At 63.8% G+C, this 56,394-nt stretch carries 54 protein-coding genes and 1 other RNA gene (2 of these 55 cut by a window edge); 43 read left to right on the top strand and 12 right to left on the bottom strand.

Annotated elements, in window-relative coordinates:
• The 24 genes from ACUXH0_RS16435 to ACUXH0_RS16320 form a co-directional block, all read left to right on the top strand.
• Positions 1–1,988 carry the 3' portion of a DUF3683 domain-containing protein gene (locus ACUXH0_RS16435; RefSeq protein WP_004633273.1) on the top strand. Its footprint begins 2,050 nt before the window's first position, so 1,988 of the gene's 4,038 nt are visible here — the last part of the coding sequence; its start codon lies off the left edge, out of view; it ends in the stop codon at positions 1,986–1,988.
• Between the two features lie 2 nt (positions 1,989–1,990).
• Entirely contained in the window at positions 1,991–2,428 is a 438-nt protein-coding gene (locus ACUXH0_RS16430; protein ID WP_024973655.1) for an HIT family protein, read from the top strand.
• Between the two features lie 114 nt (positions 2,429–2,542).
• Positions 2,543–4,387 carry an ABC transporter ATP-binding protein/permease gene (locus ACUXH0_RS16425; RefSeq protein ID WP_182594217.1) on the top strand — a complete coding sequence of 615 codons (1,845 nt, stop codon included), beginning with the start codon at positions 2,543–2,545 and terminating at the stop codon, positions 4,385–4,387.
• Positions 4,388–4,418: 31 nt separating this feature from the next.
• Positions 4,419–4,835 carry a gamma-butyrobetaine hydroxylase family protein gene (locus ACUXH0_RS16420; RefSeq protein ID WP_004633267.1) on the top strand — a complete coding sequence of 139 codons (417 nt, stop codon included), beginning with the start codon at positions 4,419–4,421 and terminating at the stop codon, positions 4,833–4,835.
• A 52-nt stretch (positions 4,836–4,887) separates the two neighbouring features.
• Positions 4,888–5,619, top strand: coding sequence for a bifunctional demethylmenaquinone methyltransferase/2-methoxy-6-polyprenyl-1,4-benzoquinol methylase UbiE (gene ubiE, locus ACUXH0_RS16415; protein ID WP_004633265.1), 732 nt, complete (start codon positions 4,888–4,890; stop codon positions 5,617–5,619).
• A 127-nt stretch (positions 5,620–5,746) separates the two neighbouring features.
• Positions 5,747–6,793, top strand: a complete 1,047-nt coding sequence (locus ACUXH0_RS16410; RefSeq protein WP_027693098.1) for a Tim44 domain-containing protein — start codon at positions 5,747–5,749, stop codon at positions 6,791–6,793.
• A gap of 145 nt (positions 6,794–6,938) precedes the next feature.
• Positions 6,939–7,601, top strand: coding sequence for a ubiquinone biosynthesis accessory factor UbiJ (locus tag ACUXH0_RS16405; RefSeq protein ID WP_182594216.1), 663 nt, complete (start codon positions 6,939–6,941; stop codon positions 7,599–7,601).
• Positions 7,598–9,175, top strand: a complete 1,578-nt coding sequence (gene ubiB, locus ACUXH0_RS16400; protein ID WP_004633260.1) for a ubiquinone biosynthesis regulatory protein kinase UbiB — start codon at positions 7,598–7,600, stop codon at positions 9,173–9,175. The genes ACUXH0_RS16405 and ubiB overlap by 4 nt, the downstream gene beginning before the upstream one ends.
• 23 nt (positions 9,176–9,198) lie before the next feature.
• Positions 9,199–9,828 carry a class I SAM-dependent methyltransferase gene (locus ACUXH0_RS16395; RefSeq protein ID WP_024973650.1) on the top strand — a complete coding sequence of 210 codons (630 nt, stop codon included), beginning with the start codon at positions 9,199–9,201 and terminating at the stop codon, positions 9,826–9,828.
• Between the two features lie 230 nt (positions 9,829–10,058).
• Entirely contained in the window at positions 10,059–11,498 is a 1,440-nt protein-coding gene (locus ACUXH0_RS16390; protein ID WP_004633256.1) for a high affinity choline transporter 1, read from the top strand.
• Positions 11,499–11,743: 245 nt separating this feature from the next.
• A complete protein-coding gene (locus ACUXH0_RS16385) occupies positions 11,744–12,094 on the top strand; it encodes an FmdB family zinc ribbon protein (RefSeq protein ID WP_182594215.1) in 351 nt (116 codons plus the stop codon).
• 30 nt (positions 12,095–12,124) lie between these two features.
• Positions 12,125–12,862, top strand: coding sequence for a DUF502 domain-containing protein (locus ACUXH0_RS16380; protein WP_004633251.1), 738 nt, complete (start codon positions 12,125–12,127; stop codon positions 12,860–12,862).
• Positions 12,863–12,913: 51 nt separating this feature from the next.
• On the top strand, positions 12,914–14,785 hold the full coding sequence (gene aspS / locus ACUXH0_RS16375; protein ID WP_009239134.1) for an aspartate--tRNA ligase: 1,872 nt from the start codon (positions 12,914–12,916) through the stop codon (positions 14,783–14,785).
• A gap of 165 nt (positions 14,786–14,950) precedes the next feature.
• Entirely contained in the window at positions 14,951–15,808 is an 858-nt protein-coding gene (locus ACUXH0_RS16370; protein ID WP_182594214.1) for a hypothetical protein, read from the top strand.
• Between the two features lie 116 nt (positions 15,809–15,924).
• Complete coding sequence (nudB, locus tag ACUXH0_RS16365; protein WP_004633244.1) at positions 15,925–16,410, top strand: dihydroneopterin triphosphate diphosphatase; 486 nt, start codon at positions 15,925–15,927, stop codon at positions 16,408–16,410.
• A 1-nt stretch (position 16,411) separates the two neighbouring features.
• The gene (locus ACUXH0_RS16360) at positions 16,412–17,158 is read left to right on the top strand and encodes an endonuclease/exonuclease/phosphatase family protein (protein WP_009239132.1); all 747 of its coding nucleotides are present in this window, start codon (positions 16,412–16,414) and stop codon (positions 17,156–17,158) included.
• Positions 17,155–18,423 (top strand): cardiolipin synthase ClsB, encoded by a 1,269-nt coding sequence (gene clsB, locus ACUXH0_RS16355; RefSeq protein ID WP_009239131.1) that lies wholly within the window; start codon positions 17,155–17,157, stop codon positions 18,421–18,423. Before ACUXH0_RS16360 ends, clsB begins: the two co-directional genes overlap by 4 nt.
• A 39-nt stretch (positions 18,424–18,462) precedes the next feature.
• Positions 18,463–20,127 (top strand): acyl CoA:acetate/3-ketoacid CoA transferase, encoded by a 1,665-nt coding sequence (locus tag ACUXH0_RS16350; protein WP_137910782.1) that lies wholly within the window; start codon positions 18,463–18,465, stop codon positions 20,125–20,127.
• Positions 20,128–20,531: 404 nt separating this feature from the next.
• The gene (locus ACUXH0_RS16345; RefSeq protein ID WP_021196492.1) at positions 20,532–21,122 is read left to right on the top strand and encodes a TetR/AcrR family transcriptional regulator; all 591 of its coding nucleotides are present in this window, start codon (positions 20,532–20,534) and stop codon (positions 21,120–21,122) included.
• A gap of 52 nt (positions 21,123–21,174) precedes the next feature.
• Positions 21,175–22,962: an acyl-CoA dehydrogenase C-terminal domain-containing protein gene (locus ACUXH0_RS16340; RefSeq protein WP_024973645.1), complete on the top strand. Its 1,788-nt coding sequence runs from the start codon at positions 21,175–21,177 to the stop codon at positions 22,960–22,962.
• Between the two features lie 75 nt (positions 22,963–23,037).
• Positions 23,038–25,518: a 3-hydroxyacyl-CoA dehydrogenase/enoyl-CoA hydratase family protein gene (locus ACUXH0_RS16335; protein WP_137910783.1), complete on the top strand. Its 2,481-nt coding sequence runs from the start codon at positions 23,038–23,040 to the stop codon at positions 25,516–25,518.
• A gap of 33 nt (positions 25,519–25,551) precedes the next feature.
• Complete coding sequence (locus ACUXH0_RS16330) at positions 25,552–26,751, top strand: acetyl-CoA C-acyltransferase (RefSeq protein WP_024973643.1); 1,200 nt, start codon at positions 25,552–25,554, stop codon at positions 26,749–26,751.
• 218 nt (positions 26,752–26,969) lie between these two features.
• Entirely contained in the window at positions 26,970–27,935 is a 966-nt protein-coding gene (locus ACUXH0_RS16325; protein WP_004633224.1) for a DegV family protein, read from the top strand.
• Between the two features lie 26 nt (positions 27,936–27,961).
• Positions 27,962–28,726, top strand: coding sequence for an enoyl-CoA hydratase (locus ACUXH0_RS16320; protein WP_009239125.1), 765 nt, complete (start codon positions 27,962–27,964; stop codon positions 28,724–28,726).
• A gap of 65 nt (positions 28,727–28,791) precedes the next feature.
• Here ACUXH0_RS16320 and ACUXH0_RS16315 read toward each other — a convergent pair whose 3' ends face one another.
• Positions 28,792–29,229: an acyl-CoA thioesterase gene (locus ACUXH0_RS16315; RefSeq protein ID WP_004633219.1), complete on the bottom strand. Its 438-nt coding sequence runs from the start codon at positions 29,227–29,229 to the stop codon at positions 28,792–28,794.
• Positions 29,230–29,320: 91 nt separating this feature from the next.
• Between ACUXH0_RS16315 and ACUXH0_RS16310 the strand changes: the two genes are divergently transcribed.
• The 7 genes from ACUXH0_RS16310 (at position 29,321) to ACUXH0_RS16280 (ending at position 37,262) form a co-directional block, all read left to right on the top strand.
• The gene (locus tag ACUXH0_RS16310) at positions 29,321–31,159 is read left to right on the top strand and encodes an ABCB family ABC transporter ATP-binding protein/permease (RefSeq protein WP_137910784.1); all 1,839 of its coding nucleotides are present in this window, start codon (positions 29,321–29,323) and stop codon (positions 31,157–31,159) included.
• 15 nt (positions 31,160–31,174) lie between these two features.
• A complete protein-coding gene (locus ACUXH0_RS16305; protein WP_004633215.1) occupies positions 31,175–32,119 on the top strand; it encodes a LysR substrate-binding domain-containing protein in 945 nt (314 codons plus the stop codon).
• A gap of 151 nt (positions 32,120–32,270) precedes the next feature.
• Complete coding sequence (locus tag ACUXH0_RS16300; RefSeq protein WP_004633212.1) at positions 32,271–33,572, top strand: Glu/Leu/Phe/Val family dehydrogenase; 1,302 nt, start codon at positions 32,271–32,273, stop codon at positions 33,570–33,572.
• 521 nt (positions 33,573–34,093) lie between these two features.
• A complete protein-coding gene (locus ACUXH0_RS16295; RefSeq protein ID WP_004633211.1) occupies positions 34,094–35,002 on the top strand; it encodes a glutamate/aspartate ABC transporter substrate-binding protein in 909 nt (302 codons plus the stop codon).
• A 99-nt stretch (positions 35,003–35,101) separates the two neighbouring features.
• Positions 35,102–35,830 (top strand): amino acid ABC transporter permease, encoded by a 729-nt coding sequence (locus ACUXH0_RS16290; RefSeq protein WP_004633209.1) that lies wholly within the window; start codon positions 35,102–35,104, stop codon positions 35,828–35,830.
• A gap of 17 nt (positions 35,831–35,847) precedes the next feature.
• Positions 35,848–36,531, top strand: coding sequence for a glutamate/aspartate ABC transporter permease GltK (gene gltK, locus ACUXH0_RS16285; RefSeq protein WP_004633208.1), 684 nt, complete (start codon positions 35,848–35,850; stop codon positions 36,529–36,531).
• Positions 36,528–37,262 carry an amino acid ABC transporter ATP-binding protein gene (locus ACUXH0_RS16280; protein WP_004633206.1) on the top strand — a complete coding sequence of 245 codons (735 nt, stop codon included), beginning with the start codon at positions 36,528–36,530 and terminating at the stop codon, positions 37,260–37,262. The genes gltK and ACUXH0_RS16280 overlap by 4 nt, the downstream gene beginning before the upstream one ends.
• Positions 37,263–37,451: 189 nt before the next feature.
• Here the strand turns inward: ACUXH0_RS16280 and ACUXH0_RS16275 are convergent, their stop codons facing one another.
• Positions 37,452–38,282 (bottom strand): class II glutamine amidotransferase, encoded by an 831-nt coding sequence (locus tag ACUXH0_RS16275; protein ID WP_004633204.1) that lies wholly within the window; start codon positions 38,280–38,282, stop codon positions 37,452–37,454.
• A 158-nt stretch (positions 38,283–38,440) separates the two neighbouring features.
• On the opposite strand from ACUXH0_RS16275, the gene ACUXH0_RS16270 reads away from it, so the two are divergent.
• From ACUXH0_RS16270 to rnpB, 4 genes are all read left to right on the top strand, one after another.
• A complete protein-coding gene (locus ACUXH0_RS16270) occupies positions 38,441–39,739 on the top strand; it encodes a glycerate kinase type-2 family protein (protein ID WP_182594213.1) in 1,299 nt (432 codons plus the stop codon).
• 33 nt (positions 39,740–39,772) lie between these two features.
• A complete protein-coding gene (gene pyrC, locus ACUXH0_RS16265) occupies positions 39,773–40,807 on the top strand; it encodes a dihydroorotase (protein ID WP_004633200.1) in 1,035 nt (344 codons plus the stop codon).
• 4 nt (positions 40,808–40,811) lie between these two features.
• Positions 40,812–41,612 (top strand): DUF3025 domain-containing protein, encoded by an 801-nt coding sequence (locus ACUXH0_RS16260; RefSeq protein WP_009239123.1) that lies wholly within the window; start codon positions 40,812–40,814, stop codon positions 41,610–41,612.
• Positions 41,613–41,625: 13 nt separating this feature from the next.
• An RNA gene (rnpB, locus tag ACUXH0_RS16255) (RNase P RNA component class A) lies at positions 41,626–41,967 on the top strand.
• A 1-nt stretch (position 41,968) separates the two neighbouring features.
• On the opposite strand, the gene ACUXH0_RS16250 is transcribed toward rnpB, so the two are convergent.
• Positions 41,969–42,415, bottom strand: coding sequence for an OsmC family protein (locus tag ACUXH0_RS16250; protein ID WP_004633197.1), 447 nt, complete (start codon positions 42,413–42,415; stop codon positions 41,969–41,971).
• Between the two features lie 699 nt (positions 42,416–43,114).
• Here ACUXH0_RS16250 and rplM point away from each other — a divergent pair.
• The 5 genes from rplM to erpA all read left to right on the top strand — a co-directional run bounded on the left by rplM (position 43,115) and on the right by erpA (position 45,884).
• Positions 43,115–43,543, top strand: a complete 429-nt coding sequence (gene rplM, locus ACUXH0_RS16245) for a 50S ribosomal protein L13 (protein ID WP_009239122.1) — start codon at positions 43,115–43,117, stop codon at positions 43,541–43,543.
• A gap of 12 nt (positions 43,544–43,555) precedes the next feature.
• Positions 43,556–43,948, top strand: a complete 393-nt coding sequence (gene rpsI / locus ACUXH0_RS16240; RefSeq protein ID WP_004633190.1) for a 30S ribosomal protein S9 — start codon at positions 43,556–43,558, stop codon at positions 43,946–43,948.
• A 231-nt stretch (positions 43,949–44,179) separates the two neighbouring features.
• Positions 44,180–44,935: a DUF6776 family protein gene (locus tag ACUXH0_RS16235; RefSeq protein WP_024973639.1), complete on the top strand. Its 756-nt coding sequence runs from the start codon at positions 44,180–44,182 to the stop codon at positions 44,933–44,935.
• A 43-nt stretch (positions 44,936–44,978) separates the two neighbouring features.
• Complete coding sequence (locus ACUXH0_RS16230) at positions 44,979–45,383, top strand: bactofilin family protein (protein ID WP_004633186.1); 405 nt, start codon at positions 44,979–44,981, stop codon at positions 45,381–45,383.
• Between the two features lie 126 nt (positions 45,384–45,509).
• The gene (gene erpA / locus ACUXH0_RS16225) at positions 45,510–45,884 is read left to right on the top strand and encodes an iron-sulfur cluster insertion protein ErpA (protein WP_004633183.1); all 375 of its coding nucleotides are present in this window, start codon (positions 45,510–45,512) and stop codon (positions 45,882–45,884) included.
• A 66-nt stretch (positions 45,885–45,950) separates the two neighbouring features.
• Here the strand turns inward: erpA and ACUXH0_RS16220 are convergent, their stop codons facing one another.
• Complete coding sequence (locus tag ACUXH0_RS16220; RefSeq protein WP_137910787.1) at positions 45,951–47,105, bottom strand: anhydro-N-acetylmuramic acid kinase; 1,155 nt, start codon at positions 47,103–47,105, stop codon at positions 45,951–45,953.
• A gap of 175 nt (positions 47,106–47,280) precedes the next feature.
• On the opposite strand from ACUXH0_RS16220, the gene tyrS reads away from it, so the two are divergent.
• From tyrS to ACUXH0_RS16205, 3 genes are read left to right on the top strand one after another with little or no spacing between them, the layout of a single operon-like run.
• Positions 47,281–48,546: a tyrosine--tRNA ligase gene (gene tyrS / locus ACUXH0_RS16215; protein WP_004635586.1), complete on the top strand. Its 1,266-nt coding sequence runs from the start codon at positions 47,281–47,283 to the stop codon at positions 48,544–48,546.
• Positions 48,543–49,055: a D-aminoacyl-tRNA deacylase gene (gene dtd, locus ACUXH0_RS16210; RefSeq protein ID WP_004635584.1), complete on the top strand. Its 513-nt coding sequence runs from the start codon at positions 48,543–48,545 to the stop codon at positions 49,053–49,055. Before tyrS ends, dtd begins: the two co-directional genes overlap by 4 nt.
• Positions 49,056–49,074: 19 nt before the next feature.
• Positions 49,075–49,755: a histidine phosphatase family protein gene (locus tag ACUXH0_RS16205; protein ID WP_009239120.1), complete on the top strand. Its 681-nt coding sequence runs from the start codon at positions 49,075–49,077 to the stop codon at positions 49,753–49,755.
• On the opposite strand, the gene ACUXH0_RS16200 is transcribed toward ACUXH0_RS16205, so the two are convergent.
• The 8 genes from ACUXH0_RS16200 to dusB all read right to left on the bottom strand — a co-directional run.
• On the bottom strand, positions 49,752–50,468 hold the full coding sequence (locus ACUXH0_RS16200; protein WP_012761184.1) for a queuosine precursor transporter: 717 nt from the start codon (positions 50,466–50,468) through the stop codon (positions 49,752–49,754). The two genes, ACUXH0_RS16205 and ACUXH0_RS16200, sit on opposite strands and share 4 nt — an antisense overlap.
• A 17-nt stretch (positions 50,469–50,485) precedes the next feature.
• Entirely contained in the window at positions 50,486–51,559 is a 1,074-nt protein-coding gene (gene ruvB / locus ACUXH0_RS16195) for a Holliday junction branch migration DNA helicase RuvB (protein WP_004635579.1), read from the bottom strand.
• 63 nt (positions 51,560–51,622) lie between these two features.
• Positions 51,623–52,204 (bottom strand): Holliday junction branch migration protein RuvA, encoded by a 582-nt coding sequence (ruvA, locus tag ACUXH0_RS16190; RefSeq protein ID WP_004635578.1) that lies wholly within the window; start codon positions 52,202–52,204, stop codon positions 51,623–51,625.
• Between the two features lie 100 nt (positions 52,205–52,304).
• Positions 52,305–53,444 (bottom strand): glycerophosphodiester phosphodiesterase, encoded by a 1,140-nt coding sequence (locus ACUXH0_RS16185; protein ID WP_137910788.1) that lies wholly within the window; start codon positions 53,442–53,444, stop codon positions 52,305–52,307.
• A gap of 78 nt (positions 53,445–53,522) precedes the next feature.
• Positions 53,523–54,068: a crossover junction endodeoxyribonuclease RuvC gene (gene ruvC / locus ACUXH0_RS16180; protein ID WP_024973636.1), complete on the bottom strand. Its 546-nt coding sequence runs from the start codon at positions 54,066–54,068 to the stop codon at positions 53,523–53,525.
• An 82-nt stretch (positions 54,069–54,150) separates the two neighbouring features.
• Positions 54,151–55,725: a bifunctional phosphoribosylaminoimidazolecarboxamide formyltransferase/IMP cyclohydrolase gene (gene purH, locus ACUXH0_RS16175; RefSeq protein ID WP_024973635.1), complete on the bottom strand. Its 1,575-nt coding sequence runs from the start codon at positions 55,723–55,725 to the stop codon at positions 54,151–54,153.
• A gap of 96 nt (positions 55,726–55,821) precedes the next feature.
• Entirely contained in the window at positions 55,822–56,055 is a 234-nt protein-coding gene (locus ACUXH0_RS16170) for a Fis family transcriptional regulator (RefSeq protein WP_004635563.1), read from the bottom strand.
• On the bottom strand, positions 56,052–56,394 hold the end of the coding sequence (dusB, locus tag ACUXH0_RS16165; RefSeq protein WP_182594212.1) for a tRNA dihydrouridine synthase DusB. It continues 725 nt past the right edge of the window; the window shows 343 of its 1,068 coding nt (coding positions 726–1,068); its start codon lies off the right edge, out of view; its stop codon occupies positions 56,052–56,054. Before dusB ends, ACUXH0_RS16170 begins: the two co-directional genes overlap by 4 nt.

The following is a 56,394-nucleotide window of genomic DNA, read 5'->3' as shown; positions in this document are numbered from 1 at the left end:
ATCGGACGATCCGCGTGTCGTGGAAGGCGGAGATCCGTGCCGAGCTGCGCAAAATCTTCAACGGCGGCGAGTTCAAGCCGATCCTCGACGAGGCGCAGGCGATCCACAAGAAAGTGCTGCGCGGCCGCGTGTTCGTCGCGCTGCACATGCACGCCGGCGACGGCAACGTGCACACCAATATCCCCGTCAACTCGGATGATTACGACATGCTGCAGGACGCCCACAAAGCGGTGGCCCGCATCATGACGCTGGCGCGTTCACTGGACGGCGTGATTTCAGGCGAGCACGGCATCGGCATCACCAAGCTGGAATTCCTCACCGACGAAGAGATCGCCGACTTTGCTGCCTACAAGCGCCGCGTCGACCCGAACGGCCGCTTCAACAAGGGCAAGCTGCTGCGAGACATCAATGACCCGCAAGGCCTGGCCGCCGACCTTCGCAACGCCTATACGCCGTCGTTCGGCCTGATGGGGCACGAGTCGATCATCATGCAGCAGAGCGACATCGGCGCCATCTCGGAGTCGATCAAGGACTGCCTGCGCTGCGGCAAGTGCAAGCCGGTGTGCGCCACGCACGTGCCGCGCGCCAACCTGCTGTACAGCCCGCGCAACAAGATTCTTGCGACCTCGCTGCTCATTGAGGCCTTCCTGTACGAAGAGCAGACGCGCCGCGGCGTGTCGGTCAAGCACTGGGAAGAGTTTGCCGACGTGGGCGACCACTGCACGGTCTGCCACAAGTGCGTGACGCCGTGCCCGGTCAAGATCGACTTCGGCGATGTATCGATGAACATGCGTAACCTGCTGCGCAAGATGGGGCAGAAGAAGTTCAACCCCGGCACCGCAGCGGCGATGTTCTACCTGAACGCGACTAACCCGGAGACCATCAACTTCACGCGCAAGGTGATGTTCGACTGGGGCTATAAGGCGCAGCGTCTGGGCAACGACATCCTGAAGAAATTCGCCAAGAAGCAGACCGCACGTCCGCCCGCTACGGTGGGCAAGCCGCCGGTGCGCGAGCAGGTGATCCACTTCATCAACAAGAAGATGCCGGGCAACCTGCCCAAGAAGACCGCGCGCGCGTTGCTGGACATCGAAGACAACGAGATTGTCCCGATCATCCGCAACCCGAAGGCCACCACGCCAGATAGCGAGGCGGTGTTCTACTTCCCGGGTTGCGGCTCGGAGCGCTTGTTCTCGCAGGTGGGCCTGGCCACGCAGGCAATGCTGTGGCACGCCGGCGTGCAAACGGTGCTGCCGCCGGGCTACCTGTGCTGCGGTTATCCGCAGCGCGGCACCGGCCAGTTCGACAAGGCCGAGAAGATCGTCACTGACAACCGCGTGCTGTTCCACCGCGTGGCCAATACGCTCAACTACCTCGACATCAAGACGGTGGTGGTGAGCTGCGGCACTTGCTACGACCAGCTGGCCGGGTATGAATTCGACAAGATCTTCCCGGGTTGCCGGATCATCGACATTCACGAATACCTGCTGGAGAAGGGCGTGAAGATCGACGGTGTGCAAGGCACGCGGTACATGTACCACGACCCTTGCCACACCCCGATCAAGACCATGGACCCCACCAAGCTGGTCAACCAGCTGATGGGCGGCAACATCGGCGCGGATGGCCAGACCCACGCGATCGAGAAGAACGATCGCTGCTGCGGCGAGTCGGGCACGCTGGCGATTTCGCGCCCCGACATTTCCACGCAGGTCCGCTTCCGCAAGGAAGAGGAGATGCAGAAGGGGGCCGACAAGCTGCGTAGCCTTGGCCAGACCAGCGGCCAGGGCGGTGAGGCGTTCAACGGCGACGTAAAGATCCTCACGAGCTGCCCGGCGTGTCTGCAGGGCCTGTCGCGGTACACCGAAGATGTTTCGGTGCAGGCTGACTACATCGTGGTCGAGATGGCGCGTCACGTGCTCGGCGAGACCTGGCTGCAGGACTACGTTGCACAGGCCAATGCCGGCGGCATCGAGCGGGTTCTGGTGTGACGATGACCGAACGGGCGCCCGGCTGCGCGCTATGCGAGGCGGACGGCGGCGAGCCCGTCTGGCGTAACGCCAAAGCGCGCGTGGTGCTGGTCGAGCACGCGCGCTTTCCGGGTTTCTGCCGTGTCATCTGGAACGACCACGTGGCCGAACAGACCGATTTGTCCGATAACGATCGCCATTGGCTGATGGAACTCGTCGCCCGCGTTGAGCGTGTGCTGCGCGCCGAACTGGCCCCGGACAAGATCAACCTGGCCAGCTTCGGCAATTTCGTGCCGCATCTGCACTGGCACGTCATCCCGCGCTATCGGTGGGACACGCATTTTCCAGAAGCCGTGTGGGGGCCCGAGCAGCGCGCGCCCGATAACGAGCGCATGGCCGAGATCACGGCCAAGCTGCCGGCGCTGTCGTACGCACTCCAAGCGGCGCTAGCCGACGCGTGAGCCCGGTCGGCGGTAGCGCCGGGGAACCCTGATAATGCATCGCCGCGTCCTGTGCGGAACCCCTGTGGCGCGCACGACGTCTGATTCCTTTTCTGTTGCGCCAACGCCCTCGCCATGACGACACCGCGCACCGCCGCTACGCCGGATTCCCACAAGGATTCCATCTCCGAACTGACCGTTCACCATGGACGGCTGAATCTCTCGGAGACCTGGCAGCTGATCCGCCCGTACTGGTTTTCGGAAGACCGCCACAAGGCCTGGGGGCTGCTTGCATTGGTGGTCGCCCTGAACCTGTTTCTGGTCTACATGAACGTGCTGTTCACGGACTGGAACCGGCTTTTCTACAATGCGCTCGAGCAGAAGAACTACGGCGAATTCTGGACGCAACTGGGCCGCTTTTCATGGATTGCCGCGTTGCTGATCTTTGGCTCCATCATGCGGTTGTATTACTCGATGATGCTGCAGATGCGGTGGCGGACGTGGATCACCGGTAGCTTCCTCGACGACTGGCTCAGCAAGCAGGCGTTCTACCGCCTGGAACAAACGCACAGCGCTGACAACCCCGACCAACGGATCGCCGACGACCTGCGCAACTTCACCGATGCGACGCTCACCTTGGCGCTGGGTTTCCTGAATTCAGCTGTGACGCTGGTGTCGTTCTTCGGCATCCTCTGGGCGGTGTCGGGGCCGCTGGCGTTCAGCCTGGGCGGCCACGACTTCGTGATTCCCGGCTACATGGTGTGGTTTGCGCTGCTGTACTCGATCGTGGGCTCGGTCATCATCCACTTCGTGGGGCGGCCGCTGATCGGGCTGTCGTTCCAGCAGGAACGTTACGAGGCGTACTTCCGTTTCCTGCTCGTGCGCGTGCGCGAGAACAGCGAGAGCATTGCCCTGTACCGCGGCGAGCCGACCGAAAAAGCCATCCTGCGCGGCCGTTTCGAACGCATCCGCACCAACTGGAACCAGTTGATGGACTACACGCGGCGCCTGACTTTCGCCAGCTCCGGCTATGCGCAGTTCGCCATCATCTTTCCCTTTCTGGTATCGGCGCCGCGCTACTTTGGCGGCACGCTCACGCTTGGCGGAATGATGCAGGTCGCCACGGCCTTTGGGCAGGTGCAGGATGCGATGTCGTGGTTTGTCACGAACTACCGCACGCTCGTCACGTGGAAGGCTTCCACCAACCGTCTGATCGAGTTCCAGCGCGCCATCCGCGCCGCCGAGCGAGAAGAGGAGCACCGCGCCGGCGTGCGCGATGTCGAGGTCGAAACCGCCGCCGTACCCGCCATCGAAGCCCGCGACCTCGCGCTGAACCTGCCGAACCGCAAGCCCGAAGACTTGCTGGTCGAACCCTTCGACATGACGCTCGCACGCGGTGAGCGCGTACTCGTTAGCGGCCCGTCGGGCTGCGGCAAAAGCACGCTGGTGCGCGCCGTGGCCGGCATCTGGCCGTATGGCAGTGGCCGCATCGAGGTGCCGGACGATGCCCGCGTACTGTTCCTGCCGCAGCGCAGCTACCTGCCGTCGGGCACGCTGGCCGATGCGCTGTCGTATCCGGATTTGGCCACCCAGTACACCGCTGAGCGTCTGACCCAGGTGCTGAACGCATGCCGATTGCCGGCACTGGTTGATCTGCTGGACGAGGTCAGCAACTGGAGCCTGCGCCTGTCCCCGGGCGAGCAGCAGCGCCTCGCTTTTGCACGTGCGTTGCTGCAGCGCCCCGATTACCTCTTCCTCGACGAGGCCACCAGCGCGCTCGACGAAGACACCGAGGCCTTCATGTACAGCCTGATGCTCGAATCGATGCCTGATGTGACCATCGTCAGCGTGGCGCACCGCAGCACCGTGGCACGATTCCACCATCGCCGCCTGCGCTACATCCCCGAGGGCGATCCGTTGACTGCGGTAAGCTATCGGGTGGTGGAAGAGCCTGCGCACATGGCGCTGGCGGCTTCCTAAAACACCGTTTTTGACTCGACGAGACGTTTTCATGGCCGGACTTTCCGCCGACACCCCGCACCCCACCGGCATCACCGTGCACACGCAATCGCGTGTGCTACAGATCGCCTTTGCTGATGGCAAGCAGTTCAGCCTGCCGTTCGAATACCTGCGCGTGCTGTCCCCGTCGGCCGAAGTGCAGGGGCATGGGCCCGGCCAGGAAGTGCTGCAGACCGGCAAGCGCGAGGTGGGCATCGTCGGCGTCGAGCCGGTGGGCAATTACGCGATCCGGCCGCTGTTCTCCGACGGCCACGATTCCGGCATCTTCGATTGGGCCTACCTGTACCGCCTCGGCATTGAGCACGGCGCGCTGTGGCAGGCCTATCTCGATCGCCTGGCTGCTGCCGGCGTCGACCGCGACGCTCCGATGGCAGAGAACGCCGGCCACGCCTGCGGCCACAGCCACTGATTCCCGATTCATTTCGCGGCGCCTGTGCGCTGCATCCGTATTCCTTTCTGTCATGAGCCAAACCCACTTCGGATTCCAGCAGGTCGATGAGCAGGAGAAGGCCGGCAAGGTCGCCGGCGTGTTCCATTCCGTCGCGAGCAAGTACGACGTGATGAACGACCTGATGTCCGGCGGCCTGCACCGCGTGTGGAAAATGTTCACCATTGCCCAGGCAGCAGTGCGCCCGGGCTACAAGGTGCTCGACATCGCCGGCGGGACCGGTGATCTGGCCAAGGCCTTCGCGCGCCAGGCAGGTCCGACCGGCGAGGTATGGCTGACCGACATCAACGAGTCGATGCTGCGCGTCGGCCGTGACCGGCTGCTCGATGCCGGCGTACTCACTCCCACTGCGCTGTGCGACGCCGAGCACATTCCCTTTCCGAATGCTTACTTCGACGTGGTGACAGTGGCGTTCGGCTTGCGCAACATGACGCACAAGGATCGCGCGCTCGCTGAAATGCGTCGTGTGGTGAAGCCAGGGGGCAAGGTCATGGTGCTGGAGTTCTCCAAGGTGTGGCAGCCACTGGAGAAGGCCTACGACGTGTACTCGTTCAAGGTGCTACCTTGGTTGGGCAGCAAAGTGGCGGGCGACCCCGAGAGCTATCGCTACCTGGCGGAGTCCATCCGCATGCACCCGGATCAGGAAACGCTCAAGCAGATGATGGAACAGGCCGGATTGGACTCGGTCGAATATTTCAATCTGACAGCAGGTGTCGTGGCTCTGCACGTCGGCCGTCGCCTCTAGGTGTTTTCGTTGTTCCACCAGATGGGCGATGCAGCGCGCTGCGGCGATATGCCACGATCCTTCACATTGAATTTCGGCATTGACGTCTTCATCTAATGGCGTCACTGCCATTGGAGAGAAGACAGCGATGAGTTTGCACTGGGGTGGAAAATTGATGGCGGGCGCGCTGGTCGCGACGCTCGCTCTGGGCACGGCAATTGACGCCAACGCCAAGCGCATGGGGGGTAGCCGCAGCATCGGCAAGCAGTCGTCCACCGTGACGCAACGCCAACAGACGCCGCCGGCCACAACGCCGTCGCCGACACAGCAGGCCGCACCGGCCGCGCAACCTTCACCGGCCGCACCGGCTCCGGGCGCTCCGGCCGCAAAGCCCGGACGTAACTGGGGCGGCATGCTGGGCGGCCTGGCTGCCGGTCTGGGTATCGGTTATCTGCTGTCGAAGTTCGGTCTGGGCGCGGGCCTCGCCTCGTTGCTGTCGAACCTAATCCTGATCGCACTCGTCGCCTTTGTGGTGATGTGGATCATCCGCAAGGTCCGCGGCAGCCGTCCGCAAGGCCCTGCCTATGCCACGGGTGGCCCGTCGCTGGGCGGCGACCGTGAACCGTACGTGCCGCAACCTGCCGCACCGGCCCCGCAGGCTTCTGCTCCGGCGGCCGCATCGCTCAACACCGGCAACACGTCGGGCCTCGGCGCCGGCGCGGCAACCGCCGCACAGTCGTGGAACCTGGGTGGTTCGGCTGCGAGCGCGCAGGCCGTCAACGCTCAGCCTGCTGCAGCCGCACCGCAGCAGCCGTGGGGCGTGCCGGCAGATTTCGACACGCAAGCCTTCCTGCGCAACGCCAAGGTGTACTTCATCCGCCTCCAGGCCGCTTGGGACGCGGGCAATCTCAACGACATCCGGGAGTTCACCACGCCCGAGATGTTTGCCGAGATCAAGATGGACCTGGCCGACCGCGGCACTTCGCCCAACAAGACCGACGTGGTCTCGGTCGAAGCCGAAATGCTGGGCATCGAAACGCAGGCCGCCGAGTACCTCGCGAGCGTGCGCTTCTCCGGCATGATTCGCGAAGAAGCCAACGCCCCTGCACAGCCGTTTGCCGAGGTCTGGAACCTGACCAAGCCGACGCAGGGCGCAGGCGGCTGGGTGTTGGCGGGTATTCAGCAGTTGCAGTGATGCCGTAACAACTTGAAGCGGCGCAAACGGCCGTTTCAACATTCCCCGTAAAATAGGGCTCGACCGTCTGGTTCGGGCCCTTTTTGTTGCCCGCCACTAGCCCGCTTTTTGCTGCTTTCTTGCTGTTTTTGCGCACCGTCACCGCATGTCTTCGACAGCCATTTCGTCTCCGTCTTCGTTTCCGCTCGTGCTGATGCAGCCGCTGCTGCTCGCGCTCAACCATCTGCTGCGCCAAGAGCCCTGGGCGCAGGAGACGTTGCGGCCCTTCGCAGGCCGCGTGGCGCGCTTTGACCTGGCGCCCATGTCGATGACGTTGCAGGTGGACGCCGCCGGCCTGGTGACCGCTCCCGCGCCTGATGTTGAACCGGCTGTGACCGTTGTCGTGCCGCTCGCGGCCGCTGCCGGCGATTACGCCACGGGCGGGCAGGCCGCCGTGCTCAAGCACGTGCGCATCGAGGGCGAGGCCGAATTTGCCAACGTACTGTCGACACTGCTGCGCAACCTGCGCTGGGATGCGGCCGAAGACCTCTCGCGTGTGTTTGGCGACGTGATCGCGCAGCGCATGGTGAGCGGCGCCCAGGCCGCCCGCACCGAAGCCACGCGCGTCAGCCGTTCGCTGGCGGAATCGGTGGCGTCGTACCTGACCGATGAGCAACCGACGCTGGTGCGCCATGCGCGCCTTGCGCAGTTCGCCGCCGATGTGGCCGCACTGCGTGACGCCGAAGCGCGTCTGGTCAAACGGCTGGAGCGGCTCGAAAAGCTCCCGCGACCGGCCACCCGGACCGCACGTCAGGGTGAATCGGCATGACGCGCTTCTTCCGGCTGGGCAAGATCGTTTTCGTCATCCTCTATTACGGGCTGGATCAGCTCGCGTTGTCGGGCTTCAAGAGCCGCCGCATTCGCGCGCTGGTCTGGCTGCTCACGCTGGGCCGCAAGCCGAAACTCCCGCGTGGCGAGCGCCTGCGCCTGGCGTTGGAGCAGCTTGGGCCCATCTTCGTGAAGTTCGGGCAGGTGCTGTCGACGCGGCGCGATCTGCTGCCGCCAGATGTGGCCGACGAACTGGCCAAGCTGCAGGATCGTGTGCCGCCGTTCGACCCGAAGGTGGCGGCGGCCATCGTGGAGAAATCGCTCGGCAAGCCGCTCTCGGCGCTGTTCCATCGTTTCGATCATCACCCCGTGGCGAGCGCGTCGATTGCACAGGTGCATTTCGCCACGTTGCGCGGCGGCCCCTATGATGGTCGCGAGGTGGCGGTCAAGGTCTTGCGCCCGGGCATGCTGCCTGTGATCGACAGCGACCTCGCGCTCATGCGGGATCTCGCTACCTGGATCGAAAAGCTGTGGGCCGACGCCAAGCGCCTGAAGCCGCGCGAGGTGGTCGCCGAGTTCGACAAGTACCTGCACGACGAGCTGGACCTGATGCGCGAGGCGGCCAACGCCAGCCAGCTGCGCCGCAATTTTGCCAAGTCCGATCTGTTGCTGGTGCCCGAGGTGTTCTGGGATTGGTGCACGTCTGAAGTGTTCGTGATGGAGCGCATGCACGGCATGCGGATCTCGCACACCGAAGAGCTGCGTGCCGCCGGTGTCGACATGCACAAGCTCGCCCGCGACGGCGTGGAGATCTTCTTCACGCAGGTCTTTCGCGACGGCTTTTTCCACGCCGACATGCACCCCGGCAACATTCTCGTGAGCGTGGCGCCTGAGACGCTGGGCCGCTATATCGCGCTGGATTTCGGCATCGTCGGGGCGCTGTCGGAGTTCGACAAAAACTACCTCGCGCAGAACTTCCTGGCGTTTTTCCAGCGCGACTACCACCGCGTGGCGGTGCTGCATATCGAGTCCGGCTGGGCGCCGGAAGAGACGCGCGTGGAAGAGCTGGAAGGCGCCATCCGCGCATGCTGCGAACCGTATTTCGATCGGCCGCTGGGCGAGATCTCGCTCGGCCTGGTGCTGATGCGGCTGTTCCAGACCTCGCGCCGCTTCAACGTGGAAGTGCAGCCGCAGCTCGTGCTGCTGCAGAAGACGCTGCTCAACGTGGAAGGCCTTGGGCGCCAGCTCGATCCCGATCTGGACCTGTGGAAGACGGCCAAGCCCTTCCTCGAGCGCTGGATGCACGAGCAGATCGGCTGGCGCGGTTTTGTCGAGCGACTGAAGGTCGAGGCGCCGCAATGGGCCAACAAGCTGCCGGACTTCCCGCGCCTGGTGCACCAGATTCTGGATCGCCACTCCCGCGAGGACGGCAATGCGCAAACTGCGGCGCTCACCGCGCTGCTTGCCGAGCAAAAGCGCACGAACCGGCTGTTGTCCGCCGCGCTGCTGTTCATCGGTGGCTTCGCGGTCGGCATTGTCGCGACGCATGTGCTGGCCTGGATGGCCCGTTACTGATCCGCCTTCACTTTCCCAGCGCCATGGCCCAACCGCCCGTCTTCCAATCCCGTGACGCCGCCGATCCCGCCTTCTGGGACGAGCGGTTCAGCCGCGAGCACACCCCCTGGGATGCCGCCGGCGTGCCTGCCGCATTCCAGCAATTCTGTGAAGCGCAGCCTGCGCCGCTTTCTACGCTGATCCCCGGTTGCGGTAACGCCTACGAGGCCGGCTGGCTTGCCGAGCGCGGCTGGCCGGTCACGGCGATCGACTTTGCACCGAGCGCCGTGGCATCGGCCAGGGCCGTGCTGGGCCCGCACGCCGACGTGGTGCAATTGGCCGATTTCTTCCGCTTTTCGCCGCCTCGCCCGGTGCACTGGATCTACGAACGCGCATTTCTGTGTGCGATGCCGCGTCGGCTGTGGCCCGACTACGCCGCGCAGGTGGCGAAATTGCTACCGCCGCGCGGGTTGCTTGCGGGCTTCTTTGCCGTGGTGGAAGGCCGTGAGGCGATGCCCAAGGGGCCGCCGTTCGAGACCACGCAGCCTGAGCTGGATGCGCTGCTGTCGCCTGCGTTCGAACGCATCAGCGATATGCCGATCGCCGAGACCGACTCAATTCCGGTGTTTGCCGGGCGCGAGCGTTGGCAAGTCTGGCGGCGCCGCGCTGATTGATCTGTCTACCCGGTCAGTGTTGGTGCGAAGCAACATGAGCCGTGGTCAACAAAAAGCCTACTGGCGCCCGTTGCGGGCCGTCGCCCAAGAATCTGGCAAACCGGGCGGCATTCGTGGTCGCACCGATGCCCCGGCGCGCAGTCCCATCGCTATAATCCGGCCACTTTGCCCGGCACCCCTGGGCCCAAAACCGGGCCACCATGGGTTTTCCTGCTTCTTTCCGCGCTGCCATGCTGATCTGGTTTGTCATTGTTTACTGGGTGATTTCGGTCGGGATCGGCCTGTGGGCTGCACTGCGCGTGCGCAGTACCGCCGACTTCGCCGTGGCTGGCCGCAGTCTGCCGTTCTACGTCGTGACCGCCACGGTGTTCGCCACCTGGTTCGGCTCCGAGGCGGTGCTCGGGATTCCCGCGGAATTTCTCAAGGATGGCCTGCACGGTGTGGTGGCCGATCCGTTCGGTTCGTCGCTGTGCCTGGTGTTGGTGGGTCTGTTCTTTGCCAAGCCGCTGTACCGGATGAACCTGCTCACCATTGGTGACTTCTATCGCAACCGCTTTGGCCGCGTGGCCGAAACGCTGACCACCCTGTGCATCGTCGTGTCGTACCTGGGCTGGGTGGCAGCGCAGATCAAGGCGCTGGGGCTGGTGTTCTACACCGTGTCTGACGGCGCGGTTTCGCAAGACCTCGGGATGATGATCGGCGCGGGCAGCGTGCTGGTCTACACGCTGTTTGGCGGCATGTGGTCGGTGGCGGTGACGGATTTCATCCAGATGATCATCATCGTGATCGGCATGCTGTACATCGGCTGGGAAGTGTCGGGCCAGGCCGGTGGTGTGGGCGCGGTGGTGGCGCACGCCGCGGCTTCGGGCAAGTTCTCGTTCTGGCCGGCGTTCAACCCGATCGAGGTCATCGGCTTTGTGACGGCGTGGATCACCATGATGCTCGGCTCGATCCCGCAGCAGGACGTATTCCAGCGGGTAACGTCATCGCGCACCGAGCGCATCGCCGGTACGGCGTCGGTGCTGGGCGGCGTGTTGTACTTCATGTTTGCGTTCGTGCCGATGTTCCTGGCGTATTCGGCCACGCTCATCGACCCGGAGATGGTCGCGAAATACATCGATACCGATTCGCAGATGATCTTGCCGAACCTGGTGCTGCAGCATGCGCCGATCTTCGCGCAGGTGATGTTCTTCGGTGCGCTGCTCTCAGCCATCAAGAGCTGCGCGAGCGCGACGCTGCTGGCGCCCTCCGTGACGTTCGCCGAAAACGTGCTGCGTCCGCTGCTGCCCAACATGGACGACAAGCGTTTCCTGCGCGTGATGCAGGCAGTGGTGCTGACGTTCACGGTCTTGGTGACGCTCTTTGCGCTGAACTCGCATCTGTCGATCTTCCACATGGTCGAAAGCGCCTACAAGGTGACGCTGGTGGCCGCGTTCGTGCCCTTGGCCTTTGGCCTGTTCTGGAGGCGCGCGACCAAGCAGGGCGGTCTGTTGGCCATCATCCTGGGCCTCGCGGCGTGGATCTGGTGCGAAGCGTTCCAGCCGAATGCGATGCTCCCGCCACAATTGGTTGGCCTCCTTGCCAGCTTTGGCGCGATGGTCCTGGGCTCTCTCGGACCACAGTGGATCGCGAACCGTGCGCCGACCACCAAGGCGGTCACGCAAGCCTGAGCGTCTCGTTGCGGGCGTGCGCGGTGTGCCACTTTGTCGCATACCGCCATCGCCTGCTCCCAATCTGCGGTCGGGGATTCTCCTAAAAGGGTTTATAATTCAAGGCTTTGCGCGCCCGCACTTGTGTGGCGCGCGGTTGCCCCAATCTTGCGAGAGCCCGTGCGCATTTCCCGCAACGCGTTCGCGGGATGCGCGGGCAATCCAATCGCTTTCTTGTCATTTGTTTGTTCCAGGGTGAGGACACCATGCCGATCTATGCTTATCGATGCGACGCCTGCGGCCACGCCAAAGATGTGCTGCAGAAGATGAGCGACGCGCCGCTGACGGATTGCCCCGCATGCGGCGCGCCGGCGTTCAAGAAGCAGCTCACCGCTGCCGGCTTCCAGCTCAAGGGTTCGGGCTGGTACGTGACGGACTTCCGTGGCGGCTCGGGTGGTGCATCGGCTGCGGCGGCGGGTACCGGTACGGCAGCCAAGACGGATGCCGCTGCGCCGGCCGCTGCGGCCGCGCCGGCCGCGTCGTCGGACAGCGCGTCGTCCAGTGCCAGCACGCCGGCCGCGTCCGGTGGTTGCGGCACGTCGTGCGCTTGCCACTGATCGCATCGCTCACCTTTCGGTCCATCGCCCATGAAACAGAAAACCAGCGCACTCAAGACATGGTTCCTGACCGGTCTTCTGGTGCTTGTTCCGCTCGCGATCACGCTGTGGGTGCTGTCGCTCATCATCGGTACGATGGACCAGAGCCTGGCGCTGCTGCCGTCGGCATGGCAGCCGGATCAGCTGTTCGGGCGGCGAATTCCTGGCGTCGGCGCGATTCTCACGCTGGCGTTCATCCTGATCGTCGGCGTTCTGGCGCACAACTTCATCGGCCAGAAACTGGTGCTGTGGTGGGAAGCGCTCGTGGGCCGCATTCCCGTGGTCGGCCCCATCTATTCGAGCGTGAAGCAGGTGTCGGACACGCTGCTGTCGTCCAACGGCAATGCGTTCCGCAAGGCGCTGCTGGTGCAGTACCCGCGCGAGGGCTCGTGGACGATCGCCTTCCTGACCGGCCGCCCGGGCGGTGATGTTGAAAACCACCTGCAAGGCGAGTACGTCAGCGTGTATGTGCCGACCACGCCCAACCCGACGTCGGGTTTCTTCCTGATGATGCCCAAGGCCGACACCATCGAGCTGGACATGACGGTGGATGCCGCGCTCAAGTACATCGTGTCGATGGGGGTGGTGGCGCCCGAAGCGCTGCCGCGCCGCATGGACCCGCCCGATGCCTCGCCACAGACGGAGGACCGGTCGCCGGCTCAAGTGCCGCGCGACCCTTCGAATCCGACCGCGCTGCCTGCAGAGGGCGGCGCCATCGCGGCACCCTGAGCCGGCGACACGAACGAAGTCGAATCGACGCCGGCCCCCCGATCAACTTTCATGCGCGACGCTTCATTGGCGGCGCGCTTCGCGGAAAACCACAACATGCAAATGCGTACTCAATACTGCGGTCAGGTCACCGAACAACTGCTCGGCCAGAGCGTCACGCTGTCGGGCTGGGCCCATCGTCGTCGCGACCACGGTGGCGTGATCTTCATCGACCTGCGCGACCGTGAAGGCCTGGTGCAGGTCGTCTGCGACCCGGACCGCCCGGAGATGTTCAAGGTGGCCGAAGGTGTGCGCAACGAGTTCTGCCTGCAGGTGAAGGGCGTCGTGCGCGCCCGCCCGGAAGGCACCACCAACGCCAACCTGACCAGCGGCAAAGTTGAAGTGCTGTGCCACGAGTTGACGGTGCTCAACGCCTCCGTCACGCCGCCGTTCCAGCTGGACGACGACAACCTGTCGGAGACCACGCGCCTGACGCACCGCGTGCTGGACCTGCGCCGTCCGCAGATGCAATACAACCTGCGCCTGCGCTACAAGGTCGCGATGGAAGTGCGCAAGTACCTCGACGACAAGGGCTTCATCGACATCGAAACGCCGATGCTGACCAAGAGCACGCCGGAAGGTGCGCGCGACTATCTGGTGCCGTCGCGCGTGAACGCCGGCCAGTTCTTCGCGCTGCCGCAATCGCCGCAGCTCTTCAAGCAGATGCTGATGGTGTCGGGCTTTGATCGCTACTACCAGATCACCAAGTGCTTCCGCGACGAAGACCTGCGTGCCGACCGTCAGCCCGAGTTCACCCAGATCGACTGCGAAACGTCGTTCCTGAGCGAGCAGGAGATTCGCGACCTGTTTGAAGAGATGATCCGCACGGTGTTCAAGAACACCATGTCGGTGGACCTGGATGCCAAGTTCCCGGTGATGGAGTTCCGCGAGGCGATGGCCCGCTTCGGTTCGGACAAGCCGGACCTGCGCGTCAAGCTCGAATTCACCGAACTGACCGACGCCATGAAGGACGTCGACTTCAAGGTGTTCTCCGGCCCGGCCAACGCAGAAGGCGGCCGCGTCGTGGCACTGCGTGTGCCGGGCGGTGCTTCCCTGTCGCGTGGCGATATCGACGCGTACACCAAGTTCGTCGAAATCTACGGCGCCAAGGGCCTGGCCTGGATCAAGGTCAACGAAGTGGCCAAGGGCCGTGACGGCCTGCAATCGCCGATCGTGAAGAACCTGCACGATGCGGCCATCGCCGAGATCCTCAAGCGCAGCGGCGCACAGGATGGCGACATCCTGTTCTTCGGCGCCGACCGCGCCAAGGTGGTCAACGACGCGATGGGTGCGCTGCGCCTGAAGGTCGGCCATTCGGACTTCGCCAAGAGCACCGGCCTGTTCGAAGACGCCTGGAAGCCGCTGTGGGTGATCGACTTCCCGATGTTCGAGTACGACGAGGAAGACGCGCGCTGGGTGGCCATGCACCACCCGTTCACGAGCCCGAAGGACGAGCATCTGGAATACCTGGAAACCGATCCGGGCAAGTGCATCGCCAAGGCTTACGACATGGTGCTGAACGGCTGGGAAATCGGCGGCGGCTCGGTGCGGATCTACCGCGAAGAAGTGCAGAGCAAGGTGTTCCGCGCGCTGAAGATCAACGATGAGGAAGCGCGTGCCAAGTTCGGCTTCCTGCTGGACGCGCTACAGTACGGCGCGCCCCCGCATGGCGGTATCGCGTTCGGTCTGGACCGCGTCGTCACGATGATGGCCGGCGCCGATTCGATCCGTGACGTGATCGCCTTCCCGAAGACACAGCGTGCGCAGGACTTGCTCACGCAGGCGCCGAGCCCGGTCGACGAAAAGCAATTGCGCGAGCTGCATATTCGCCTGCGCGCCGCCGAGGCCAAGGTGGCTGCCCCGACGGCTGCAACGACCGCCTAAGCACCCTCGCCAACGCTCCACAACAAACCGCGCCGCCTGACAAGGGCGGCGCGGTTTGTTTTTGGGCGCCTGCGGGGCAACTTGCAGCGCTCGGGAACATTGCGTGCTAAACCGAATCTTTCGTGTTTCTGTCACGTTGGGTGACAACGAAGGAGGGTTGTTCAGATGGATTACATCGACTTTGCGCGCACATGGGTCGTCACCCACGCTGAGTTCCTGCTGACTTGGCTGATCACTGCGCTGCTGGTGATGACGCTGGCCTGGATCGAAATACGCCGCGCCACCCGGCGTGCCGCCATGGCGATGACCGAGGCTGTGGCCACCACGGTTGCGGCGTGCGTGCCCGAAATTGCGGCGGCGCAGAGCGCACATCCGGGCGTATCCGCATCGGCATCCTCTCCGGGTTTGGTCGAGGCGATGCGTGCACTCGGTCACCTCTCGGCGGACCGGATGCATTGGCTGCACGCCGTCGCGAACCTGCGTTTGCCTGAGACGGCGTTGCCGCCGGCGGCACCAGGCATGCCCGTGCATCCGCTCGTATACGACACGCCGCGCCCGCTGGCCGAAGCTCACTTGGCGGCAGAACGCCGCTTTGCCGATCACGCGCGTGTTTTGCAGGCCGAACGCCGCGCCCTGCAAGCGCTGGAGACCGCCGAGCGCGAGGGCACCAGCGAACTGCATCGCATCGAGCGAGAGACCTCGGCCATCGTTGAACGCTTCGACCAGGCCAACGCGCAATCGGAGCAGACCGATGTGCAGCGCTTTCTTATCCAGAAATTCAACACGCTTGGCAATCGCGAACGCGAGTTGACCGCACAGCTCGCTGCGCTTCGCCAACAACTCGGGGAGCGTACGGAAGCGTTGTGGGCGCAATCGCAGCGTGCAGCCGATGACTATGCTGCGATGCTTGATCCGCTGGTGGCCGTAGCCCGTCGCGAGCTTGGTCACGAAACGGCGACGGATGAGACGGCACTGTGGCTTGCCCGCACGCGCACGGGTCAAGGGCCGCTGCGCGCTGCCTGATCGCTGCCACTGCATGGCAGCACGCTGAACGTCACGGTGGCACGCTTCTGGCTGCGGTAAGCTATGGACTTGCAGCGCGATCGCGCCGTCATCGAAGCACGCAGCAACCCACGCCCATGCCGCACAAGATTCCCGTCTCCGTTCTCGTCGTCATCCACACGCCCGATTTGCATGTGTTGGTGATGGAGCGGGCAGATCATCCGGGCTTCTGGCAATCCGTGACGGGTAGTTGCGACGCGCTCGACGAACCTCTGGCCGACACGGCCCGCCGGGAGGTGCTGGAAGAAACCGGCATCGACGCAGCCCAGCATCATCTGATCGACTGGGGCCACCATATCGAATACGAAATCTACCCGCGCTGGCGGCATCGCTACGCGCCGGGCATCACGCGCAACACCGAGCATTGGTTCGGCCTGCTGGTGAGCGGCAAGATGCCGGTGCGGATGTCTCCGCGCGAGCATGTGCAAGCCGAATGGTTGCCCTACCAAGATGCCGCCGCGCGCTGCTTCTCGCGCAGCAACGCCGAGGCCATCCTGCAGTTGCCCGAGCGCCTCGCTGCCTATCATGCCCGTCAGGCGGCTCTGACAAAGGACCAGGCCTGACATGCTGCGTTTGCGCGTTGCCACCTACAACATCCACAAGGGCGTGACAGGCATTGCGCGGCGCGTGCGCGTGCATGACGTGCGGCAGGGCCTGCATAGCATGGACGCCGATATCGTCTTCCTGCAGGAAGTGCAGGATCGCAACGACCGCCTGGTCGCCGCAGAACTGTTCGACCCGAATTACACGCAGCTGCGCTACCTTGCGACGGACGTCTATCCGCACACCGTCTATGGCCGCAATGCCGTCTACGAGCACGGGCACCACGGCAACGCCATTCTGTCGCGGTTTCCGATCCTGCTGTCGGAAAACTTGGATATCTCCGACCACCGTTTCGAGCAGCGCGGACTGCTGCACGCCGTGACCGATCTCGGCTTCGGCGAAGTGCATTTGCTGTGCGCGCACTTCGGCTTGTTTGCCCGCAGCCGGCAGCGGCAGGCGGAGGCGCTCGTGGATCGCGTGCGTTCGGTCGTGCCACCCGATGCGCCGCTCGTGGTGGCGGGCGATTTCAACGATTGGAACAACCGGCTCGATCGCACGATTTGCCAAGCGCTGGGGGCGACCGAAGTGGCCGACAAGGCCGCCAACGCGCGCCCGGTGCGCACCTTCCCGAGCCACATGCCGTGGTTGCGTCTAGACCGCATCTACGTGCGCGGTTTCGACATCGAGCGTGCGCATGCGCTGACCGGCCGCGAATGGGCGCAGCGCTCCGATCACGTTCCCCTGCTAGCTGAACTGGCGCATCCATGAGGGTCGTGCGCGATGCGGGTCCGCTGCGCTCGGAGTGGCGGCGGGGTAAGCCCCTGCCGGGCAACGACGTCGACCTGCTGTGCGGTGGCGCCGAGTTCTTCCCCGCACTGATCGAAGCCATCGATGCCGCTCAACGCCGCGTCGCGCTCGAAACCTACATCTACACCGACGACGCCACCGCCCACAGCGTGACCGAAGCGCTCGCCCGCGCGGCGCGCCGCGGCGTGGATGTCCACCTGACCATCGACGGCTTCGGCACCGGCCTGCTGCCCCCGAGCATCGCGGCGATGCTCGAAACGGCGGGTGTGAACTTGCGCATCTATCGTCCGGTGCGCGGTTTCCGCCTGCAGCGCCGGCACTTGCGACGGCTGCATCGCAAGATCGCCGTCATCGATGACGACGAGGCATTCGTGGGTGGCATCAACATCATCGATGACCTGAATCACGCGCCGTTTAACGACACCGCGCTGGGGCCGCGTTACGACTTTGCCGTGCGGGTGCGCGGCCCGCTGGTCGCGCAGATTGCGCTGACCGTCGACCGGCTCTGGTGGCAGATGGGCGTGCGCGTTGGCATGCGGGAGGTGGGCGTCACGGGCGTCGCCGCCGAGTTTCCGGTGATGACGGATACGCCGCGGCCACGACATCGCGGAGCATCCGGGCGAGAAAGTGAGCGCGCACCGGGTACCGTGCTGGCTTCGCTGGTGCTGCGTGACAATGTCCGTAACCGACGCGCGATCGAACGCGAATATCTGCGCGCGCTGGGTGCGGCGCGGCACGAGGTAATCATCGCCAACGCGTACTTTTTGCCGGGTGTGCGTTTCATGCGTGCGCTGGCTGCATGTCGACGGCGCGGTGTGCGCGTGCGCCTGTTGCTGCAGGGGCAGGTCGAATACCGGCTGCAGCACTACGCGACGCGGTCGCTGTATCACATGCTGCTGCGCGACAACGTCGAGATCCACGAATACACCGCCAGCTTCCTGCACGCCAAGGTGGCCGTGGTGGATGATCGCTGGGCAACGGTCGGCTCGAGCAACATCGACCCATTCAGCCTGCTGCTTGCTCGCGAAGCGAACGTAGTGGTGTGGGATTCGACCGTGGCCAACGAACTGCGCGGCGCGCTGGAAGGCGCCATGGCCCATCACGCACGCCGCGTCCTGGCCGATGCACACGCCGCGCGCCGCTGGTGGTGGCGCCTGGCAGATTGGTGCGCCTACCGGCTCGTGCGCCTTGGCGTCGTCATCAGCGGGCGCGCAGCACAGTATTAGTAGTACGGACATCTACAAAACAAACAAGACGGAGGAGACATGCAAGTCATCACAGCGGATGAGGCCGCGCGATTGGTGCAGCCCGGGTGGACGGTGGCATGCGCGGGGTTTGTCGGCGCGGGCCATGCAGAGGCCGTCACGCACGCGCTGGAACGCCGCTTTCTGACCACAGGCGAACCGCGCGATCTCACGCTGGTCTACTCCGCCGGACAGGGCGATCGCGCTAAGCGCGGCGTCAACCATTTCGGCAATCCAGGGATGACGCGCTGCGTGGTGGGTGGGCATTGGCGCTCGGCCACGCGGCTCGCCGACATGGCGCTTGCCGAGCAATGCGATGCGTTCAACCTGCCGCAGGGCGTGCTCACGCATCTGTACCGCGCCATCGCGGGCGGCAAGCCCGGCGTGCTGACCAAGATGGGCCTGCATACCTTCGTCGACCCACGCACGGAGCTTGACCCGCGCTACCACGGTGGGGCGATCAATCACCGCGCCAAGGTGGCGCGAGCGGCAGGTAAGGCGTCCTGGGTCGAATACGAGCGCTTTCGGGGCGATGACTATCTCTTCTACCCCAGCTTCCCGCTGCACTGCGTCTTTCTGCGCGGCACTGCCGCCGACCCGCGCGGCAACATCAGCACGCACGAAGAAGCCTTTCACCACGAGTTGCTGGCCATGGCGCAGGCCGCGCGCAACTCGGGCGGCATCGTCATCGCGCAGGTGCGTCGGCTCGTCGATCGGCATGACAACCTGCAGGCGATCCACGTGCCGGGCATCCTCGTCGATTACGTGGTCGTTGCCGAGGATGAAGCCGAACACCAGATGACCTTCGGCGAGGCGTTCAACCCAACCTATATCCGCCCCTGGCAAGGCGAGGCGATCCAGCTCAAGGAAGACGCCATCGAAGCGAGCGACGCGCTGGAGGCGAGCCAGCACGGCGCGCTCGACGCCCGCACGCTAGTGCAACGCCGCGCCGTGCTGGAACTGATGGCGCAGCAGCCGCGCGTCGTGAACCTCGGCGTGGGCATGCCCGCGGCCGTCGGCGCCCTGGCTGAACAGGAGGGCGCGCGCGGTTTCACGCTCACCGTGGAGGCCGGCCCCATCGGCGGCACGCCGGCGGATGGTCTCAGCTTTGGTGCCTCGGCTTACCCTGAGGCCGTGGTGGACCAGCCCGCGCAGTTCGACTTCTACGAGGGCGGTGGCATTGATCTCGCCATCCTCGGTCTGGCAGAACTGGACGGCGCCGGCAACGTCAACGTCAGCCTGTTCGGCGAGGGCGGCGACACCATCGTCGCCGGCGTTGGCGGCTTCATCAACATCACGCAGAGCGCTCGTTCAATCGTGTTCATGGGCACGCTCACCGCCGGCGGCCTGCAGGTCGAAGCCGAAGGCGGCAAGCTGCGCATCGTGCGCGAAGGACGGCTCAAGAAGATCGTGCCCGCCGTGTCGCACCTGACCTTCAACGGTGAATATGCGGCGCGATCGGGCATTCCCGTGCGCTATGTGACCGAGCGCGCCGTCTTCGAGATGCGCGCCGATGGCAACGGCGGTCGGCGCCTCACCCTCACAGAAATCGCCCCCGGCATCGATCTGCAGCGTGATGTACTGGACCAGTGTGTCGCGGAGGTTGCCGTGGCAGCCGACCTACGCGAAATGGACGCTCGCATCTTCCGCCGTGGCGCCATGTGTGCGGGCATCACGCCGGTCTGATTTTGAGGCTGTCTATTTACTGATGGGTAGCACTAGAAAACCCATCCACTGTGCCACGCCGCACGCGTTTCTTGGGTGCGGCGCACACCCCGCAAAGCCTTTCATTTAAAGGGCTTGCTGGATTCGCGCTGCACCGCGAAAGGTGGCGATTCGGTGTCGCCATTTAGATGCCCCTTTCTAATAAAACACTTGCCGCTCAAAGGCCCCCTGTAAATAATTGAACGACCGTTCGATTTTGGGCTAGAGTGTTTGCGCAGGCTGGTTTACAGTCCTGCCCGGCACGCGAAAGGCGCCCTGCAAGAAGCCAATTTTCTCGCGTGTCACGCCCCAGAAAAGAACGGAGAGAAATCATCATGCGTCACCCGACCGCTCGTCTCGAATCGAATCACGCAGCAGCCACGCCGATGCGAAAGGGCGAGTTGACGCGTGCAGCGATTCTCGATGCCGCGCTGGAACTGGCCTCGCGCGACGGACTGGAAGGATTGACGATCGGTGTGCTCGCGGAGCGCATGCAGATGAGCAAGAGCGGGGTGTTCGCGCACTTCGGCTCGCGTGAGGATCTGCAGGTGGAAGTGGTTCGCGAGTATCACAAACGGTTCGAGCAGGAAGTTTTCTACCCGAGCTTGACGGAACCGCGCGGTCTGCCGCGCCTGTGGAGCATGGTGCGACGCTGGATGGAGCGCCGCATTCAGGAAGTGACCACGGGCTGCATCTACATCAGCGGCGCGGTGGAGTACGACGATCGTGCCGAAAGCCCGGTGCGCGACGAACTCGTCAAGAGCGTGACGATCTGGCGTGCAGCATTGGCCCGCGCGATCGCACAGGCAAAGGAAGAAGGCCACCTGCGTGCAGAAGCGGACCCGCAATTGATGCTCTTCGAGATGTACAGCCTGGAACTGGGTCTGCATCACGATGCGCGTTTCCTGCGGTTGCCGAACAGCGCCGAGCTGGCCATGGTGGCGCTTAACAAACTCATTCAGTCTTACCGAACCTGACGCGGCCGTCGCACACCTAGCGGGTCGCGCAGCAACAACCAAGGAGCCCAAGATGGGTCAATACACCGCACCGTTGCGCGACATGCAGTTTGTCCTCCATGAGCTTCTCGGCGTCGAGAACCACTTGAAGGAGATGCCGCAGCACGCGGAGATCGATGCCGACACCATCAACCAGGTGATCGAGGAAGCGGGCAAGTTCTGCTCCGAAGTCATCTTCCCGCTCAACCAGTCCGGCGATCGCGAGGGCTGCACGTACCACGGCGACGGCGTGGTGACCGCTCCGAAGGGCTTCAAGGAGGCGTATCAACAGTACGTCGAGGCCGGCTGGCCCTCGCTGGGCTGCGATCCGGAATACGGCGGCCAAGGTCTGCCCATCCTGATCAACAACGCGCTGTACGAGATGCTGAATTCGGCCAACCAGGCCTGGACGATGTATCCGGGCCTGTCGCACGGCGCATACGAAGCCCTGCACGCGCACGGTACCGACGAACTCAAGCAGCGCTACCTGCCCAAGCTGGTGTCGGGCGTTTGGACCGGCACGATGTGTCTGACCGAGCCGCACTGTGGTACCGATCTCGGCATCCTGCGCACCAAGGCAGAGCCGCTGGCCGATGGCTCGTACGCCATCACCGGCACGAAGATCTTCATCTCGGCGGGCGAGCACGACCTGTCGGAAAACATCATCCACCTGGTGCTGGCACGCCTGCCCGATGCACCGGGCGGCACCAAGGGCATCTCGCTGTTCGTGGTGCCCAAGTTCATCCCCGATGCCAACGGCAACCCGGGCGAGCGCAACACCGTGAAGTGCGGCTCCATCGAACACAAGATGGGCATTCACGGCAACGCTACCTGCGTGATCAATCTGGACGGTGCGCGCGGTTGGATGGTCGGCGAGCCGAACAAGGGCCTGAACGCCATGTTCGTGATGATGAACGCCGCCCGTCTCGGCGTCGGCATGCAGAGCCTGGGCCTGACCGAAGTCGCGTACCAAAACTCCGCTGCCTACGCCAAGGAACGTCTGCAGATGCGCAGCCTGTCGGGCCCGAAGGCACCGGACAAGCCGGCCGACCCGATCATCGTGCACCCGGACGTGCGCCGCATGCTGCTGACGCAACGCGCCTTTGCCGAAGGCGGCCGTGCATTTAGCTACTGGATCGCCCTTCAGATCGACCGTGAGCTGTCGCACGCCGATGAGTCGGCGCGCAAGGACGCCGCCGACCTCGTCGCGCTGCTGACGCCGATCGCCAAGGCTTTCCTGAGCGACAACGCATTCATCTCCACCAACGAAGGCATGCAGGTATTCGGCGGCCACGGCTACATCGCCGAGTGGGGCATGGAGCAGTACGTGCGCGACGCCCGCATCAACATGATCTACGAAGGCACGAATACCGTGCAGTCGCTGGACCTGCTGGGCCGCAAGATCCTCGGCGACATGGGCGCCAAGATGAAGAAATTCGGCAAGCTGGTCCAGGACTTTGTGGAAGCCGAAGGCACCAACGAAGCCATGCAGGAATTCATCAACCCGCTGGCCGACATCGGTGACAAGGTCCAGAAGCTGACCATGGAAATCGGCATGAAGGCAATGGCCAACCCGGACGAAGTCGGCGCCGCCGCTGTGCCGTACCTGCGTGTGGTCGGCCATCTGGTGTTCTCGTACTTCTGGGCCCGCATGGCCAAGATCGCTCTGGAAAAGCAAGACAGTGGCGACTCGTTCTACAAGGTCAAGCTGGCGACGGCGCGCTTCTACTTTGCCAAGCTGCTGCCTGAGACCGCTTCGCAGATCCGCATGGCACGTGCCGGCGGCGCGACGCTGATGGCACTCGAAGCCGACCTGTTCTAACAGGCGCACTTACCCGGGGCGACGCGCAAAGACCGTCGCCCCGCTTGTCTCTTCCTCACCTCCCGCGAGGACACCATGACCCGCACTGAACTCCCCACCAGCGCGCAGCCGCAGGCCGGCCAGCGTTCCAATTTCCTCGTCCGGCGCGTTGCTGTGCTGGGCGCCGGCGTGATGGGGGCGCAGATTGCCGCGCACCTGATCAACGCCAAGGTTCCTGTCACGCTGTTTGATCTTCCGGCCAAGGAAGGCCCGAAGAGCGGCATCGCGCTGAAGGCCATTGAAAACCTGAAGAAGCTGTCGCCGGCGCCGCTCGGTATCAAGGATGACGCCAACCTGATCCAGGCCGCCAACTACGAAGACGACATCGAAAAGCTGCGTGATTGCGATCTCGTGATCGAAGCGATTGCCGAGCGGATGGACTGGAAGCACGACCTGTATAAGAAGGTCGCGCCGCACATCGCCTCGCATGCGATCTTTGCCTCCAACACGTCGGGTCTGTCGATCACCGAACTATCCGATGGCTTTGATGCCGAGCTGAAGTCGCGCTTCTGCGGCGTGCACTTCTTCAATCCGCCGCGCTACATGCACCTGGTCGAGCTGATCCCGACTGCCCACACGCGCGGCGACATTCTCGACCAGCTGGAAACGTTCCTGACCTCCGCGCTCGGCAAGGGCGTGGTGCGCGCGAAGGACACGCCCAACTTCATCGCCAACCGCGTCGGCATCTTCTCGATCCTGGCCGTATTTGCGGAGTCGGCCACGTACGGCATTCCGTTCGACGTGGTCGATGACCTGACGGGCTCGAAGCTGGGCCGTGCCAAGTCAGCGACGTTCCGCACGGCGGACGTGGTGGGCCTGGACACGATGGCGCACGTCATCAAGACGATGCAGGACAACCTGAAGGAGGATCCGTTCGCTCCGGTCTACGCTACGCCGCCCGTGCTGGCCAAGCTGGTGGAGGCGGGCGCCCTGGGCCAGAAGGCCGGCGCCGGTTTCTACAAAAAGGAAGGCAAAGAAATCAAGGTGCTGGATCCGCAAAGCGGCCAGTACGGCCCAAGTGGCAAGAAGGCGGATGACATCGTTGTGCGCATCCTGAAGAAGGAGCCGGCCGAGCGTCTGAAGCTGCTGCGCGAATCGACCAACCCGCAGGCGCAGTTCCTGTGGGCTGTGTTCCGTGACGTGTTCCACTACATCGCCGTGTACCTGGAGCAAATTGCCGACTCCGCCGCGGAAGTGGATCTGGCGATCCGCTGGGGCTTCGGCTGGAACAGCGGCCCGTTCGAAGACTGGCAAGAGGCGGGCTGGAAGCAGGTGGCCGAGTGGGTGAAGGAAGACATCGAAGCCGGCAAGGCGCTGTCGAACGCAGCGCTGCCGCAGTGGGTGTTTTCCGGCCCAGTGGCGGACAACGGCGGTGTGCATTCGGCACAGGGTTCGTGGTCGGCCAAACAGGGCACGTTCCTGCAACGCAGCACGCTGCCGGTGTACGGCCGCCAGGTGTTCCGCGCACCCATCAAGGGTGCGACCACGGTCAATCCGCTCACGTATGGCAAGACCATCGAAGAGACCGACGCCGTGCGCATCTGGGTGGACGACGCGGCTGGCCAGGACGACGTGCTGGTCGTCTCGTTCAAGAGCAAGATGAATACGATCGGACCGAGCGTCATCGACGGTCTGACGCGTGCCGTTGACCTGGCCGAAGCCGGCTACAAGGGTCTGGTGGTGTGGCAGCCGACGTCTCTCAAGCTGGGCGCGCCGGGCGGCCCGTTCTCCGCCGGTGCAAACCTCGAAGAAGCCATGCCCGCCTTTATGATGGGCGGCGCCAAGGGCATCGAGCCGTTCGTCAAGAAGTTTCAGGACGGCATGATGCGTGTGAAGTACGCCGGCGTGCCGGTCGTGTCGGCCGCATCGGGCATCGCACTGGGCGGCGGCTGCGAACTGCTGCTGCACTCGGCCAAGCGTGTGGCTGCGCTGGAGACGTACATCGGTCTCGTGGAAGTGGGCGTGGGCCTGGTGCCGGCAGGTGGCGGCCTGAAGGAAGCGGCCTTGGCCGCTGCCAAGGCTGCGCAGGCAGCGGGCAGCACGAACATCCTGCAGTTCCTGACCAACCGCTTCCAGGCTGCGGCTATGGCCAAGGTGTCGTCTTCCGCGCTGGACGCGCAGAAGATCGGCTACCTGCAACCGACCGACACGATCGTGTTCAACGTGCACGAATTGCTGCACGTTGCGCGCAATGAAGTGCGCGCGCTGTCCGACTCGGGCTACCGCGCGCCGCTGCGTCCGGTGGGCATTCCGGTGGCAGGTCGTTCCGGTATCGCGACGATCAAGGCGTCGCTGGTGAACATGCGTGACGGCGGCTTCATCTCGCAGCACGACTTCACGATTGCCTCGCGCATTGCTGAAGCCGTGTGCGGCGGTGACGTCGAAGCCGGCGCGCTGGTGGATGAAGAATGGCTGCTGGCGCTGGAGCGCAAGGCCTTCGTGGACCTGCTCGGCAGCTCCAAGACCCAGGAACGCATCATGGGCATGCTGCAGACCGGCAAGCCGGTGCGTAACTAATCGCCGCGACGACAGAGAAACAGGAGTTTCATCATGACCAAGCAATTGCAAGACGCCTATATCGTCGCAGCGACGCGTTCCCCGATCGGCAAGGCGCCCAAGGGCACGCTCAAGAACCTGCGCCCGGATGACCTGCTGGCGACCATCCTCAAGAGTGCTGTCGCCCAGGTGCCGAACCTGGACCCGGCGTTGATCGAAGACGCCATCGTCGGCTGTGCGATTCCGGAAGCGCAGCAGGGCCTGAACGTGGCGCGTATCGGCGCGCTGCTGGCCGGCCTGCCTAACTCTGTGGGCGGTGTAACCGTCAACCGCTTCTGCGCCTCTGGCCTGACCGCCGTGGCCATGGCGGCTGACCGCATCCGGGTGGGCGAATCCGACGTGATGATCGCCGCCGGTGTCGAATCGATGAGCATGGTGCCGATGATGGGCAACTCGCCGTCGATGTCGCCGGAGATTTTCACGCGCGACGAGAACGTCGGCATCGCCTACGGCATGGGCCTGACGGCGGAGAAGGTCGCCCAGCAATGGAAGATCTCGCGCGAGGCGCAGGACGCCTTCTCGCTGGCTTCGCACCAGAAGGCGCTGGCCGCGCAGCAAGCCGGCGAGTTCAAGGACGAGATCACCCCGATCGAGATCATCGAGAAGTTCCCGAACCTGGGTACGGGCGCGATCGACATCAAGACGCGCACGATGTCGCTGGATGAAGGCCCACGTGCCGATACGTCGGTCGAAGGCCTGGGCAAGCTGCGCGCCGTGTTCGCGAATAAGGGCAGCGTGACGGCCGGCAACAGCTCGCAGACGTCGGACGGCTCGGGCGCGTTGATCCTGGTGTCGGAGAAGATCCTCAAGCAGTTCAACCTGGTGCCGCTGGCGCGCTTCGTATCGTTTGCGGTGCGCGGCGTGCCGCCCGAGATCATGGGGATCGGCCCGAAGGAAGCGATTCCTGCCGCGCTGAAGGCGGGCGGCCTGACGCAGGACCAGATCGACTGGATCGAGCTGAACGAAGCGTTCGCCGCGCAGTCGCTGGCCGTGATCCAGGACCTGGGCCTGGACACCAGCAAGATCAACCCGCTGGGTGGCGCGATCGCGCTGGGCCACCCGCTGGGCGCCACCGGTGCCATTCGTGCGGCCACGGTGGTGCACGGCCTGCGCCGTCGCAACCAGAAGTACGGCATGGTGACGATGTGCGTCGGCACCGGCATGGGCGCTGCGGGCATTTTCGAACGCATGTGACCCCACGTCAGGGGGAAGGATTAAGTTCTTCCCCCTGCTTGTAAATCGCCCGTCTCAACACGCATGATTGCGCAGGCGCGCGCAGTACTACATCAACAAGCGCGCCGAAGAACGCAGCCGGCACCTAGCCGGCATCGCGACAGAAGCGGAACCATGATTCCGCAACAGAGGAGACACACCACCGGGCCACCGGCGGTGCACCAAGAGGAGGGCGTGCGATGGGCAACACTATCGGCGACACAATCGTATTGACCGACGCGGCATGCGATATGCCACGCTCGATGATCGATCAACTGGGGTTGGGCGTAGTGCCGTTCCGCATTCGTGCGGGCGAATTGTTTGTGGAAGACCGCCGCGACGAGGTGGCGCTTCCGCAGCTCTATCGCAAATACCTCGTCGACAAGCAGGATCACTACGCCGAATCGATTCCGCTGCTCGAGCGCGAAATCGAAGACTTCCTGCTTAAGCACGTGGTCACGCAGCACGACCGTGCCTTGCTGCTCACGATTGCCAGCTCGCGCAGCCATTTCTACAGCCATGCAACTGGTGCCGTGGTAGGCACCACGGCCAAGAGCTTCAAGCCACGCAAGGATGCGGGCCGCTCAGGGCTGTTCGAGTTGACGGTGGTCGATACCGGCGCCATTGGCCCGGGCCAAGCGCTGATGGTGCATGAAGCAGCACGCATGTTGCGGGAAGGCGCAGAGGTGCGTGACGTGGTGCACGTGATCGAGAATCGCCTGCGCGATGCCTCACACGTCTATCTCGTGCCCGATGAGTTGCTGTACATGTACACGCGCGCCAAGCAGAAGGGCGAGAAGAGCATCACCTGGGGGCGCTACATGATGGGCACGGCCTTCAACGTGCGGCCGCTCATTCATATGCACCGCGGCGACACCGAAGCCATCGCCAAGGTGCGCGGCTCCGACGAGGGAATTCGCCGCCTGCTCGCGCACACCGAAACCATGATTACCGAGGAGCGTCTGGCCACGCCGGTGGTGGCGATCACGTATTCCGGTTCGCTCGATACCGTGCGCCGCATGGAGCCGGTGCAAGCGTTGATGCGAACCGCACAGGAGCACGGCGTGGAAGTGCTGCTCGCGCCGATGAGCCTGACCGTGGCGTTGAACGTGGGGGCCAACGCGTTCTCCGTCGGTTATCTATCTGATTCGCCTGTGCCGATTTAGCCGCGCAGGCTTCACCTGGAGTTTTCATGTCGATTCGTACCGAGACCGCAGACGGCGTCCTGACGCTGACCTTTGATCGTCTGGACCGCAAGAACGCCATCACGGCCGCGATGTATCAAACGTTGGCCGATGCCCTGGTGGCTGCCGAAACCGATCCCGCCATCCGCGTGATTGTGCTGGCCGGCCACGAGAGCGTGTTCACGGCGGGCAATGACCTCGAAGACTTCATGAAGAATCCGCCCAAGGACGAGAGCGCCCCTGTGCACCAGTTCCTGCGAGCGATCAGCACAGCGAGCAAGCCGTTGATCGCCTCTGTGAGCGGCGCGGCTGTCGGCGTGGGTACGACCATGCTGCTGCATTGCGATCTCGTCTACGCATCCGAGACGGCCAAGCTGTCGATGCCATTCGCGCAGCTGGGCCTCTGCCCTGAAGCCGCATCGAGCTTGCTGCTGCCGCAGCTGGCCGGCTACCACCGCGCGGCGGACAAGCTGCTCTTCGGCGAGCCGTTCGACGCGAACGAAGCGCGCGAGCTGGGGCTGGTCAATCGCGTGCTGCCGGCTGGCGAACTGGATGCCTTCGTGCGTACGCAGGCGCGCAAGCTGACGCTGCTGCCGCCCGCATCGCTGCGCGCCACCAAGCGCCTGATGAAGGAGGGCGCCACGCCGCAGATCGCCGAGCGCATGTCGGTGGAAGGCAAGCAATTTGGGGAAATGCTGCGTGCCCCCGAGGCGCGCGAGGCGTTCACGGCGTTCTTCGAAAAGCGCCGCCCGGATTTCTCCAAGTTCAACTGAGCGAATCGTTCACCTGCAAAAGAAAACCCGGCGCGAAGCCGGGTTTTTTCTTAGCCGTTGCCCCTTCAGAGCGGCGGCAGCACGCGCGGCTTGCGAGTCTCGTCGGTCGCCACGTAGGTGAGGGTGGCTTCCGTCACCTTGACGGTGGCGTGGCGACCGCTGGCGTGCATGCGTTGCGCATAGACCTCCACATCCACGGTGATCGACGTGCGCCCCGTCTTGACCACGTTAGCGTAGAAGCTCACCAGATCGCCCACGTACACAGGTTGCTTGAAGACAAACGAGTTGACCGCGATCGTGGCGACACGGCCGTTGGCGCGTACCACGGCTGGGATCGACCCGGCAATGTCCACCTGCGACATGATCCAGCCGCCAAACACATCACCGTGGACGTTGGCGTCGGACGGCATGGGCATCACGCGCACGGCGGGCTGCTTGTCGGCGGGCAGCGTGACGGTTTCAGTGGCGGCATGGGTATCGGACATGATGATGCAGGGCAGCATTGAGGCGGGAGGGAGCGCCCACCAGCGCGCCTGGGGCGCGCGCAGGTGATCGGTGGGAGAATACACAATCCGCCATTTTATTGCACCGCACATGCGCCGCTTTCCCGCCTCTTCCGAACCGCCGCCGCCGGGGGCTGCCCGCGGCGACTGGCGCACCATCAAGAGCCTGCTGCCGTATCTACTGGCCTACAAGTGGCGGGTGGCGCTGGCGCTGTCGTTTCTGATCGCGGCCAAGGTGGCAAACCTCGGTGTGCCGATGGTCATGAAGCGGCTGATCGATGCCATGAACGTGTCGCCGTCCGACCCGCGCGCGCTGCTGGTTGTGCCGGTGGGCATCATCATTGGTTACGGGCTGCTGCGGCTGTCGACGTCGCTGTTCTCGGAGCTGCGCGAAATCCTGTTCGCGAAGGTCACGGAGAGTTCGGTGCGCACGCTCGCACTGCAGGTGTTCCGCCATCTGCACGCGCTGTCGCTGCGCTTTCATCTGGAGCGCCAGACCGGCGGCATGAGCCGCGACATCGAGCGCGGCACACGCGGCATCCAGTCGCTCATCTCGTATTCGCTGTACAGCATCCTGCCGACGCTGGTGGAAGTCGGCCTCGTCATCACGTATTTCTTCGTGAAGTACGACGTGTGGTTCGCGCTCATCACGTTTTGCGCGCTGGTCAGCTACATCGTGTTTACGGTAACGGTGACGAACTGGCGCACGCACTTCCGCCGCAAGATGAACGAGCTGGATTCGCGCGCCAACCAGAAGGCGATCGATTCGCTGCTGAACTTTGAAACGGTCAAGTACTTCGGCAACGAAGACTACGAAGCACGTCGCTACGACGAGAACTTGAAGCACTACCGCGCCGCAGCCATCCGCTCGCAGAATTCTTTGTCGGTGCTGAACTTCGGCCAGCAGCTCATTGTGGCCACGGCGCTCATCCTGATCCTGTATCGCGCCACGCAAGGTGTGGCGGCGGGGCACATGACGCTGGGCGACCTCGTGCTGGTCAACACGCTGATGCTGCAGATCTACATTCCGCTCAACTTCCTGGGCGTGATCTACCGCGAGCTGAAGCAGGCCGTGACCGACATGGACCGCATGTTCAACCTGCTGCAGACCAACCGCGAAGTCGCCGACAAGCCCGACGCTCCGCCGCTGACGGTGCATGCGGGCGAAGTGCGCTTCGCGCATGTCGACTTCAGCTACGAAGCCAATCGCCAGATCCTGTTCGACGTGGATTTCACGATTCCGGCCGGCACGACCACCGCCGTCGTTGGGCAGAGCGGCTCGGGCAAGTCGACCCTGGCGCGCCTGCTGTTCCGCTTCTATGACGTGAAGTCGGGCGCTATCCAGATCGACGGTCAGGACCTGCGCGATGTCACGCAATCGAGCGTGCGCGCTGCCATCGGCATCGTTCCGCAAGACACGGTGCTCTTCAACGACAGCATCTACTACAACATTGCTTACGGCCGCCCGGATGCGAGCAGCGAAGAGGTGATTGAAGCCGCCCGCGCGGCGCAGATTCACCACTTTGTCGAATCGCTGCCCGACGGCTACGAGACGCAAGTCGGCGAGCGCGGCCTGAAGCTCTCCGGCGGCGAGAAGCAGCGCGTGGCGATTGCACGCACCTTGCTCAAGCGCCCGCCGATTCTCGTGTTTGACGAAGCGACGTCTGCGCTCGACTCGCGCACCGAGCACGCCATCCAGGAAGAGCTGATGCGCCTGGCGCAGAACCACACCACGCTGGTCGTTGCGCACCGGTTGTCGACCATCGTCCGTGCGCACCAGATTCTGGTGATGGAGCACGGTCGCATCATCGAGCGAGGCACGCATGAATCGTTGTTGCGTGCGGAAGGCCGTTACGCGCAGATGTGGCGCATGCAGGCACGCGAGCCAGAGCGCGTTGCCGAAGAAGCAGAAGACGCCCGAGCAGGTTGAGGGAGAGGCAATCCGATGGAACTCAAATGGCTGGAAGACTTCATCAGCCTGGCCGAGACGCGCAGCTTTTCGCGCTCGGCCGAGCTGCGGCACGTGACGCAGCCGGCGTTTTCGCGGCGCATTCAATCCCTCGAGGCCTGGCTCGGCAATGAGCTGATCGACCGATCAAGCTACCCAACACGCCTGACGCCCGCCGGAGAGGTCTTCTACGAACAGGCTTTGGCGATGCTCGCCCAGGTGAGTGAGACGCGCGCACTGATGCGCGGCCAGCGTCCGGCCAGTGCGTCGACGATCGACTTTGCCGTGCCGCATACGCTATCGCTGACGTTCTTCCCCGGCTGGCTCGCGCAGGTGGAAGAGAAGATCGGCAAGCTGCAATGCAGGCTGCGCGCGCTCAATGTGCACGATGCGGTGATGACGCTGGTGGAGGGCGGCTGCGATCTCGTGATGGTCTATCACCACGCGCGGCAGATGATCCAGCTCGACCCCACGCGCTACGACATGCTGGTGCTGGGCACCGAGCGGCTTTCGCCGTTCTCCAAGCCCGATGCCAGCGGGCGGCCGATCTATCGACTCGTTCCCACCGCACGCAAACCCATCGCCTACCTGAGCTATACGCCCAATGCCTTTCTCGGGCGCATGGTGGATGTGCTGCTGGAAAACTCGCCGGTGGCGCCGCTGCTCGACAAGTGCTACGAAACCGACATGGCCGAGGCGCTCAAGGTGATGGCGCTGGCGGGCCATGGCGTGGCCTTCCTGCCCGAGAGTGCGGTGCGCGAGGATGTGGCAGCGGGTCGCCTCGTGCGCGCGGAAGGCAAGGGCGGCGGTACGTTGTCGATCGAGATGGAAATCCGGCTTTACCGTGAGCACCCCCAGAGCGGCGCACATGACCGTCGGCACCCCCAGTCCAAGCGCAAACGCGAGCTGATCGACACGCTGTGGAGCGCGCTAGCGGGCTGAACGGGCCATCGAATTCGATCCCGGGGTTATGCGTTCAATGCATAACCCGATGTAAAAATGGCATTGGATTTCGTTCCGGGCGGTCCCTAAGCTGGCGGGCATTTTGTGGGACTTGAAGGGCCTTACCGAGGCCCAAAAAAGGAAGACAGCCATGTCCAATGTCGCATCTCCGTCGACACTCCAGCACGCCATCCCGTCCTATCTGCCGGCCGACAATCTCGGCCCGTGGGGCATCTATCTGCAGCAGGTCGATCGGGTCACCCCCTATCTCGGCTCGCTCGCACGTTGGGTTGAAACGCTCAAGCGCCCCAAGCGCGCGCTGATCGTCGACGTGCCGATCCAGATGGACGACGGCCGCATCGCCCACTTCGAGGGCTATCGCGTGCAGCACAACACGTCGCGCGGCCCGGGCAAGGGCGGCGTGCGTTTCCACCAGGACGTGACGCTGTCGGAAGTGATGGCGTTGTCTGCCTGGATGTCGGTGAAGAATGCGGCCGTGAATGTGCCGTACGGTGGTGCCAAGGGTGGTATCCGCGTCGACCCGCGCAAGCTGTCTTCCGGTGAACTTGAACGCCTGACGCGCCGCTACACGAGCGAGATCGGCATCATCATCGGTCCGAACAAGGACATTCCGGCCCCGGACGTGAACACCAACGCGCAGATCATGGCGTGGATGATGGACACGTACTCCATGAACGAAGGCTCCACCGCCACTGGCGTGGTGACCGGCAAGCCGATCGCACTGGGCGGCAGCCTGGGCCGTCGCGAAGCCACTGGCCGCGGCGTGTTCGTGGTCGGCAGCGAAGCCGCACGCAACCTCGGGATCGACGTCAAGGGCGCGCGCGTGGTGGTGCAGGGTTTCGGCAACGTGGGCAGCGTGGCAGCCAAGCTGTTCCACGACGCTGGTGCCAAGGTCATTGCCGTGCAAGACCACAAGGGCATTGTGTTCAACGGCAACGGCCTGGATGTCGACGCGCTCATCAAGCACGTTGACCACAATGGCAGCGTGGCCGGCTTTGCTGCAGAGGCCGTCTCGCAAGACGACTTCTGGGCGCTGGACTGCGAATTCCTGATCCCGGCCGCGCTGGAAGGCCAGATCACTGCCAAGAACGCGCCCCATATCAAGGCAAAGATTGTCGTGGAAGGTGCAAACGGCCCGACGACGCCCGAGGCGGACGACATCCTGCGCGACCGGGGCATCCTGGTCTGCCCGGACGTGATCGCCAACGCTGGCGGCGTAACGGTCAGCTATTTCGAATGGGTGCAGGATTTCTCGAGCTTCTTCTGGACCGAAGACGAGATCAACCAGCGTCTGGTACGGATCATGCAAGACGCCTTCCGTGGCGTCTGGCAAGTGGCGCAGGACAACAAGGTTACTCTGCGTACGGCGGCGTTCATCATCGCCTGTACGCGGATTCTGCAGGCCCGCCAAGAGCGCGGTCTGTACCCCTGATCGGCAACGCGCTGGTCAATACCGGCGCGGTGCTCCAACAGGGTGCTGCACCGGTCTATCGCGTTGCTGCCGATCAGGCGGCCATGCGCGACGGTTGAAGAAAGCCGGTGCTCATGGGGCGAACCATAACGTTCCGGAGCACCGCATCATGAGAAGGGCGATGGCATCAACGTCGTCCTTCCCATCTCAAGTCGGGTTCGTTAAGCGACAGAGAGCGCACATCGGGCGGGCTTTATTTCCCCTTGTTTTTCCCTAGCAACTGGCGGCCATCCGCTCAAGCAACCGGGCCTGCGTGCCGATGTTGCAGAGCGTTGCCGTGCATGGCGCTGCGCGTCTTGTCCGGTTTTTCGGAAAAGCACAACGTAAGGTATCCGGTTGCTCGGAAAATGCGATTGCGGCAGGGTCCGCGCCGGAGGAAAAACTCCGTTGGATTCAACGATTTAGTGGCAACACCAATACTGTCGCCAAACGTTTTTTGGTACAGTCCCGTCTTTCTCTTTCATGGTCAAAAGGAGACTTTCATGAACCTCGCCAAGCTGGCAACCGTGGTTGCTGCCGTTGGTGTCGCCGTTGGTGCGTTCGGCAGCGCTGCCCACGCAGAAGAGCTGACTGGTACGCTCAAGAAGATCAAAGACACCGGCACCATCACGCTGGGCGTGCGCGATTCGTCGATTCCGTTCAGCTACAACGTCGGCGGTGTCCGCACGATCGGCTATTCGTACGACGTCGCCACCAAGATTGCCGAGGACGTGAAGAAGCAGCTCGGCCTGAAGGACCTGAAGGTCAACGAGATCCCGGTCACTTCGCAGAACCGCATCACGCTGCTGCAGAACGGCACCATCGATCTGGAGTGCGGTTCGACCACGAACAACCTCGAGCGTCAGAAGCAGGCATCGTTCACGAACACCATCTTCATCATCGGCACGCGCATCATGGTGAAGAAGGATTCGGGCGTCAAAGATTGGGCAGACCTGAAGGGCAAGAACGTCGTGACCACCGCCGGTACGACTTCGGAACGCCTGCTGCGCAAGATGAACGATGAGAAGCAGATGGGCATGAACATCATCAGCACGAAGGACCACGGCCAGTCGTTCCTGACGCTGGAATCGGGCCGCGCTGTTGCGTTCATGATGGACGACGCCCTGCTGTACGGCGAGCGCGCCAAGGCCAAGAACCCGGCTGAGTGGGTGGTCGTGGCCAAGCCGCAATCGCGCGAAGCCTACGGCTGTATGGTCCGCAAGGACGACAAGCCGTTCAAGGCCCTGGCCGACAAGACGATCGCCGGCATGATGAAGGACGGCACAATCAACGCCGAATACAAGAAGTGGTTCGAGCAGCCGGTTCCGCCCAAGGGCGTGAATATGGAGTTCCCGCTGTCGGACGACATGAAGGCGCTGATCAAGAACCCGAACGACAAGGCTCTTGACTGATCGGCTCCCTCAACGGGCCTGATACAAGCGTCACCGAAACGGAAGGCAAAGGCCGGTTAACAGGTCTTCTCCCTTCCGTTTCTTTTTGAGGGAACCATCATGAATTACCACTGGAACTGGGGCGTCTTCTTTACGGAAGCCGCCCAGAATCAGACCTATCTGGACTGGCTGCTGGCGGGGTTGAAGACCACCGTCGTGCTCGGCCTGTCTTCCTGGATCATCGCGCTCGTCATCGGCTCCGTGCTGGGCGTGCTGCGTACGGTGCCGAACAAGTGGCTGTCGGGCCTTGCCGCAGCGTACGTGGAAGTGTTCCGCAACATTCCGCTGATCGTGCAGCTCTTCATCTGGTACTTCGTCATGCCAGAACTCGTGCCGGGCGGCGACTACATTAAACAGATGAACCCCGCCACGGCGATGTTCCTGTCCGCGATGCTGTGCCTCGGTACCTTTACCGCGGCGCGTGTGTGCGAACAGGTGCGCTCGGGTATCAATTCGCTGCCGCGCGGCCAGCGCAACGCAGGCTTGGCGATGGGCTTCACGCTTGCACAGACGTATCGCTACGTGATGTTGCCGATGTCGTTCCGCATCATCGTGCCGCCGCTTACGTCGGAGTTTCTGAATATCTTCAAGAACTCTGCCGTGGCCTCGACGATCGGCTTGCTTGAGCTTGCCGCACAAGGCCGCCAGTTGGTCGACTACACCGCACAGCCGTACGAATCGTTCATCGCCGTGACGCTGATGTACATGCTGATCAACCTGACCGTTATGGGCCTCATGCGCTGGGTGGAAGCACGTTCCCGGCTGCCTGGCTTTATCGGTGGCAAGTAATCGGGCGAGGACTCTTCATGGCTTATCAATTCGATTTCTCGTCCATCAACGTCGACAACATGCGCGTGCTCGGCGAGGGCATGCTCCTTTCGCTCGAGATCACAGGCACGGCCATCCTGGTCGGCATCGTGTGGGGCACGCTGCTGGCGATGATGCGCCTGTCGGGCATCAAGCCGCTGCAGGTGTTCGGGCAGGCGTACGTGAACCTCTTCCGGTCCATCCCGCTGGTGATGGTGCTGCTGTGGTTCTTCCTGATCGTGCCGCAGGTACTGCAGAAAATCTTCAACCTGTCGCCGGCCACCGACATGCGCATGACGTCCGCGCTGGTCGCCTTCGCGCTGTTTGAAGCGGCGTATTACTCGGAGATCATCCGCGCCGGTATCCAGAGCGTCTCGCGCGGGCAGATGTTCGCCGCCTACGCGATGGGTATGACGTACGGCCAGGCCATGCGCCTGGTGATCCTGCCGCAGGCATTCCGCAACATGATTCCGTTGCTGCTCACCCAGGCCATCGTCCTGTTCCAGGATACGTCGCTGGTGTATGTGAGCGCGCTGTCGGACTTCTTTACGCAGGCATACAACATCGGTGAGCGCGACGGCCGTATCGTCGAGCTGCTGCTGTTTGCCGGCTTGTGCTATTTCGTGATCTGCTTCGGCGCCTCCGTGCTGGTGAAGCGACTTCAGAAGAAGGTGACCCAATGATCGAGATCAAGAACGTTTCCAAGTGGTACGGCAGCTTCCAGGTGCTGACCGACTGCACCACCAGCGTGAAGAAGAGCGAGGTGGTGGTGGTGTGCGGCCCGTCGGGTTCGGGCAAGTCCACGCTCATCAAGACCGTCAACGCGCTGGAGCCGTTCCAGAAGGGCGAAATCTTCGTCGACGGCACTTCGGTCGGCGCCAAGGGCACCAACCTGCCGAAGCTGCGTTCGCGCGTGGGCATGGTGTTCCAGAACTTCGAGCTGTTTCCGCACCTCTCGATTACCGAGAACCTGACGATTGCACAGCAGAAGGTGCTGGGCCGCTCGAAAGAAGAGGCCATGGCCAAGGGCCTGAAGTATCTGGATCGCGTGGGTCTGAAGGCGCACGCTGCCAAGTACCCGGGCCAGCTGTCGGGCGGTCAGCAGCAGCGGGTGGCAATCGCCCGTGCGCTGTCGATGGACCCGATCTGCATGCTGTTCGACGAGCCGACCTCCGCGCTGGACCCGGAAATGGTCAATGAAGTGCTCGACGTGATGGTGGAGCTGGCCAAGGAAGGCATGACCATGATGTGCGTGACCCACGAAATGGGCTTCGCTCGCAAGGTCGCCAATCGCGTGATCTTCATGGACCAGGGCCGCATCGTTGAAGACTGCGAGAAGGAAGAGTTCTTCGGCAACATCGACGCGCGTTCCGATCGCGCCAAGCAGTTCCTGTCGAAGATCCTGTCGCACTGAAAATCGCTTCACGATCCTACTGCGACACCCGATCTTGGCCCTGCGATGCTCGCCGTACCCATGTACGGCTGCGCTTCTCGGACCAACCTCGGGCCGCTCGCTACGGATTGTGAACCGATTTAAGCGCCGGGTTGGAGGCAACAAAAAGCCGCTCTTTCAGGAGCGGCTTTTTGTTGGGCGATGATCATGTCAGGTGCAAGCCGTATTGGCCGCGTTGGCGATCTGCACGGCTTCCGGAATCGGCACCTTGGTCGCCATCGTGGCTTGGCCCGATTCGAACATCAGCAGCTCGCCCGGCGCGAATTGCGTCCAGACTTCGTTGTCGGTGAGCGGTGCGGTAGCGATGACAGCCACGCGATCGGCGGGCGTGGTGTATTTGGCGAAGTCGATCGTCATGTCGGCGTCGATCAAATGCGCCGTCGAGAACGGCCACTGCCGCACGATGTAATACAGCCGCGTTGAGCAATGCGCGAACTGCGCCTGCCCGTTGCAGAGCAAGAAATTGAACACACCGTAGCGGGTGATTTCCTTGGTGATGTCGGACAGCGCGTAGAACAGCTCGTTAAGCGGTGGCTGCGACCCCGGAAAGCGCTTGCGCAGCGCCTGCATGATGAAACAGAAGGCGAGTTCGCTGTCGGTATCGCCCACGGGCTGGTAGACGCCCGAGAGAAACGGCGAGAAGTTCTTCAGGTCGCCGTTGTGCGCAAAGATCCAATGCCGGCCCCACAGCTCCCGCATGAACGGGTGGCAGTTTTCCAGCCGCACCGTGCCCTGCGTCGCCTTGCGGATGTGCGAGATGACGTTCTTGGACTTGATCGGGTAGCGCTTGACCAGTTCCGCCACCGGCGAGGTGCCGGCCGACTGATTGTCGATGAACAGGCGGCAGGCCTTGTCTTCGAAGAAGGCGACGCCAAAGCCGTCGGCATGGTGGTCGGTGACGCCACCGCGCGCGGCGAACCCGGTGAACGAGAACGTCACATCGGTCGGTTCGGCGCAGTTCATGCCCAGCAGCTGGCACATGGTGGGGGAAAAGTCGGATGCAATAAAATGTTCATTATCCTGCCGGCCGCCGGGGGTGCCAAGCGCCTTCGTCTTCACGGCGCCGCGCCCCGCTGCCGGACGTTGCGCTCATGCCGCACGCCATCGCCCCCAGATTGCCCACACCGGACGTCATTCCCATGAAGCTCGACCATACCGCCGCCCGCGCCCTGCTGCTGGAGAGTTACGCCGCCGCCGTGGGCGCGGCCGATCCGCTCAAGATCGTCGCTGACTTCCTCCCGCCACCGCATGCCGAAGGCAAGACACTGGTGGTTGGCGCCGGCAAGGCGGCTGCGTCGATGGCGCTGGCTGTCGAGCATGCCTATGCCGGCCGCGCACAGATCGAGGGCCTGGTCGTCACGCGTTATGCGCATGGCCTGCCGACCGAGCACATCCGCGTCATCGAGGCAGGGCACCCGGTGCCGGACGAGGCGGGCGAACAGGCGGCGCAGGAAATCCTGGATCGCGTTCGCGCGCTCACCGAGAACGACCGCCTGATCGTGCTCGTCTCGGGCGGCGGCTCCAGCCTGCTGTCGTTGCCCGCCGAGGGCATCCCGATGGGCGATCTGAAAGACGTGACGCGCGAGCTGCTGCGCTGCGGCGCTCCGATCACCGACATGAACATCGTGCGCAAGCATTTGTCGCGCATTCAAGGCGGGCGGCTTGCCGCCGCTTCACGCGCGCCGGCCACGACGCTGATCGTCTCCGACGTGGCGGGCGACGATCCAAGCGCCATTGCCAGCGGCCCGACCGTGCCGGATGCGAGCACCTACGCCGATGCGCTGGCCATCATCAAGCGTTGGGGGGCGCATATACCCGATACCGTGCGCGCGCACCTCGAACGTGGCGCACGCGGCGAGATTGCCGAAACGCCCAAACCCGGCGACGCCTGTTTTGCACGCGTGACCAACCACGTCATCGCCACTGCGCAACAGAGTTTGCAGGCCGGCGCGCAGGTATTTGCGACGCGTGGCATCCACACCGCCATCCTCGGCGACACGGTGACCGGCGAGGCACGTGAGGTCGCCCAGGTGTACAGCGCGCTGGCGAGGCAGGTGCGCCAGCACTGCACGCCGTTTGTGGCGCCGGTGGCACTCATCTCCGGTGGCGAATGCACGGTGACGATTCCGCCGGGCCTGACCGGCGGCCGCGGCGGGCGCTGCGCGGAGTTCCTGCTCTCGCTCGGTGTCACGCTCGAAGACATGGGTGATATCTACGCACTGGCCGCCGATACAGACGGCATCGACGGATCGGAGGACAATGCGGGTGCGCTGCTCGACCCCGAATCCATCGCCCGCGCTGCCGCCAACGGTGTCGGCGCACGCGCCGCGCTCGACGCACACGACGCCTACGGTTTCTTTGCAGCCGCCCATGACCTGATCGTCACGGGCCCGACACGCACCAACGTCAACGATTACCGCGTCATTCTGATTCTCTGATTCACGTTTTTGCCGACCGCTTTCGCACGCACCATGACCGACACTCTTACGATCGTCCGCCCCGATGACTGGCACCTGCACCTGCGCGACGGCGATGCGCTCGCCGATGTGGTGGGCGACACCGCGCGCCAGTTCGGCCGGGCGATCATCATGCCTAACCTCAAGCCGCCGGTGACCACCACCGCCCAGGCACGCGCCTACCGCGAGCGCATTCTCGCCGCGTTGCCCGCAGGCACGCAGTTCGAGCCGCTGATGACGCTGTACCTGACCGACAACACTTCGCCTGAGGTCATCCGGGAGGCCCGCGCCAGCGGTTTCATCCATGGCGTGAAGCTGTATCCGGCCGGTGCCACCACCAACAGCGATGCCGGCGTGACCGACCTGCGCCGCTGCGCTAAGACGCTCGAAGCGATGCAGGAAGTCGGCATGCCGCTGCTCGTGCACGGCGAGGTGACCGACCCGACCGTCGACATCTTCGATCGCGAGGCGGTCTTCATCGACACCGTGATGCTGCCGCTGCGCCGCGATTTCCCCGCGCTCAAGGTCGTGTTCGAGCACATCACCACCAAGCATGCCGCCGAATACGTGCGCGATGCGGAAGGCCCGGTTGGCGCAACCATCACCGCGCATCATCTGCTGTACAACCGCAATGCGCTGTTCGTCGGCGGCATCCGCCCGCATTACTACTGCCTGCCGGTGCTCAAGCGTGAAACGCACCGCCTGGCGCTGGTGGCAGCGGCCACCTCGGGCCACCCGCGCTTCTTCCTCGGTACCGACAGCGCACCGCACGCCAAGGGTGTGAAGGAACACGCTTGCGGCTGCGCCGGCTGCTACACCGCGCTGCACGCGATGGAGCTGTACGCCGAGGCCTTTGAAGACGCCAACGCGCTCGACAAGCTCGAAGGTTTCGCGAGCCTCCACGGGCCGGACTTCTACGGCCTGCCGCGCAACGCCGGCACGCTCACGCTCACGCGCTCGCAATGGCAGCTTCCCGCCGAAGTCCCGTTTGGCGAGCAGACGCTGGTGCCGTTGCGTGGCGGCGAGATGCTGCGCTGGAAGTCTGTCTGAGTTGCTGGCCGCTGATCTCGGTGCGATCGACTGGGGCCATCCGGCGTTCGCACCGCTCGCTGCAGTCGGCGCGCCGCTCGCAGACGCTATCGCGCGCGGCGCCGATCTTCGAGACGCACTGAATGCACAGCCGGCGGCTCAAGCGATCCGCACGTGCAGCGGCCATGCCGTGCGCTTCGTCCCGCAAGATGCACTGCCGGCCGGCACCGCTTATGAAGCAAACATCGCCGCCACCGGCGAGGTGCCGACGCGGGACAATCTCCACGACTTTTTCAACGCCCTGATCTGGCTGCATTGGCCGCGTGCCAAAGCGGCGCTCAACGCGCGTCAGGCGCGGGCGATTACGCAGGACGGGATTGGCACGGCACGCGGCACCGTCCGCGATGCCGCCACGTTGTTCGACGAAAACGCCCTGATCTTCCTGCACACCCAAGACGCGCCGGAGCGCTATCTGACCGGGTTCGACTGGCGCGGCTTGTTCGTCGAGGGCAGGGCAACGTGGGGCGCCACGTGCGCGGTTCTGCCGTTCGGCCATGCGGTATTGGAAAAGCTGGTCGCGCCTTACAAGTCGATCACGGCCCATGCGTGGCCGGTGCGCGTGGCTGCGTTGCCGGCGGAGCGCCCCTCGCTCGACGCTGCACTGGCCGAGACGCTGCTGCACGCCGATCTCGCGCCCCGCCATTTCCGCCCGTTGCCCGTCATGGGTATACCCGGTTGGTGCAATGCCAATGAAGACGCCGGCTTCTATCTGGATACGACGGTCTTTCGGCTCGGCCGGCGGCGCTTCGTACCTGAACAGTGCTAGACTCGCGCCTCGCGAAGCGGACCAGACAACCGCTGCTTTCGCCGCCTCGTGCGAGCGGAAGGGGAGGAAAGTCCGGACTCCATAGAGCAGGGTGATGGCTAACGACCATCCACGGTGACGTGCGGAATAGGGCCACAGAGACGAGTCTTCGCCCCGGCTTCGGTCAGGGCGAAGGGTGAAACGCGGTAACCTCCACCCGGAGCAATCCCAAGTAAGCAGGCGATGAAGCGGCTCGCTGAGTCTGCGGGTAGGGAGCTTGAGCCGGCTGGCAACAGCCGGTCTAGAGGAATGGTTGTCACGCTGCTGGTTTCGGCCACGCGGCGCACAGAATCCGGCTTATCGGTCCGCTTCGCTTCTTATTCCGATGCCGTTGGCTGCGTGGCGAGGTCCACCAGTTCCAACGAGTGCGTAATCTCGGCCGTCTTGGCCAGCATGATCGACGCCGAGCAATACTTCTCGTGCGAAAGCTGCACCGCGCGCTCCACCGTTTCCCGTTTCAGATTGCGCCCCGTCACCGTGAAGGTGAAGTGGATGCGCGTGAAGACCTTCGGATCGGTCTCGGCGCGGTCGGCGTGCAGCTTGACGCTGCAGCCTTGCACGTCCTGGCGACCCCGCTTAAGGATCAGCACCACGTCATAGGCGGTGCAGCCACCGGTGCCCAGTAAGACCATTTCCATCGGGCGCGGTGCGAGGTTGCGGCCACCGCCGTCCGGGGCCCCATCCATCGTGACGAGGTGGCCGCTGCCGGTTTCCGCCAAAAAGGCCATGCCATCCGGGCCGGTCCAGCTCACAGTGCAATCCATGTCCAATCCTTGTGCAGAGGGTCGGCCAGCGCCGACGAAAAGCCACATTGTAGCCATCGGCCCTCGCCTGCGTTGGCCCCCTAGGGTGAACGCGGCTTGACAGTGATGCCCGTGCGAAAAGGTGCAACCCGCGCCTTCTACACCGAAATCGCGCCGAAATTGGAGGGATATCTCTAGTGAACAGCAATCTGCTTCGCAGGAAATGAACGCAAGGTATTGATGCATATAGGAATTTACCTGTTTTCCCTGATCTCATTTGCTTTTCACATTACGAAATTAGATTTCGTAGTGCAAATTGCCTTGCGCATGCCCCAGAAATGGGTATAATTTGCACCATTGGATCGGCTGATGCGGTGCAACCCACCAAGTCAACGATCAGCAGGTGTCTCCTCCACCCTCCTCCTTTGGTGGATTCAAACCCAAGCTTGATGGCTTGGGTTTTTTTTCGTCCACCCGACTCGAGCGCCCCTTTTTCTTGTGTCAAGAGGTCTGCGCGGGGTACAATCGAAATCTTTTCCGGATTGCCCGCGGAAAAGAAATCCAGAGAGCCCGCACCAACAAGCGGGAAGGCGGGCCGGCGATGACCTCGCATGGGGTTGCGCAGGCGTCCGCAAGACGATCCGTTCGTGAGCAGTCTGAACGCAAGTTCTCAGCGCGATACGGGTCCACTCGGGCACTGACTCAATATTTGGAAAAATCATGAAGACCTTTTCCGCAAAGCCCCATGAGGTGAAGCGCGATTGGTACGTGATTGACGCGACGGACAAGGTCCTCGGGCGTGTCGCCAGCGAAGTGGCACACCGACTGCGCGGCAAGCACAAGCCCGAATTCACTCCGCACGTCGATACCGGCGATTTCATCATCGTCATCAACGCAGCCAAGCTGCGTGTGACGGGCGCCAAGACGACCGACAAGAAGTACTATCGCCACTCGGGTTACCCGGGCGGTATCTATGAAACGACGTTTGGCAAGATGCAGCAGCGTTTCCCGGGCCGCGCCCTGGAGAAGGCTGTGAAGGGCATGCTGCCGAAGGGTCCGCTGGGCTACGCGATGATCAAGAAGCTGAAGGTTTACGCCGAAGGCTCGCATCCGCACGAAGCTCAGCAGCCGAAAGCGCTGGAAATCTAAGGGGCCTAATCCATGATCGGAAACTGGAACTATGGCACCGGCCGCCGCAAGAGCGCTGTGGCACGTGTCTTCATCAAGTCCGGCAAGGGCGACATCATCGTCAACGGCAAGGCCATCAACGAGTACTTCGCTCGTGAAACCTCGCTGATGATCGTGCGTCAGCCGCTGGAACTGACCAACCACGCAGCTACGTTCGACATCAAGGTGAACGTGGTCGGCGGCGGTGAAACCGGCCAAGCCGGTGCTGTGCGTCACGGCATCACTCGCGCCCTGATCGATTACGATGCGACGCTCAAGCCCGCCCTGTCGAAGGCCGGTCTGGTGACGCGCGATGCACGTGAAGTCGAACGTAAGAAGGTTGGTCTGCGCAAGGCCCGCCGCGCCAAGCAGTTCTCGAAGCGTTAATCCGCTTCCTGCTGCTTCAGCAAAAAACCACACCCTCGGGTGTGGTTTTTTGTTTTGGAGCGTTCGAACCAAACAGTGTGATGTTTTCGGCGCCTTGCTTACCCTTTGCAACAGCTCCGACATGTCCGCAGGACTACAATTCACATCTCGTTAGCGTTCGCCCCGTATGATGCAATCCGCTATTTCTACTAATCCGATTCTGATTCGTAACGCGGGTCAGGAGGCGGGCGCATGAAGGCGCGTCGCTTGTTGCGCCGCGCTTCCGTGCTCGCTCCGAACGTCACAGTACGTTCGCGTCTGCCTTGGCCGGTGACGGTGTTGCTGGTTGCAGTGGTACTTGGGCTTGCGGCCGCAGCGGCGCTGTGGGCCTTCGAGGAAGGGCGCCGTCTGACCGGTCCGCACGACGCCGATTTGCGTGCAATGAACCGCGAGCTGACCGCCAGGCTGGCCGCCGTGCAGGCCGAACGCGATAAGCTTTCTGCATCCGCCGGCACCGTGGATGCCCGTCTGGGTATCGCTGAAGGCGCTCAGGCGCAAATGGCCGAGCAACTCAAGGCGCTGGAAACCGAAAACGCGCAGTTGAAGGAAGATCTGGCTTTCTTTGACAGCCTGTTGCCCGCGCCCACCAATTCCGCGGGCATTTACGTGCGCAGCTTCCGCATCGCGCCGGACGAGGCGCAACCGACGCGCATGCGGTTCCGCGTTCTGTTGATGCAGGGCGGGGGCAAGGCGTTCGCACCCGTCTCCGAATTCGAGGGGCAATTGGCGCTCACGCTCAACGTGGTGCAGGCTGGCAAACCTGCTACGATCAATTTCCCGGGCGCTGCGGCCAGCGGATCACCCCCCACCAGCGCCCGCGTCAAGCTCACGCACTACCAGCGCCTCGAGGGCTGGGTGGACGTGCCCCCTGGCACCACGGTGCAGTCGGTGATGGTGAAAGTGCTGCAGAACGGCAAGATCAAAGCGAGCCAGAGTTTTTCCATCTGACGGGCATTGTCCTGTCGAGGATCTGTACACAGAGGAGTCGACGATGCTGTTTGGCAAAAAGAAAGGGCTGGCGATTGAAACGCTACTGGGGGCCCGTACCAAGCTGGAGGGGGATCTGCGCTTTTCGGGCGGTCTGCGGATCGACGGCGAGATCAAGGGCAACATTTACGGCGATCCGGACAAGCCAAGCATGCTGGTGATTACCGACAGCGCACGCGTTGAGGGCGAAGTGCATGTTGGGCACCTGATCCTGAACGGCACGGTCGTTGGCCCCGTGCACGTGGCAGAACTGTTGGAGCTGCAGCCGAAGGCGCGTATCGAAGGCAACGTCCAATATGCAGCGCTGGAAATGCACCAAGGTGCCGTTGTTATGGGCACGTTGACGCACGCGACGCCTGGCGATGTGAAGTTGCTGCCCAATCTCAAGCTGGCGTCCAACCAGGATTGATCACATCCCGCGCCGGCCGTTGCTGGCGCACCGCACAATGCCCACTTGAAACGCGGGGCTTCGGCACGATTTGCAGCTTGCGCTTAAAATACAGGCAAGTTTCAGACGTTCCCACAGGAGATTTTCATGAACGCAGTCGCGCAGGCAGCCACGCCCGATGTGAACGAGGTTCCGGCTCCGCTGGTCTTTACCGACAGCGCTGCGGACAAGGTCAAGCAACTGATTGAAGAGGAAGGCAACCCGGAGTTGAAGCTGCGCGTGTTCGTGCAAGGCGGCGGGTGCTCGGGCTTCCAGTACGGCTTCACCTTTGACGAAGAGACCAACGAAGACGATACGACCATGACCAAGAATGGCGTGTCGCTCTTGATCGACTCGATGAGCTACCAGTACCTGGTGGGCGCCGAGATCGACTACAAGGAAGACATCAACGGCGCGCAATTCGTCATCAAGAACCCGAATGCTTCGACCACATGTGGTTGCGGCTCGTCGTTCTCGGTCTGACGCCTCCCTCGCTTAAAAGAAAAAGCGCACTTCGGTGCGCTTTTTTGTTGCCCGCAAAATGGGTGCTCAAGCGGGGTAGATCGCGCCAAGGACGCGAGCGCCTGATGCGCCTGTCGCGGTGTGCAGGTTGCCGTGGGCGCGGAGCACGCACTGGCGCGCGAGCCATGCGAAGGCGAGCGCCTCCACCTGATGCGCGGGCACGCCGAACGCATCGGTCGGAGCAACTCTAACGCCCGGCAACTGTTGCCCGATACGTGCCATCAGCGCGCCATTGCGTGCGCCGCCGCCGCAGACGAGCAGTGACGCTGCCTGCGGCGCATGCGCACGTACGGCATCGGTGATGGTGTCAGCAGTGAGGGCGAGCAGCGTGGCTTGAACATCTTCAGGGCGGGCGGTGTTCAGCGCATCGCCGAGGGCTTGTTGCAGCCACGCCGGGTTGAACAGATCGCGGCCGGTGCTCTTAGGCGGGGGCGCCGCAAAGAACGGCTCGGCCTTCAGGCGCTCGAGCAGGGCTTCGTCGACGCGTCCGCTGCGGGCCCACGCGCCGTCGGCGTCGTACGGGCTGTCGCGGTGCGTATGGACCCAATAATCCATCAGCGCGTTGCCGGGGCCGCAGTCGAAGCCAAGTACGGCGTCGCGCGTGTCGGAAGTTTGCGGCGGTAAGATCGTGAGGTTGGCGATGCCGCCAATGTTGCATACCACGCGCCATGCATCCGGCAGGCCGAACAGCGCGCGATGCAGCGCCGGTACGAGCGGTGCGCCTTGGCCGCCGGCCGCGATGTCTCGGCTACGGAAATCGGCAATGACGTCGATGCCGGTGCGTTCAGCCAATACCGCGGGGTGCTGGGTCTGGCGCGTGTAGCCGATGCCATCATGCGTGCCGGGCTGATGACGAATCGTTTGCCCATGGGCGCCGATGGCCTGTACATCGTGCGCGGCCAGGCCGGTGGACGCAAGCAGCCGGGCGACGCATTCGGCGTAGATCATGGCCAGCGCGTTGGCGGCCAACGCCTCGCGATGGATCTCGTCGTGGCCGGCGTGCTGCAGGTCCAGAAAGCGCTGGCGCAGTTCGGGCGAGAAGGGTACGTAGGCGTCGGCGAGGACGGCCGGGTGTTCGCCGGAAAAGTCCGCCAGCACGCCATCGACGCCGTCCAGGCTGGTGCCCGACATCAAGCCGATATAGCGATCGGCGGGGAGTGCGGTGGGGTTGGGATGGCTCATGCGCGACAGCTTACCAGCGCAATGGCAGGCCAAATGGACACATCACGGTAAAATCCCCGGGTCGCGCGGCCGGCACGCCTGAATCGATGTCGGCTATCGTGCACGCACCGTTTCCATGATTGTTGATCCGTTCGCGCCGTTTTCCACGTGCGGCGCGGTGACCTTTCCTTTTGCCATGACTGCATCTGCCACTCCCGCCGCTTCCGACAACGCCACGCCGGGCACACTCAAGTATCCGGTCACCCCGGAGGTGGCGCACGCGATGGAAGTCTCGCTGCGCGGCTGCGACGAACTGCTGATCGCCGCCGAGTGGGAGCAGAAGCTGGCCAAGAGCGCTGCCACCGGCGTACCCCTGCGCATCAAGCTGGGCCTCGATCCCACGGCCCCTGACATCCACATCGGCCACACGGTGGTGCTCAACAAGATGCGCCAGTTGCAGGACCTGGGGCATCAGGTGATCTTCCTGATCGGCGACTTCACGTCGACCATTGGTGACCCGTCCGGCCGCAACGCCACGCGCCCGCCGCTGACGCGCGAGCAGATCGAAGCCAACGCGCAGACGTACTACCGCCAGGCCAGCATGGTGCTGGACCCGAGCAAGACCGAAATTCGCTACAACAGCGAGTGGTGCGACCCGCTGGGCGCGCGCGGCATCATCCAACTCGCCGCCAAGTACACCGTCGCCCGCATGATGGAGCGCGATGACTTCACCAAGCGCTACAAGGCCGGCGTGCCGATCTCGGTGCACGAATTCCTCTACCCGCTGATGCAGGGCTATGACTCGGTCGCGCTCAAATCGGATCTGGAACTGGGCGGCACCGATCAGAAGTTCAACCTGCTGGTCGGCCGCGAACTGCAGAAGGAATACGGCCAGGAGCCGCAGTGCATCCTGACGATGCCGCTGCTGGTGGGCCTGGACGGCGTCGAGAAGATGTCCAAGTCCAAGGGCAACTACGTCGGTATCAGCGAGGCGCCCAACGAGATGTTCGGCAAGCTGATGAGCATCTCCGACGACCTGATGTGGACGTACTACACGCTGCTGTCATTCCGCCCGCTGGCCGAAATCGACCTGATGAAGCAAGAGATCGCGCTGGGCCGCAACCCGCGCGATTGCAAGGTGATGCTGGCGCAGGAGATCGTTGCCCGCTTCCACAGCCAGGCCGATGCCGAGCGCGCACTGGAAGATTTCAACCACCGTGCCCGCGGCGGTGTGCCGGACGACATTCCGCAGATCGAGCTGTCGGGCGCACCACTGGGTATTGCACAACTGCTCAAGCAGGCTGGGCTCTGCCCGTCCACGTCGGACGCCAACCGCAACATCGAGCAGGGCGGCGTGAAGATCGACGGCACCGTCATCAGCGACAAGGGCCTGAAGGTCGACGCCGGCACCTTCGTGATGCAGGTCGGCAAGCGTCGCTTTGCGCGCGTGGTGCTGAAGTGATTGGGCTGATCCAGCGTGTGTCCGAGGCGGCGGTCCGTGTGGACGGCCGCGTCGTCGGCGAGATCGGCCCGGGTTTGCTCGCACTGGTCTGTGCAGAACGTGGGGACACCGCCGCCGAGGCCGATCGTCTGCTGGAGAAGCTGCTGAACTATCGCGTGTTCTCCGACGCGCAGGGCAAGATGAACCTGCCCGTGCGCAACATCGACGGCAACGGGCAGGCGGGCGGCTTGCTGGTCGTATCGCAGTTCACGCTGGCGGCCGATACCAAGTCTGGCACACGGCCGAGCTTCACGCCCGCTGCTGCGCCGGAAGATGGGCGCCGCCTGTACGAACACTTCGTGGCGCGCGCGCGTGCCCAGCATCCCATCGTGGCAACCGGCGAGTTTGGCGCCGACATGAAGGTGTCGCTCGTCAACGATGGCCCGGTCACGTTCTGGCTGCAGATTGCGCCGCAAGCCGCAGCATCTGTTGCCAAGACTGCCGCGCCGGAAGCGGCCAAATCTGTCTGATTCGTCCAGGAACCCTGAGATGCCACGCGCCGCCGCCATCCCCCTGCCGATGCTGCAGATCACCCACATCGTGCTCATCCGCCACGGCGAGACCGACTGGAACCGTGAACGCCGCCTGCAAGGCCAACTCGACGTGCCGCTGAACACGCAAGGGCTGGAGCAGGCTGCGCAGTTGGGCAAGGCACTCGCGCGCGAGCGGTTCGATGCGGTCTATGCGAGCGATCTGTCGCGCGCCAGGCAGACGGCGCGGGCGCTGGCAGATGAAGTGGGCGTGCCCGTGCGCGACGACGCCGGTTTGCGCGAGCGCTGCTACGGCCAGTTCGAAGGTCTGACCTACGCCGAAGTTGCCGCACGGCATCCGGACGACTTTGATGCCTGGCAAAACCGCGTCCCCGAATTTGCCCCGCCCGGCGGCGAGACCCTCACTGAATTCCACGAACGTGCGGTCGAGACTGCGCTCCGGCTGATCCGTCGCCACCCCGGCGAGCGCATCGCGCTGGTCAGCCACGGCGGCGTGCTCGATTGCCTGTACCGCCACGCCAACGCCATGACGCTCACCGAGCCGCGCCAGCACGAGCTGCGCAACGCGAGCATCAACCGGCTTTCATCCGATGGTCATCAACTGACCGTGTTGCAATGGGGGGATGTCGCGCACCTGGATTTGCTGGTGCTCGACGAAGTGGACCGCCGTGTTCCTTAAACCTTCAGCCGGAACGGCGTGAAGTTGGTGTCGCGGTCGTAGTAATCCTCGTTCTCGGCGCGCTTGAGGAAGGCGACGACGCGGTAGGTGAGCGGCGTTGCGACGATTTCCCAGCCAGTCTTGAGGATGTATTGCGCAATGGCGACACGCAGCACCTGTTCGTGGGGCCAGATGCCGTAGAAGGCGATCACGTAGAACAGCGACGAATCGACCGCCTCGCCCACCACGGTGGATCCGACGATGCGCGTCCACAGCCATTTTCCTTCCGTCGCGATCTTCATCTTCGCCAGCGTGTAGCTGTTGGCGAAGCTGCCACACCAGAACGCAATGAGCGACCCGGCGACGATGCGCGGCGTGTTGCCGAACACGTCGTTCAGGCTCTTCTGATAACCGGCCATGAAGGGCGCCACCGGTAGCGCCAGCACGACCAGCGACATGAACGACGCAAAGATCAGTGCGGCAAAGCCCGCCCACACCACGCGCCGATCACGCCCGTAACCGTACACCTCGGTGAGGATGTCGCCGAAGATGTAGGAAATTGGAAAGAACAGCACGCCAGCGCCGAAGGTGACCGATCCGAGCACCGGCAACGTGACCTGCGCCGCCTTGGACGCGCCGATCAGGTTCGAGCACAGCAGCACTGTGACGAAGGCCGCCATGATGAAGTCGTAGTATCGGAACGTGCGGTTCGGGTGGTGCGGGGCGGCAGACATGTCGGGGTGCGCGGAGGTTATTGGTTGTCGTCCCAGAGGTCCCGCACCGGGCCGCTCTTCGGAGCGCCCAGCCCGAAGTGCTGGTATGCCGAAGCCGTGGCCACGCGGCCGCGTGGCGTGCGCTGCAGGTAGCCTTGCTGGATCAGGTAGGGCTCGAGCACGTCTTCGATCGTGTCGCGCTCTTCGCCGATGGCGGCTGCCAGGTTGTCGATGCCGACCGGCCCGCCATTGAACTTGTGCAGGATCGCTTCGAGCAGCTTGCGGTCCATCAGGTCGAAGCCGACCGCATCCACGTCGAGCATGGCGAGGGCGGCATCGGCGACTTCGCGGGTGATGATGCCGTCGGCCTTGACTTCGGCGAAGTCGCGCACGCGGCGCAGCAGGCGGTTGGCGATACGGGGCGTGCCGCGCGAGCGCTTCGCAATTTCAAGCGCGCCTTCGTCCACGATGTGGGCGTTCAGCAGCCCCGACGAGCGCGTGACGATCTTCGCGAGTTCGGCCGGTGTATAGAACTCCAAACGCGCGACGATCCCGAAGCGGTCACGCAGCGGGTTGGTCAGCATGCCGGCCCGCGTGGTGGCGCCCACCAGCGTGAACGGCTGCAGATCGAGCTTGACCGAGCGCGCCGCCGGGCCCTCGCCGATCATGATGTCGATCTGGTAGTCCTCCAGCGCCGGGTACAGGATTTCTTCCACCACGGGCGAGAGCCGATGAATCTCGTCGATGAAGAGGACGTCGTTGGCTTCGAGGTTCGTGAGCAGCGCAGCCAGATCGCCCGGGCGCTCCAGCACGGGGCCGGAAGTCTGGCGCAGGTTGACGCCCATTTCGCGCGCGATGATGTGCGCCAGCGTCGTCTTGCCGAGACCCGGCGGGCCGAACAGCAGCACGTGGTCCAGCGCTTCGCTGCGGTTCTTGGCCGCGGTCATGAAGATGTCGAGCTGGCCGCGCACCTTTTCCTGACCGACGTATTCGTCGAGCAGCTTGGGGCGCAGCGCGCGCTCGAACGCCTCCTCATTGGGGGAGGCGGGGGAGGCTGAGATGATGCGCTCAGCAGAGACAGCCTTGGCGGCGAGCTTGTCGGTTTCGATCATGACGGGCAGACGGCGCCGGGAAGGCGCGAGCAGGCCATTCTACCGTCTTGCCGCGCCCGGGCGTCAGCCCTTGGACAGCGCCTTGAGCGCCAGCTTGATTCCCTCGGACACGCCCGTGCCGGCCGGCACCTGCTTGATGGCGAGCGCCGCTTCCTTGTCGGAATACCCTAGTGCCAGCAGGGCGTTGAGCACGTCGACCGCGTCGTCCGAGACGGCGGGGCCGCCGGGCACCGTACCCAGGTCGGCGCCGAGCTTGCCCTTGAGTTCGAGCAGCAGGCGCTCGGCCGTCTTCTTACCGATGCCCGGGATGCGCGTCAGCCGCCCGGCTTCCTGCAGCGTGACGGCCTGCGCGAGTTCGGCCACCGACATGCCCGACAGCACCGCCAGCGCGATGCGCGCGCCGATGCCCGAAATCTTGATGAGTTGGCGGAAGGTTTCGCGCTCCGCGGCGGTGCCGAAACCGTAGAGCAGGTGCGCATCCTCGCGCACGATCTGCTGCGTGAGCAGGACGACCTTCTCGCCGGTGGCGGGCAGGTTATAGAACGTGCTCATCGGCACGTCGATCTCGTAGCCGACGCCGTGGCAATCGACCAGCAGATGCGGCGGGTTCTTTTCGATCAGCGTCCCGGCGATGCGTCCGATCATGGGTGGGGTTCCTCCTCCAAAACGGGACGCAGTGTAGCCCAAACCTACTGCGCGGCCCGATCCAGGCTCGGCCGCTCGCTACGGTTCCGATGCGCGAAGACTAGCGCTTGAGGGTCGACACGGCTTGCCGCCCGACCGCCGGATCGTCGGTAAAGAAGCCATCGACGCCCGCGCGCAGGAACGCCTGGATCTCCGTGATCGAGCCGTTGACGTTGCGCGTGTTGTCCGCACCGCTGCGCAGCGACGGCGGCAGGAAGGTGTTCTCGGGGCGGAACGTATATGGATGGACCACCAGCCCGGCGTTGTGCGCGTTGCGGATCAGGTCGGTCGGATCGGTCAGCTTGCCGTTCGCATCCAGGCCCATGATGCTGCTCTTGTCCGGGCCGACGCCGTTGGCGTATGCGGCGATGTCGCGCATGCCTTGGCTCGTCATCATGTCGCCGAAGGTACGGCTGTCTTTGGCGACCACAAAATCGTAGGGCTGTCGGCCGGATGTGCCCATCAGCTGCACGAGTTTCCAGTTCGGTTGGCTGCCGCCGATCTTGTTGCGAATGGCCTTGAGATTGGCCACCTCGAACGACTGGATGTAGACCGTCGTGCGGCTGGCCGTGAACGCGTCACGGCGCAGGCCGTCGATCAGCCGGTCTTCCAGCGGCAGGCCGATCGACTGGAAGTACGTCGGGTGCTTCGTCTCCGGATAGATGCCGATGTTGCGGCCGAGCTTGGCGGATTGATCCCGCGCCAGCGCGATGATCTCGTCGAGTGTGGGGATGTCGAACTGGTCGTTGTAGGCGACGTTGTCGGGGCGGATGTTCGGGATGCGCTCGCGTGCGCGCAGCGTTTTCAGTTCTCCAAGCGTGAAATCTTCGGTGAACCAGCCCGTGACGCTCTGGCCGTCGATCGTCTTGGTGGTCTTGCGCCCGGCAAACGCTGCCACGTCGGCCACGTTGGTCGTGCCGGAGATCTCGTTCTCGTGGCGCGCAACCAGCACGCCGTCTTTGGTGGAGACGAGATCCGGCTCGATGATGTCCGCGCCGTCGTCGATGGCTTTCTGGTACGAGGCCAGCGTGTGCTCCGGTCGCAATGCGGAGGCACCGCGATGGCCGATCACCTGGATGGTGGCGATGGGCGTGGTGTTGCCACCGCCACCGCTGCCGTGGTGGTACTCCAGCCGGCAGGCGTAGAGGGCGACGGACGTACTCAAGATCAGCAGGCTCGGCAGGATGAGGCGGCGAGGCATCGGGGGCTCCTGATTACGGGTACCCGCATGGTAGTCGCCGTGCCCGGATGCCGCTACCTGCCGGCTTCAAGAATCCTGTCAGCCGACGAGGCGGCCGCGCCGCACGCGCAGCCCCTTTTGCGCAAGCTGCGGCGCCAGACCGGCCATGGCGGCCAGCGTCTCGCCGCCGTGCGCATGGCAGATCGCCACGCCCAGGGCGTCGGATGCGTCCGCGCCGGGTTTGCCCTCGAGGTTGAGCAGGCGCACGACCATCTCCTGCACCTGATCCTTGTTGGCGCGGCCATAGCCGACCACGGCCTGCTTCAGTTGTAGCGCGGTGTACTCGAACACGGGCAGGTTGCCGCTCATCAGGCCGCAGATCACCGCGCCGCGGGCTTGGCCCAGCAGCAGCGTCGATTGCGGGTTGACGTTGACGAACACCTTTTCGATGGAAGCGCAGTCCGGCCGGTATGTGCTCACCAGTTCGGACACGCCGTCATACAGCGTCTTCAGGCGGCTGGGCAGGTCGGCATCGCCGTTGCTCTTGATCGTGCCCGAGGCCACGTAGACGAGCTTGTGGCCGTGCCGTTCGAGCACGCCGAAACCCGTGGTGCGAAGGCCGGGGTCGATGCCGAGGATGCGCATGAAGGAAGTGGGCAGAAATGGAAACGGGGCAAGGCGCCAGTTTACGCCTTGCCCCGTTCGTTCGTCGCGTGGACGATGTTGCTTAGTGGCGGAAGTGGCGCGTGCCCGTGAAGATCATCGCCACGTTGCGTTCGTCGGCGGCGGCGATCACTTCATCGTCGCGTACCGAGCCGCCCGGCTGGATCACGCACGAGGCGCCAGCATCGACCACCACGTCCAGGCCGTCGCGAAACGGGAAGAACGCATCCGATGCCACAGCCGAACCGGCCAGCGTCAGGCCTGCGTTCTGTGCCTTGATGCTGGCGATGCGGGCCGAGTCCACACGGCTCATCTGGCCGGCGCCCACACCCAGCGTCATGCCGCCGCCGCAGAACACGATGGCGTTGGACTTGACGAACTTGGCGACGCGCCAGGCAAACATCAGGTCGTCCATTTCCTTTGGCGTGGGGTGGCGCTTGGTAACCACGCGCAGCTCGCTCGGCTGCACGTTCTTGGCGTCCGGGCTCTGCACCAGCAGGCCGCCGCCAACGCGCTTGAAGTCGTACGCATTCACGCCCTTGCCCAACGGAATCTCCAGCACACGCACGTTTTGCTTGGCGGCGAACACGGCACGTGCGCCTTCCGAGAAGCCCGGGGCGATCAGCACTTCCACGAACTGCTTGGCCACCACCTGTGCGGCTGCTTCATCCAGCGGCACGTTGAAGGCGATGATGCCGCCGAAGGCCGAGGTCGAGTCGGTCTTGAAGGCCTTCTCATACGCTTCCTGCGCGGTGCCGCCGATGGCCACGCCGCACGGGTTGGCGTGCTTGATGATGACGCATGCAGCGCCGTGGGCCGCATCGAACGACTTCACGCATTCCCACGCGGCATCGGCGTCGGCGATGTTGTTGTACGACAGCTCCTTGCCCTGCAGTTGCTTGTAATTGGCGAGCGCGCCGTCGACGGCTTTCAGGTCGCGGTAGAACGCGGCGGACTGATGCGGGTTTTCGCCGTAACGCATCTCCTGCACCTTGTCGAAGGCGAGGTTCAGCGTCTGCGGATAGGCGCTGCGCGTGCTGTGCGACTTGTCGGCGCCGAGGCTCGTCAGGTAGTTGGTGATGGCGCCGTCGTACTGCGCGGTGTGCGCGAACACCTTCTTGGCCAGCATGAAGTTGGTTTCGTAGCCGACCGTGTTGTTGTTGGCCTGCATTTCGGCCAGCACGGTGGCGTAGTCGGCCGGGTCAACGATGACTGTCACATCGCGGTGGTTCTTGGCCGCCGAGCGCAGCATGGTCGGGCCGCCGATGTCGATGTTCTCGATGGCGTCGGCCAGCGAGCATTCGTCTTTGGCCACCGTCTGCTGGAACGGGTACAGGTTCACCACCAGCAGGTCGATGGTCGGGATGCTGTGTTCGGACAGTGCGGCCATGTGCTCGGGCAGGTCGCGACGGGCCAGGATGCCGCCGTGCACCTTCGGGTGCAGCGTCTTGACGCGGCCGTCGAGCATTTCCGGAAAGCCGGTGTAGTCCGCCACTTCCGTCACGGGCAGGCCGGACTCGGCGAGCAGCTTGGCGGTGCCGCCGGTGGAGAGGAGCTTGACGCCGCGCTCGTGCAGGGCACGGGCAAAGTCGACGATGCCGGTCTTGTCGGAAACGGAAAGCAGGGCTTGCTGGATCATGGTGGAAACGCCGGTGGGCGGGTGTGGCGCTGGGTTTGCCGAACTGGCAGGAGGCGCCGTCAGAAAGGAAATCGGTTCAAAGGCCGGCCCGCAACCTCAGATGAGGCCGTGCTGCTGCAACTTCTTGCGCAGCGTGTTGCGGTTGATGCCGAGGTAGTCGGCCGCCTGCGACTGGTTGTTGGAAGCCCATTCCATCACGGTTTCCAACAGCGGCCGTTCAATGGCCTGCAGCACCATGTCGTAGACGTTGGACGGGTTCTCGCCGTCCAGGTCACGGTAATACGCATCCAGGCTGTCGCGGATGCAACGTTCGATCGGGTTGCGGCTCATGCGGCAAGCAGTTCCTTGTTGTTGTCGTTGTTGCCCGTCCTGGGGTGGTCGCCACCGGTCGCCTGGTCTTCGTAGACCAGACGGTCGGACAGCGCACGCTGCTCGTCGAAGAACGCATTGACGGCGGCCAACTGGGCCGCGGTGTCCTCGATGGTGTTCATGCGGTGGCGGAACAGGTTGGCCCCCGCCAACCCGCGCGTGTACCAGGCGATGTGCTTGCGTGCGGTGCGCACGCCGGTGTATTCGCCATAGAACGCGTAGTGCTCTTCCAGATGCGCGTTCATGATGCCGCGAATCTCTTCCACCTCCGGTGCCGGCAGCAGCGTGCCGGTCTGCAGG

This window comes from Ralstonia sp. 110700041-2 (assembly GCF_056280165.1).
This window is presented reverse-complemented; position numbering and strand designations above follow the sequence as displayed.

What these genes read in the sequence shown, in the direction of transcription:
- ACUXH0_RS16300 (WP_004633212.1), top strand. Translation starts at nt 32,271, where the DNA reads ATGTCCAATGTCGCATCTCCGTCGACACTCCAGCACGCCATCCCGTCC.
- ACUXH0_RS16170 (WP_004635563.1), bottom strand. Translation starts at nt 56,055, where the DNA reads ATGAGCCGCAACCCGATCGAACGTTGCATCCGCGACAGCCTGGATGCG.
- ACUXH0_RS16395 (WP_024973650.1), top strand. Translation starts at nt 9,199, where the DNA reads ATGGCCCAACCGCCCGTCTTCCAATCCCGTGACGCCGCCGATCCCGCC.
- ACUXH0_RS16425 (WP_182594217.1), top strand. Translation starts at nt 2,543, where the DNA reads ATGACGACACCGCGCACCGCCGCTACGCCGGATTCCCACAAGGATTCC.
- ubiE (WP_004633265.1), top strand. Translation starts at nt 4,888, where the DNA reads ATGAGCCAAACCCACTTCGGATTCCAGCAGGTCGATGAGCAGGAGAAG.
- ACUXH0_RS16280 (WP_004633206.1), top strand. Translation starts at nt 36,528, where the DNA reads ATGATCGAGATCAAGAACGTTTCCAAGTGGTACGGCAGCTTCCAGGTG.
- ACUXH0_RS16250 (WP_004633197.1), bottom strand. Translation starts at nt 42,415, where the DNA reads ATGGATTGCACTGTGAGCTGGACCGGCCCGGATGGCATGGCCTTTTTG.
- ACUXH0_RS16335 (WP_137910783.1), top strand. Translation starts at nt 23,038, where the DNA reads ATGACCCGCACTGAACTCCCCACCAGCGCGCAGCCGCAGGCCGGCCAG.
- ACUXH0_RS16325 (WP_004633224.1), top strand. Translation starts at nt 26,970, where the DNA reads ATGGGCAACACTATCGGCGACACAATCGTATTGACCGACGCGGCATGC.
- ACUXH0_RS16430 (WP_024973655.1), top strand. Translation starts at nt 1,991, where the DNA reads ATGACCGAACGGGCGCCCGGCTGCGCGCTATGCGAGGCGGACGGCGGC.
- ACUXH0_RS16405 (WP_182594216.1), top strand. Translation starts at nt 6,939, where the DNA reads ATGTCTTCGACAGCCATTTCGTCTCCGTCTTCGTTTCCGCTCGTGCTG.
- ACUXH0_RS16200 (WP_012761184.1), bottom strand. Translation starts at nt 50,468, where the DNA reads ATGTCTGCCGCCCCGCACCACCCGAACCGCACGTTCCGATACTACGAC.
- ACUXH0_RS16350 (WP_137910782.1), top strand. Translation starts at nt 18,463, where the DNA reads ATGCAAGTCATCACAGCGGATGAGGCCGCGCGATTGGTGCAGCCCGGG.
- ACUXH0_RS16345 (WP_021196492.1), top strand. Translation starts at nt 20,532, where the DNA reads ATGCGAAAGGGCGAGTTGACGCGTGCAGCGATTCTCGATGCCGCGCTG.
- clsB (WP_009239131.1), top strand. Translation starts at nt 17,155, where the DNA reads ATGAGGGTCGTGCGCGATGCGGGTCCGCTGCGCTCGGAGTGGCGGCGG.
- aspS (WP_009239134.1), top strand. Translation starts at nt 12,914, where the DNA reads ATGCGCGACGCTTCATTGGCGGCGCGCTTCGCGGAAAACCACAACATG.
- ACUXH0_RS16205 (WP_009239120.1), top strand. Translation starts at nt 49,075, where the DNA reads ATGCCACGCGCCGCCGCCATCCCCCTGCCGATGCTGCAGATCACCCAC.
- ubiB (WP_004633260.1), top strand. Translation starts at nt 7,598, where the DNA reads ATGACGCGCTTCTTCCGGCTGGGCAAGATCGTTTTCGTCATCCTCTAT.
- ACUXH0_RS16295 (WP_004633211.1), top strand. Translation starts at nt 34,094, where the DNA reads ATGAACCTCGCCAAGCTGGCAACCGTGGTTGCTGCCGTTGGTGTCGCC.
- ACUXH0_RS16235 (WP_024973639.1), top strand. Translation starts at nt 44,180, where the DNA reads ATGAAGGCGCGTCGCTTGTTGCGCCGCGCTTCCGTGCTCGCTCCGAAC.
- ACUXH0_RS16220 (WP_137910787.1), bottom strand. Translation starts at nt 47,105, where the DNA reads ATGAGCCATCCCAACCCCACCGCACTCCCCGCCGATCGCTATATCGGC.
- ACUXH0_RS16360 (WP_009239132.1), top strand. Translation starts at nt 16,412, where the DNA reads ATGCTGCGTTTGCGCGTTGCCACCTACAACATCCACAAGGGCGTGACA.
- ruvC (WP_024973636.1), bottom strand. Translation starts at nt 54,068, where the DNA reads ATGCGCATCCTCGGCATCGACCCCGGCCTTCGCACCACGGGTTTCGGC.
- ACUXH0_RS16310 (WP_137910784.1), top strand. Translation starts at nt 29,321, where the DNA reads ATGCGCCGCTTTCCCGCCTCTTCCGAACCGCCGCCGCCGGGGGCTGCC.
- ACUXH0_RS16370 (WP_182594214.1), top strand. Translation starts at nt 14,951, where the DNA reads ATGGATTACATCGACTTTGCGCGCACATGGGTCGTCACCCACGCTGAG.
- ACUXH0_RS16270 (WP_182594213.1), top strand. Translation starts at nt 38,441, where the DNA reads ATGAAGCTCGACCATACCGCCGCCCGCGCCCTGCTGCTGGAGAGTTAC.
- rpsI (WP_004633190.1), top strand. Translation starts at nt 43,556, where the DNA reads ATGATCGGAAACTGGAACTATGGCACCGGCCGCCGCAAGAGCGCTGTG.
- ACUXH0_RS16390 (WP_004633256.1), top strand. Translation starts at nt 10,059, where the DNA reads ATGCTGATCTGGTTTGTCATTGTTTACTGGGTGATTTCGGTCGGGATC.
- ruvB (WP_004635579.1), bottom strand. Translation starts at nt 51,559, where the DNA reads ATGATCGAAACCGACAAGCTCGCCGCCAAGGCTGTCTCTGCTGAGCGC.
- ACUXH0_RS16185 (WP_137910788.1), bottom strand. Translation starts at nt 53,444, where the DNA reads ATGCCTCGCCGCCTCATCCTGCCGAGCCTGCTGATCTTGAGTACGTCC.
- ACUXH0_RS16385 (WP_182594215.1), top strand. Translation starts at nt 11,744, where the DNA reads ATGCCGATCTATGCTTATCGATGCGACGCCTGCGGCCACGCCAAAGAT.
- rplM (WP_009239122.1), top strand. Translation starts at nt 43,115, where the DNA reads ATGAAGACCTTTTCCGCAAAGCCCCATGAGGTGAAGCGCGATTGGTAC.
- pyrC (WP_004633200.1), top strand. Translation starts at nt 39,773, where the DNA reads ATGACCGACACTCTTACGATCGTCCGCCCCGATGACTGGCACCTGCAC.
- ACUXH0_RS16330 (WP_024973643.1), top strand. Translation starts at nt 25,552, where the DNA reads ATGACCAAGCAATTGCAAGACGCCTATATCGTCGCAGCGACGCGTTCC.
- ACUXH0_RS16420 (WP_004633267.1), top strand. Translation starts at nt 4,419, where the DNA reads ATGGCCGGACTTTCCGCCGACACCCCGCACCCCACCGGCATCACCGTG.
- ACUXH0_RS16275 (WP_004633204.1), bottom strand. Translation starts at nt 38,282, where the DNA reads ATGTGCCAGCTGCTGGGCATGAACTGCGCCGAACCGACCGATGTGACG.
- ACUXH0_RS16320 (WP_009239125.1), top strand. Translation starts at nt 27,962, where the DNA reads ATGTCGATTCGTACCGAGACCGCAGACGGCGTCCTGACGCTGACCTTT.
- ACUXH0_RS16290 (WP_004633209.1), top strand. Translation starts at nt 35,102, where the DNA reads ATGAATTACCACTGGAACTGGGGCGTCTTCTTTACGGAAGCCGCCCAG.
- ACUXH0_RS16315 (WP_004633219.1), bottom strand. Translation starts at nt 29,229, where the DNA reads ATGCTGCCCTGCATCATCATGTCCGATACCCATGCCGCCACTGAAACC.
- gltK (WP_004633208.1), top strand. Translation starts at nt 35,848, where the DNA reads ATGGCTTATCAATTCGATTTCTCGTCCATCAACGTCGACAACATGCGC.
- tyrS (WP_004635586.1), top strand. Translation starts at nt 47,281, where the DNA reads ATGACTGCATCTGCCACTCCCGCCGCTTCCGACAACGCCACGCCGGGC.
- ACUXH0_RS16230 (WP_004633186.1), top strand. Translation starts at nt 44,979, where the DNA reads ATGCTGTTTGGCAAAAAGAAAGGGCTGGCGATTGAAACGCTACTGGGG.
- ACUXH0_RS16380 (WP_004633251.1), top strand. Translation starts at nt 12,125, where the DNA reads ATGAAACAGAAAACCAGCGCACTCAAGACATGGTTCCTGACCGGTCTT.
- ACUXH0_RS16340 (WP_024973645.1), top strand. Translation starts at nt 21,175, where the DNA reads ATGGGTCAATACACCGCACCGTTGCGCGACATGCAGTTTGTCCTCCAT.
- ruvA (WP_004635578.1), bottom strand. Translation starts at nt 52,204, where the DNA reads ATGATCGGACGCATCGCCGGGACGCTGATCGAAAAGAACCCGCCGCAT.
- purH (WP_024973635.1), bottom strand. Translation starts at nt 55,725, where the DNA reads ATGATCCAGCAAGCCCTGCTTTCCGTTTCCGACAAGACCGGCATCGTC.
- ACUXH0_RS16410 (WP_027693098.1), top strand. Translation starts at nt 5,747, where the DNA reads ATGAGTTTGCACTGGGGTGGAAAATTGATGGCGGGCGCGCTGGTCGCG.
- nudB (WP_004633244.1), top strand. Translation starts at nt 15,925, where the DNA reads ATGCCGCACAAGATTCCCGTCTCCGTTCTCGTCGTCATCCACACGCCC.
- erpA (WP_004633183.1), top strand. Translation starts at nt 45,510, where the DNA reads ATGAACGCAGTCGCGCAGGCAGCCACGCCCGATGTGAACGAGGTTCCG.
- ACUXH0_RS16305 (WP_004633215.1), top strand. Translation starts at nt 31,175, where the DNA reads ATGGAACTCAAATGGCTGGAAGACTTCATCAGCCTGGCCGAGACGCGC.